Here is a 42,842-nt window from a genome sequence, read left to right on the forward strand (position 1 = left end):
ATAGAGTTATCTAAAGTTCTACGAGTAAAAATGCAGAAGTTAAAGAAAAATTACGAGGGTGTTGATTTTAACTTTTACAAAGATAGCTCTAAGCCTGTAGAGAGCCGTTTAAATACAGTAGTGTCAAATCTTATGTTTGGACTCATCTTAGTGTTCTTATCTATGTTTATCTTGATAAATCTTCGTATAGCATTTATAGTTGCACTTGGAATTCCCTTTTCTTTTATTATAGGGCTTTTATTTATCTACTATATGGGATATTCCATAAATATTGTATCTCTTTTAGGGGCTTTGATCGTTATTGGGATTGTAGTTGATGATGCGATTGTTGTCGGGGAGAATATTCAGCGTCATATAGATGAAGGTATGGATAATCATGAAGCAGCCATCGTAGGTGTTAAAGAGATGATTTTACCTGTATCTCTAGCGACGGTCACTACGGCTGCAGCTTTTTTACCTATGTTTATGATGCAAGGGGAAATAGCATTATTTTTAATTTTAGTTCCTATTGTTGTTGTAATGATTTTGATTGGTTCCTTGTTAGAGAGTTTCTTATTCTTACCATTACACGCGAGTGAATTTTTAAAAAAGAGCAACAACTTTGTAAATTGGGCACCATTTCAAAACTTATATGAAAAGCTTTTACATTTCAACATTACATATAAAAAGACTTTTGTACTTTTGTTTTTAATATTAATCCCAATTTTTACAGTGATGACTGCAAAGTCTATGAAGTTTCAGTTTTTTCCAAATTTCGATGGAAACAATCTTTATATTTCAGGTAAGCTAGACATAAATACTCCCATAGAAGAGACATTTAAAATAGCAGCAGAGGTAGAGAGTGCATTAAAGGAGCACACTGACGAGTTCTCTATTAAAACAATATCTACTACTACTGGGTATAGAAGAAGCTTAGCTGGGGAGACAGAGTTAAACAACAGTGTATTCTTTATTACCATAGAATTATATGACAGGATTGAAGAAGGATGGATAAATCAATACATAAATCCGATCCTTAATTTTAGTTTTGATTTTGAGAGAGCAGATGCAAGAAGAGAAGATAGAACTTTTATACTTGCACCTCGTGCTGAAGAAATTATTGAGCCATTTAGAGAAAAATATAATATGGTTGAATTAGGCGTTCAAGAAGATAAGCCTGGACTTATTAGAAGTGATATCCAGATTAATTTATCTGGAAGTGATAATCTGGCTCTTGAAGTTGCTATTAAAAAGATTTCAGAAGATATTTCAAAGGTTAAAGGTGTTGTGAACTTTAGCGATAATATCCGTTATGGAAAGATGGAGTATAAAATAAAAGTGAATTCATATGGTGAATTCTTAGGTCTTAGTGAAGCTTCTGTGTCTAGAGTGTTAAGTGATTATTTTTTACAAAAAAGACAAACTACTACATTTAATAAAAATGGTGTTATGGAGATAAAAACAGAGGATATCAATAAAGATAAAACTGCGACACTTCTTGATTTTAATCTTCCTGTGGGAGATGGAACATTTGTAAAACTTACAGAAGTAGCAGAAATAATCAAAATAAGAGATTATGAAAAAATCAATAAACTCAATGGAAATATTGTAAAAATTATTTATGCAAAAGTAGATAAAAGAGTAATTACTCCTGATGAAGTTTTAGATCAAATACAAGATACCCTCTTAGTAGTAGAAAAATCAGGTATAGAAGTTGATTTACTCGGTGAAAAAGAAAAAAATAAACAGCTTAAATCTGACATGAAAAACACAGTTGTTTTAGCAGTTTTTTTAATTTTCCTAACACTTCTATTGATTTTCTCAAAAATAAAATATGTACTTATGGTTATGAGTGTAATCCCACTCTCAGTTTTAGGTGCATTTTTAGGCCATAAGCTTTTAGGAATCAATCTTACTATGCCGTCAATGATTGGTATACTTGGGCTTGCTGGTGTTGTCATAAATGATGGAATAATTATGCTTGATTTCCTTCATGGAACGCGTAACGCAGAAGAGTTTTTTAAACGAGCTAAACTGAGACTTCGTCCTATTATTATTACCTCAGTGACAACATTTTTAGGTTTATTTACATTGATTTTTTATGCAAGTGGACAAGCAGTTATTTTACAGCCTATCGCAATTTCTATTGGTTTTGGTTTGATTTGGGGGACAGTACTTAATCTTGTGTATTTACCAACGCTTTATGCATTAGTAAATGGAATCAGTGTAACTCAAAAAGAGAAGGCTTAAAGCTCTCCTAGAACCTTAAATAACTTTTTAGAGTTTGCTTCGGCTTTAGTAAATGCTTCTATCATCTGTATAGCATTTTTCGTTGACCCATCTTTGATACAACCGGGAATACACCTAATAGCATCATGAACAGCTTTATGTGGAGTGTCTATTTTTGCAAAAGCAGGACTAGCGTGGAATCTTTCTTTTCCTTTACCTGCTTTCCATTTTCCGAATCTACATTCAGTATGAGTAGGGAAGCTCAGATCATCATTATCTGCAAATACACTCTGATAACCTCCTAGTTTAAATACGACATGATCTATTTTGGCAAGATTTAAGAACATTCTACTAGATATCTCTAGATTCTCTTCTTTAATACTATGTGCACTCTCTACTAACTGGTGAAGATTAGTATTAAAGTTATCGAGCTTATCAAGTGAAGAGGTAATTTCAGTGTCCATTTGTTCTGAAAATTCTTGCATTGCAGAAGAATTTTGTTTAAGTAGATTAATGTTAACTTCAACCTCACTTGTAGCCTTTTGCGTTCTCTCAGCAAGTTTACGTACTTCATCAGCTACCACAGCGAATCCACGTCCATGTTCTCCAGCACGAGCCGCTTCAATAGCAGCATTTAATGCTAAGAGGTTTGTTTGATCAGAAATATCTTTGATGAGTGATATAACATTTGTAATCTCATTTACACTTGTGTTAAGTTGGTTTGAGTTTTCTCTGCTATCATTCATTTTATGAGAGATAGTATTGAGTGAATCTCCCATTTCGGCAGTAGATATTTCCACTTCACCCACAATCTTTTCTGTTTGTGTATTCTTTTCATTTATAATATCTACTGCATCCATATTTTGCAACATTCCATCTTGAACAAGTGATAATCCAGAATTAGCACCTTCACTAAGCAGTGCTGTAAGCTTGAGCGTTAAAGTATTTCTCTCTAGTTGTTCTTGACTTTGGCTTGCATGTTCATTTGATTGCTCTAGTGCTTGTGTAGCATTTTGTATTGCTTCATGTGCAGCATGGATTGTATGGTTTGCAGAATGAACAATAGAACCCAGTTCATCTGTTGCCTGACAAGCAATAGGTTGGCTGAAATCATTTGTTGTAACGATATTGTCTAGTGCCTCTTTAAATAAAGATATGCGCTTAATTAAGCCTCTCGCTACAGTAGTTCCAAAACCAATAATTAAGATGATTAGTACGATACCTTCTATGATACTAATCATCATCTCAGAACTTGCTTTATCTTTGAGTGTTTCTACTTGAGTAAGAATACCACCAGATAGATGATCTTCAACTTGTTTAAGTAGGTTGATTTTTGCAGTAATGGTCTTGAACCAATACGCTGCATCAATTTCAAAGTTTCCATTTATGTGTGAAAGTGCAATGCCTCTCATTCTCTGGACTTCTTCAACAGGTTTACCTATAAGGGTTTTTTTATAAAATTGCTTATTTTGTAGGGAATCTAAAAATAAAAATCTTTTCATATATGTCTCTTGCTGACTCATAAGTTTTACAAACTTTGCATAAAAGCCTGTAGGAAAAGAATCTTTTGCAAATGTTCCTGTCATTACTGCACGCTCAACTCCAGCTCTTTCTTTTGAGTAAAGATAATTTGTAAAAGCAGTTAAAGAAGTTGTCATTTGTTTGTCTGAACTCATTTTGGCAATATATGCGATAGTATCAAGAAAAGAACCATTGAGAGGAGTGTAGTAAGCAACTGTTTGTGGTACATTAAAATTAAGAGAACTGATGTTTGATCTCTTTGAAGAAAGTTGAGAGAGACGGTGCATTGCATCATCCATTTGTTTTTGCATCTCTTTAGGGTAGAGCGTAAAATCCATACTTTTATAAAAGGACTCCATTTCAGCTTTTGTAGCATCTGTATCTTTTCTAATATTTGGAAGAGTATCTATAAACTTCTTACCCTTAGAACCGACAAAACCTGCAGATGCACCACGTTCTTTTTGTGTGTTGTGTACCATAGCACTTATTTTAGAGGCTAAAATAGTGGCTTGTTCAATTTTTTGTAGTTCATCTAGGTGGGAACTACTTTTATACGTTTGTATACCTAGGAGTATAGAAATAACTAAAGCGGGTATAAACACCATTAAAGTAAGTTTTAACTTAATAGAAAGATTATCTAACATTGGTAGATCCTTTGTAATATCTAAATTATTTTAGCATAAGTATATATGTATTAGGTAATTATTATGAATTTTTATTAAATTTTATACAAAAGAAAAAAAGTTATTTTACAAATAGCAGGTATAAGGCTCCCCAAAGTAAAAAGATAAAAAAGCCTAAGATACTAAAAGTTATAACAATTCTTAGTGTTAAGTAGAAGAGAAATTTTAACCAAGTTGGCATTATTTAAAAGGTACTAAACCTATGTCAGTCATTTTCATTTGATGAATCATAATCCCACCCGTAACATTGGTTACTTGATAGTTGTATGTATCTGAAAGAAAGGTTGCTACCATTTTAGTTCTGCTTCCCGTTCTACATATGAGAGCGAAAGGTTTACTAGTATCAACTTTAGTGTTGAGTTTTGCAAGAAATGAAGGGATATCGTAAGTGCCTTTTTCAGTGAAAAATTCTATAGGGATAGAGTTTTTAACAATTCCTGTTTCTTTCCATTCTCCAACAGTTCTAATGTCAACCATAGGAATTTTTGAATCGAGTAATTTTTTACTTAGATATTCGTTTTTTAATTCCGCTATAAGTGATGAAGCTAAAATAAGTAATGTTAAAAGTATTTTTTTCAATTATTCTCCAAGTTTTTAGTGATATAATTTTGTAAGTATATCAAATAAAATAGGGTTACAATGGCAGCATCACAAAAAGTTATAGATAGTTCCAATAGACTTCGGTACATCAGAGCCTTGGAGAGATTTCATAAAAGTATACTTTCTTATCTAAACAACACGCCTGAATTATCAACAAAAGGCTTTAGTAAAAAGATAGACAATGCTTTAAAACTTTTAAATAGAATTGATGAAATAGACCTTTACAAAGGTGAATTAAAAGATTTACAAACATTAGTAAAGAAAATTGTATCTCTCAAAGAGTCTGAAAAAAGTATAGAAGATATTAAAGATGAGATTCTTCATGAGACAAATCAACTAGATAAAAATAAAAATGCTCGTCGATATAAAAAAGACAAGCATGCTAACTCGAAATATGATGATGGAAATTAATACTCTAAGATCTTGACTCTAGAAGCATACTATCCATAAGTTCAAATAACTCATTTGAAGCATATTCCATTTTATCGAAGTTCTCTAGTATTTCATCCGCATGTTCTAATGTTGCATTCGTAGCATCATTATCTAAATATGACAGATTGTGATTTGCATTTTTATGCACCATGTTATGTGGATCTTGTATTTTAGAATATGCCTTAGTTTTAGAAAATCTTTCTTGACCTTCATTATCATACCAAATACCAAGCCGACACTCATGAGGAGTTTGTGTTTGAAGTAAAACTTCAAGTGACATAACAGAATTATATGCACGAGACTTATATAAAATATGATCTAGTTTTGCAAGAACAACAAAGATACTATTTTCCATTCCGTAAGAGTATGTAACAATCTGTGAAGAATTATTACTTAATTCTTCTAATGTACTCTCAAAACCATTGATTTTTTCTGTTGAAGATTCAACAGAATTTCTCATAAGACTAGAACTTCCTTGAATCTCACTCATCCCTTGCTGTAAAGATTTAATTGAGATAGATATTTCACCAGTTGCCTTATGTGTACGTTCTGCTAGTTTACGTACTTCATCAGCAACAACAGCAAATCCACGACCATGTTCACCGGCACGTGCCGCTTCAATGGCAGCATTTAAAGCAAGTAAGTTTGTTTGATCAGCTATATCTGTAATAAGTTCTATAACAGATGTAATTTGATTTGTTTGGTCAGCGAGTTCGGATATATTTGAATTATTAGAATTTACTTGCCCATTTAAGTCATTTAATTCAGCCACTATTTCAGATATTTGCTCTTTTGAATTAGTAGATAAGTCAGAAGCAGTTTGCGTAGCTTTAGTTACTTCTTTTAAATCTCCAATGTTTTCTTTTAAGTTAGCAATAATAATAGATAATGATTCTGAAACATTAGTATTTTTTGAACTAAGTTGTGAGTTGAATTGATCTCTTTGTACTTTTAAGCTTTGCTCTTTCATATAGTCAATACTTTTAGACACAGTATCAATTGCATGAACAAATTCACCTTCCATCCCAGTCGAAGATATTTGTTTAGTAAACACTCCTTTTGAGGCATCTGTAATGGTAGAGTTAATTTCACCAATAAGCATTTTTACACTTGTCATTAGTTTTGAGAGTTGAGAACCTAGTATACCAAGTTCAGTTGTACTTTCACAGTTTTGACATTCATGGTTAAAGTCTCCTGCTGCAACAAGCTTAATGAGGTCTGAAAAATCAGATATACCTTTAATAATTGATTTACGTGTTAATGTCGCTATAACAAATACAATAATAGCAACACTAAATCCGAGAATAAAAACAAAGTTTTTGTAAAAGTTCATTTGCCATGCAAATGATTCTGAGTCTTCTTTTAATTCTTTACTTTTGATTGTAAGCAGCTTTTTAAAAGAGGTTCTTGAAGCATTCGCTAAAGGGGTTAAATTACTTTTATAGTCTTTGTAAATTTGTATAGTCTTATTTTGAATATCATCCGTATTTAAAGCATTCATCATACTCAAAGAGCTATTTAAAAACTTCATAGTGGAGAATTTAGCTTCTGTGACTATAGCAAGGGATGTATCTTGTGCCATGATTTTTTCTAAAGATAGAAATCGTTTTTCTATAGTACTAATTGATTCTTTGAGTTTAGTGATATTTTTATTGTAATCTCCACCAAGGATGATATCTCTTGTTGTACGACTAATGTAGTTTAGGTTCTTTTCAATTTCAAGTGTTTGAAGTTCAGAATCCATAGAGTTCTTCGACAAATGCGCATACTCACTCTCAAGATGTGTCATATACACATAGACAAATATTGTCGCGCCAAGCACTGCTAAAGTTGCTACAGCAACCAAATAGTTCATTTTTTTGTAAATACTTAGATTTGTAAACATAGGTAAGCCTTATAGTTGGTAAAATATTCTATCATAAAAATCACAAATTTATGATAAATACATTGCTTGAGATAAGAAAATAATAATAATAACGAGTAAAAAAGGAAAGGTATGTCTTTTAAATATCCATGGATTGATACCAAATAATTTTTGATTTACACCTCGAAAACCAAGCCATAACCCCAAAAATGCTTTGATACTAAGTGTAATCTGAAAATAACTCATACCATCTTCACTTATTTTACCGAAAACATTTAAAAACATGTAAATTCCACTTGCAACTGCAACCATAAGGGCGTAAGGTACAACCTTTCTTACATGTATCATGATAGCCTCACGAGCGACTTTATGTTCTTCTTCTGAGAGAGTTTGTTTCATTTTAGATAAAAATAAAATATCCACAAAGAGAAAACCACCGTAAATAAAAACTGAAAATATATGAATTGTATGAATAATTGTGTATGTCATATGCTGCCTTTACATATGATTTTATCATATTATTAGTATTTTATAGTACTATTTTGATAATAAATTAAACATAAAGATTATGGAGTATAAATGAAACAAAAGAAAATAGACAAAACACCCGCAAGGCTAGATTTTATTCAAAGTTCAACGGGATTAATTTTAGCAATTTTTATTATGGGACATATTCTTTTTGAAGCGTCAATCCTTATATCCAATGAAGCAATGTATAAGATGACAATTATGTTTGAGGGTTATTATTTCTTCGGTGAAACATATCCTGGAATTATTTCATTCCTCGCAGCAAGTATATTTATCATTTTTATACTCCATGCAGCAACCGCAATGAGAAAATTTCCATCAGACTACAAAAGATATAAACTTATGAAAGAACATGTATCTACAATGAAGCATGAAGACACATCTTTATGGATGGTTCAGATGCTTACGGGTTTTATAATGTTTTTCGCAGGTTCTATTCACCTCTATATTATGATGACGCAACCATCAAATATAGGACCATTCGCAAGTTCATCAAGAATTGTTGATGAGTTTATGGGTCCTTTATATTTTGTACTTCTCATTTCTGTTGTTGTTCATGCTTTTGTTGGTCTGTATAGACTTGCATTAAAGTGGGGCTTTATGGAAGGAAAAAATACGAAAGTCTCACGTGCTAGATTTAAACTCTTTATGAAATTTATGATTGTTGCGTACATCTTAATTGGTTTAGCATCTTTAGCAAAATATACCTATATAGGTATCAACCATGATTTTTCTGATGGTGTGAAATATAAATCTGAGACGATACACTTGGAGAAACATTAATGAAAATAAAATATACAGATGTTTTAATCATTGGAGGAGGTCTTGCAGGTCTTCGTGTAGCGACTGGAGTAAAGCAAAGAGGTCATGATGCAGTAGTCCTTACTTTAGTTCCACCAAAACGTTCACACTCTGCAGCTGCTCAAGGTGGAATGCAGGCATCTTTAGCAAATTCTAACATGGGTGAAGGCGATAATGAAGATGTGCATTTTTCTGACACAATTAAAGGAAGTGATTGGGGAGCTGACCAAGAAGTAGCTCGAATGTTTGTTCATTGTGCACCAAAAGCAATTCGAGAATTAGCTCATTGGGGAGTTCCTTGGAGTCGAGTTCAGAGTGGAGATAGGTCGGCTATTATCAATGCCCAAAAAGTGACAATTACCGAAAAAGATGAAGCACATGGACTCATTACAGCACGTGATTTTGGTGGTACAAAGAAATGGCGTACTTGTTATACATCTGATGGAACAGGCCACTCTATGCTTTATGCGATGGACAACAAGGCTAAGCAAGAAAAAGTTGTAATCCATGAACGTCAAGAAGCGATTTCACTCATTACTGATGAAGGTCGTTGTTATGGAGCCATTTCTAGAAATTTAAGAACTGGGGAGCTAACTGCTTATGTTTCAAAAGCTACTACTATCGCCACTGGTGGATATGGTCGTATCTATAGTGTTTCTACAAATGCAATTATTTGTCAGGGGATTGGTCAAGCTTTAGCACTTGAGACGGGTATCGCAACACTTGGAAATATGGAAGCAATACAGTTTCATCCAACTGCTATTGTTCCAGTAGGAATTTTAACAACTGAAGGTTGTCGAGGTGATGGTGGACTTTTATTAGATAAAGACGGTTACAGATTTATGCCAGACTATGAACCAGATAAGAAAGAGCTGGCATCTCGTGATGTAGTAAGCCGTAGAATGACAGAACATATGCGAAAAGGTAAGGGTGTAAAATCTCGTTATGGAGATCACCTTTGGTTAGATATTACGATTTTAGGTCGTGATCATATTGAAAAGAATCTTCGTGAAGTAAAAGAGATTTGTGAGCATTTTTTAGGAATTGATCCTGCTGTAGATTGGATTCCAGTTCGTCCTACGCAACACTATTCTATGGGTGGAATTAGAACTAAATATACTGGCGAATCACAAACTCTCAAAGGTCTTTACTCATGTGGAGAAGCTGCATGCTGGGATTTACATGGATTTAACCGTCTTGGTGGAAATTCTGTAAGTGAAACAGTTGTTTCAGGCATGATGGTAGCAGAATATATAGCAGACTTTTGTGATTCTCATGAGAGTTCTATGCATATACACTCTTTAAAGATTGAAGAAGCTCTCAAGACACAAAAAGAAAGATTAGAAGCCTTATTAACAAAAGAAAATGGTGAAGATGCTTATGTTCTTCGTCGTCGTATGGAAGAAATTATGATGGATAAAGTTGGAATCTTTAGAAATGGTAAAGATCTCCAAGAAGCAGTGGATGAACTAGAAGAACTTTATAAACGTTCTAAAAATATAGAAGTATTTCGTTGTAAGTCTCGTGCGGCAAACCCAGCTTTGGTAAATGCTTATAGAACACAAATGATGATTAAAGTTGCTCTTACAGTTGCTTTGGGAGCATTACAAAGAACTGAAAGTCGTGGTGCTCACTCACGTGAGGACTACCCAAAACGTGATGATGAAAATTGGTTAAATAGAACTATAACTTCATGGCCAGAGGAAGGTCAAACACTTCCAACTGTGAGTTATGAAGAAATACCTATAGAAAATATGGAGTTACCACCAGGCTTCCGTGGTTATGGAAAAGATTTAACAGAACATCATCCAGATACAAAGGCAAGACAAGATACAGTCGATGCAATCACAGAAAAACTAAAAGCTTCGGGTTCGAATCGTTTTGAAATCCAAAATGCTTTAATGCCATACTTAGATAAATTACCACCAAAATACCAAGGTGTAAATGAAAGATTAGGGGAAAATATATGAACCATGATACAAAACCAAGAATATTAAAAATTAGTATCTTAAGGTTTGATCCTAATGATCCCGAAGATTTCCCACACATGGAGACGTTTGAAGTAGAAGAAGCCCATGGTATGACTCTGTATATTGTACTTAATGAGATACGTGAACATCAAGATAATGCCTTAATGTTTGACTTTGTATGTCGTGCGGGTATTTGTGGGTCATGTTCTATGTTAGTCAATGGAAGACCAACATTGGCATGTCGTACTTTAACTTCAAAACTTGATACAAATATTACACTTGCTCCTTTACCTCTTTTTGAACTTATAAAAGATTTGTCTATATATACAGGTAAATGGATGGAGGGATTAAATGACCGACTTGAGACTTGGATACATGAAAAAGAAGAAACATTAAATGCAGATAAACTAGAAGAGAGAATGGAACCAGCTTTAGCAGATGAGATTTATGAATTGGATCGTTGTGTAGAGTGTGGATGTTGTGTAGCCGGATGTGGAAATATACAAATGAACAATGATTTTGTTGGAGCAGTAGGTTTAAATAAAGTAGCAAGATTTCATTTAGATCCAAGAGATAACCGTACAGATGAAGATTATTATAGTCTTATTGGTAATGAAGATGGTGTATTTGGTTGTATGACACTTTTAGGTTGTGAAGATGTATGTCCAAAAGATTTGCCTCTACAGAGTAAAATCGCTTATTTACGTAGAATGATGGTGAGTACTGCACTAAAGTAAGGTTTTACGCAGAAGAAGAGGGAAAGTTCCCTCTAGTTACTAATTAGTCTTTTTTAGAATTTCTAGTCTTCTTTTTAGATTTAGCTTTTTTCTTTTCTTGTTTCTTTTTGTCAAGTTTAACTCTTAGCTTTTTTTGTGCTTCTTTTTTAGCTTTGTTTTTTTTAACTTTTTGTTTTTGTGCTTTTTTCTTATCTTGTTTTTTAGCTAATTTTTTAGCTGCCTTAATCTCTTCGTTTGATACTTCTTTTTTAGTTTTTTTAGCCATGTTAGGACTCCTTTTTTTCATATATTACTATTGTACTATAAATCCGTTTATTATTTATAACTAAGTTATATGATTTACTCTAAAAATATAAGAAATTACTTGAAATGGGAAGCATAATAGTAACAATAAGAGCATACTAATATAATAGTTATAGGTATTGTAACAGTATCGTAACACAATAATAGTATCATAAGTTAAACTGTAAAATAAAGTGAGTACAATGAACGATTCTCTTCTTTTAGCTTCTTTTATGATAGCTGCTTTGGTAATACTTTTACCTCTACTTTTTCATCTTACAAAATATTTAGGTGTCTCAAGTGATAATGTTAGAAAAAATGAACCTGTTGAAGGTGGAATTCGTTTGACACATAAGGATTCTTCGGATGGCTTTAATGTTAAATTTTTTCTTGTTGGAATTGTTTTTCTCATTTTTGATGTAGAAGTACTTTTTATGTTTCCATGGGCTTTAAATCTTCGTGAATTAGGTTTATTTGCTTTGTTTGAAATGTTTATTTTTATGGGTCTTCTTATTGGTGGACTTGTGTATGTATATAAATCAGGGATATTAAAATGGACGTAAGTAACACACATATGTTAGATGACGCGGTTGTAACTACAACGATAGATGCAGTTATAAACTGGGGTAGGGAAGCTTCTCTATGGCCTTTTGTTTTTGGAACAGCTTGCTGTGCAATTGAGTTTATGTCAACTGCAGCGAGCCGTTATGATATTTCTCGTTTTGGTGCTGAGGTTTTACGATTTTCACCACGTCATGCGGATTTACTGGTTGTAGCGGGAACTGTTAGTTATAAACAAGCTCCCATACTCAAGCAAATTTATGATCAAATGCCAGAACCTAAATGGGTTATAGCAGTTGGTGCATGTGCTTCAACAGGTGGCTTTTATGACAACTATACAACGCTTCAAGGCATAGATGAGATAGTACCAGTAGATGTTTATGTCGCTGGTTGTCCTCCTCGTCCTGAAGCTATTATAGATGCAATACTAGATATTCAAAGACAGCTTAAACGTGAAGCTAAGTTTGAAGTACGAAATACTGAATTTAAAGGTAAGTTAGATGACGTCTAGTATAGTGCTTGAAGCAGATATACTTTATGAAACTATTAAAGAAGCTAAAGAAGAAAAAGGTTTTACTCTTTTACTTGATATTACATGTGTAGACAATCTAAATAAAGCATATCCTCAAGCAACACGATTTGAACTAGTATATATTTTACGCCATTATAAATTTAAAGATACGATTGTCTATAAAGTCTTTGTAAAAGATGAAGAAATAGGTGTAGATACTATTTCACCACTTTTTAACGCAGCAGACTGGGCTGAGAGAGAAGTATATGATCAATACGGTATACACTTTAAAAACCACCCAATGCTCAAACGTCTTCTTAATCATAATGAATTTGTTGGACATCCTTTACGTAAAGATTATGGGATTACTAAAGGACAATATTGTACAAGTTCTCAAGATTTGATGGATGAGATGAAACCACTTCTCCAAGAGCGAAAGCTCGATATGAATAGAGATGATTTGATGATAGTAAATCTTGGACCATCACATCCTGCAAGTCATGGAACTATTAGAACACTTGCTGCTCTTGATGGCGAAAAGATAGTTGCAGCAGCTGCTGAAATTGGTTATCTTCACCGTGGCTTTGAGAAAAGTTGTGAAAATCATAACTACAATCAAATTATTCCTTATACAGATAGACTCAATTATTGTTCTGCAATTATGAACAACATTGCTTTTGCTAAAACGGTTGAAGAGATGATGGAAATCACTTTACCTGAGCGTGGAATATATATTCGGGTAATTGTTGGTGAACTCTCTCGTGTAATTGATCATCTTGTGTGTCTAGCAGCGGGACTGCTAGACATGGGTGGACAAACGAACTACTGGTATCTTTATAACCCTAGGGATAATGCTTATGATTTTCTTTCTAAACTTACAGGTGCAAGACTGACAAACTCTTATATGAGAATCGGTGGAATGACACATGATTTATATGATGGTTGGGAAAGTGATTTAGCAGATGTTCTTACAAAGATAGATTTTGGAATCTCAGAATCTCTGAAGATGATTACACACAACAGAATTTATAATGATCGTATACAAAATGTTTCACCAGTATCTGCAGCTCAAGCGATAGACTATGGCTTCACCGGTCCAAATCTTCGAGCATCTGGTGTTGCGTATGACTTGAGATTTGCAAAGCCTTACTATGGATACGAAACGTATGACTTTGCTATGGTTGTTGGAAGTGTTGGTGATACCTATGACAGAATGATGGTTCGTTTTGATGAGATGAATGAGAGCTTAAAAATTATCCGCCAAGCGGTGAAGCGGATCCCTGATGGACCTGTAAGTGTTGAAGATAAACGCATTACAATGCCAAGTAAATCTTGTGTATATGGTGGAATTGAAGGGATGATGAATCAATTTAAACTCGTGATTGATGGAGTAAATGTTCCAGAGGGTGAATACTATGGAGCGTATGAGGCTGCGAATGGTGAACTTGGGTTTTACATCGTAAGTGATGGAAGTGGAACACCATATAAGGTAAAAGTACGACCACCTAGTTTTTATCATATGTCAGCGTATCCAAAAATTATAGAAAACTATCAAGTAGCGGATGCGATTATGACACTTGGAAGTCTAAATATTATAGCAGGGGAGATGGACAGATAGTGTTTACATTTACGAAAGAAAATTTATTAAAAATAGAAGAATTAAAAAAACAATATCCAAATCCAAATGCTTTAAATTTACCATGTCTCTGGATGGCACAATACCAAGAGGGGTATATCTCCATAGATGCAATTGACGCAATAGCTAAAACTATACATATGTCTCCAATGGAAGTATATAAGGTTGCAACTTTTTATACGATGTTTCACCTCGAACCTTTAGAAAAACTCAATGTACAAGTATGTAAAACACTTTCTTGTAAACTTTGTAGAAGTGACGATATTTTAGAACATTTAAAATCTAAGGATGTACGAATCCAGCATGTTGAGTGTTTAGGTTCTTGTGGTACGGCACCGGTTATGCAAATAAATGATGTTTTTTATGAAAACCTGACAAATGAGAAGGTAGATAGAATTTTAAAGGAGCTTATATGAGAGATTGTAGATTAGTATCTCGTAAGTTTCATTTAGACTTTTCTCATACTATAGAAGTTGCAAAAGCTTATGGGGGATATGAAAGTTTATCAAAGATGGATGAGTATTCATCAACTGATATTATTGATATTATTAAAGAGTCTAACTTAAGAGGAAAAGGTGGAGGTGGAGCACCTGCTGGAGATAAATGGGCTTTAATGCCTCAGGATTCTAAGCAACCTTCTTTTTTAGCGGTGAACTGTGATGAGAGTGAACCTGGAACTTTTAAAGATAGACAAATCATTTCAAAGGATCCTCATCTTTTAATAGAAGGAATAATACTTACATGTTACGCCATTAAAGCAAAACATGCTTATATTTATATTCGTGGCGAATATAAACAGTTTCAAGATATTTTACAGACGGCTATAGATGAAGCCTATGAAGCCGGACTTTTAAAAGAGTGCAAGATAATACTTCACCGTGGAGCTGGTGCGTATATTTGTGGTGAAAAATCAGCTTTACTTGAATCTATGGAAGGTAAACGTGGTCATCCTCGCCTTAAACCAAAACAAAAAGAACCAGAATGGTTTTTTGATAATCCAACACTTGTAAATAATGTTGAGACTATAGCTTCGGTTCCTTTTATCGTACAAAATGGTGCGTCAGCATATAGAGAGTATGGAACGAAGCAAAGTCCAGGAACACTCCTTTTCGCGATGAGTGGTCATGTGGAAAAACCAGGAGTGTATGAAGCTGAATTTGGAACTTCTATGCTTGAGTACATTAATCATTTTGGTGGCGGTATTAAAAATGGTAAAAAACTCAAAGCTGTAATTCCTGGTGGTGCATCAACAGATGTATTAACAGCTGATGAGGTTGAAAAAGTCACATTGGATTATGAGACATTAAAATCTATGCGAAGTGCTTTAGGAACTGGTGGAATGATTGTCATGGATGAAGATACTTGTATGGTAGGAGCTTTGAAAAATCTTTTAGAGTTTTACCATGAAGAATCTTGTGGACAATGTACCCCATGTCGAGAAGGAACTGGTTGGACTGATAAACTTGTTGGTAAGATTTTAGATAAACGAGGAAGTAAAGAAGACATAGATAAACTACTTGATATCGCAGGAACTATGAATGGAAAAACTATTTGTGTTTTTGCTCCGGCTGTTTCTACTGTGATTAACTCTTTTGTTAGAAAGTTTAGAGATGAATTTGAGATGAAAATAGAGAGACACTCAATATGAATATAACAAAAAAACAAGGCAGTAATAAATATGCTCAATGAGATAGTTACTACTGATAATCATAATGATATAAAAAGTAAAATTAATACTATCCGTGGTATGCAGGTTATGTTAGATAGAGATTTAGCAGAACTTTATGGGGTTGAGACAAAAAGAATTAATGAAGCAGTAAAAAATAACCGAGATAAATTTCCAAATGATTTTTATTTTGAACTTATAGATACTGAACTTGAAGATTTGCGGTCGAAAGTTTCGACCGCAAATTTTTCAAAAACAAGAATCAATCCAAAAGTTTTTACGGAACAAGGTATTTATATGTTAGCAACTATACTTAAAAGTAAAGTTGCATCTGAAATAACTGTATCAATTATCAGAACATTTGCTACTATGAGAAAAGTAATACAATCAAATCTAGATATGTTCCAAAGATTTGAAAGAATAGAGCAAAGATTATCTAAACATGATGATAATTTCAGCCAACTATTTTATGCTCTTGAATCTAAATCACTAAAACCAAAACAAGGAATTTTCTACAACGGGCAAGTTTTTGATGCTTATACATTTGTAGCGGATTTGATAAGAGATGCAAAAGTTTCTATAACTCTCATAGATAACTATATAGACGACACAACCCTCACACTCTTTTCTAAGAATCAAGATATAACTGTAATTATTTACACACAAGCCATATCTAAACAACTGAAATTAGATTTAGAAAAATACAACTCTCAGTATAAAAATATAAGTATAAAAACATTCAAAGATTCTCATGATAGATTTATGATAATCGATAAGAAAGAGGTGTATCATATAGGTGCTTCTTTGAAAGATTTAGGCAAAAAATGGTTTGCTTTTAGCCGTTTTGATGTTGGAGCTTTTGGCTTGATGGAGAGGTTGAAGTGATGGCTAAGTGTTCTGTATGTAATGAGATAGATGTTTACGAACAAGATAAATGTATTTTACATTGTAAAAAAACAGAAGAGAATGGATGGTATAAATTTAAAGATGATGGTTCTAAAGATTGGAAGAAGAGCGAATATAAAATAAAGGAATTTTGGGAAAAGATTCAAGATGAGATTGATAATGTTACAAGCCAGAAAAATGATCTGAAAAAATCTGGCAAAGAAATGAAGGATGAATTTAATTATGAGATGTTTACATATGAGTATAAACGAGTAATATTTCCAGTTTCTATTATTAATGATCTTAATCATAAATCTTTTTATAACTTAGATAAAGATATAAACATTAATTTTGATAGCTGTAGATTTTTAGGAAAAACTGATTTTAGTTTAATTCAAAAAGCTAAGAATATATCTTTTCAAAAATGTTTATTTTGTGATTATTTCGAATTAAAAGGTAGTCAATTTAATAATTTATTTTTATTTGAGAATTGTAAACTTTATAAAAAAGCAACTTTTCAAAATATTATTTTTAATGGCACAACCTCATTTATTAAAACAACATTTTATGATAATATAAATTTTATACATACAAAATTTGAAAGTTTGGCATTATTTAATAATGTTAAAGGAAATAAACTTAATTTCGATAATACATTTTTTAAAGATGAAGCTAATTTTTTAAACATAAAAAATAAAGATGGAAAAAAATTAGAATCTAAAAATATAGAAAATCGTGAAACAGCAAGAATCATAAAACACTCTTTTGAAAAGTTAGATAATATCATCGAAGCAAATAAGTTTTATGCTTTAGAGATGGAAAAAAGAGAAGAAGAACTTGATGTTAAAAATTTTGCTGAATGGTTAGTTTTTAAATTTCATAAAATATCTTCAAACCATTCTCAGGATTGGTTGTTACCAATTTTATGGATGTTTTCCATTAGCTTTTTTTATATAGCACTTTTTCAAATAAATGATATGTCCCATAGTTTGGGAGATTTTCTCTCTTATCATATTATAAATGTTATGTTGCTTTTATTTTTACTACATGATTTTAAATTATTTTATAAATATTTATATTTAATAATTCCGTTATGGTTTGTGAATTTAGTATCTTTTTGCAATTTTGGAGAAATTTTCAATACATTAGCGGACAAAATAAATCCATTTTCAATTATGACAAGTAAAGACCCTATGACTTTTCATTTGTTACTATATAAAATAATAATTGCATATCTAATCTATCAATTCATAATATCAATTAGACAAAACACAAGAAGAAAATAATGATGAAAAAAAGGGGTTCAGAAAAATGATTGACATTATAATTGATGGCAGAAGCCATCAGGCAGAAGAAGGTTCACTTTTAATAGATGTACTTATAAAAGAAGATATTAAAGTTCCATACTTTTGTTATCATGAATCTTTAGGTGCTGATGGAAATTGTAGAATGTGTATGGTTGGGATAGAAGGGCAAAAACGTCCTCAAATTGCTTGTGATACATTAATTACAAAAGATATGGTGGTCGATACAAAAAATGACACCATTAAAAAAATTCGTACGGATATCTTAGAACTTGAACTCATTAACCATCCTGTGGATTGTCCTACGTGTGATCAAGCAGGCGAATGTTCACTCCAAGATTATTATATGGACTATGGACTTCATAATACTAAGGTTACAATTCAAGAGAAGGTAAAACACGCTAAGCATGTAGATCTAGGTTCAAGTGTTATGCTCGATCAAGAGCGATGTGTTTTATGTGCGCGTTGTACAAGATTTACAGATAAGATTACATCGACTCATGAACTTGGGATTATAGGTCGTGGAGATGAGGCTAAAGTAAGTACGATGCCTGGAAGAAAACTTGATAATCCGTATGCTATGAATGTTGTAGATTTATGTCCGGTTGGAGCATTAACAAGTAAAGATTTTAGATTTTCTCAAAGAGTGTGGCTCTTACAAACTGTAGATTCTATTTGTCATGGCTGTGCGAAGGGATGTAATATTTATATTGATCATAATAAAATCAAGTATAAAGATGATGCAATTTATAGATTCCGTCCTCGTAGAAATGATGCTGTAAATGGGTTCTTTATGTGTGATGAGGGGAGACTTTCTTATAAAGAACTTCAGGAAAACACTCAAGAAACTGCTGGTTTAAACGGTGAAGACATATCGGATGATGAGGCGATGCAAAAAGCAAAATCTTTAATAGAAAAACATAAAAATAATACGGCTATCATAATTGACGCAAATCTTTACACCGAAGAGATCGAAGCTATCTTAGTATTTGCTTTAGATATAAATGCAAAAGTTTATTCACCATTAGCTGTTTATAGAGATGAAACTTTTAAAGATGATATGCTCAGGTCTGCAAATAGAGCTGCTAATTCTTATACAATAGAAAGATTGAAAATCAATTCATCTGAGCCAAGTGAAAATGCACTTGTGATTAATTTTAACCATCCTCAAAATTTTAATGCACAATCTCAGATAAATTTCTTCACACATAAAAGAAACAATACTGGACTTACTTTGCCTCTTGCTACTTTTAGTGAAAGCTCTGGAACATTAACTAATGAAGATGGTATTACACAAAAATGTGAACAAGCAATAGATAAGAACAATCCAATTCCTAGTGTGATTGAATACATACAAAGGCTCAGAGGATGAGTACTGCAGCACTTTTAGTAGCTTTGGTTTCTTTTGTCTTAGGTGCATTACTAGCACTTTTAACCATTCCCGTCTTGGTGTGGTTGGAGCGTAGAGTCGCTGGTTTAGTACAAGATAGACTTGGACCAAACAGAACAAATGTATTTGGCTTTCGTCTTGGTGGAGTTGTTCAATCTTTCGCTGATGTGGTGAAGCTTTTATTAAAAGAAGAATACTATCCATCTCATATAAAAAATGGAAAATGGCTTTTTATGCTAGCTCCGGTCATAACTTTTGTTGCTGCATTGTTGGCTTTTATGGCTATACCTTTTGCTGATACTTTAGTTATAGATGGACAAAGTTTACGTGTGCAACCTTTACCAATTGACTATGGAGTGTTTTGGTATATGGCTATAAGTGCTATAGGTGTTCTTGGGGTTATTTTTGGTGGATGGCTTTCTCACAACAAGTACTCACTACTTGGTGCTGCTCGTGCAGGGTCTATGGTAATTAGTTATGAATTACCTTTGGGCCTTAGTATTTTAGCTTTTATTATTACATATGACACTATTGATTTTAACGCAATGGTACAGTGGCAAAGTGGAACTTTCTTTGGCTTCCTTCCAGCATGGGGAATTTTAGTCCAGCCATTGGCCGCGATTATTCTCATAGTCTCACTTTTTGCTGAAACAAACCGTAACCCTTTTACCGTTGCAGAAGGTGAAAGTGAGATTGTTGCTGGTTTTATGACAGAGTATACAGCAATGAAATTTGCAATGTATTTTATGGGCGAATATGTAGCTATGAATACAGCAAGTGCTGTGATAATTACTATGATTTTTGGTGGTTACCAGGTTCCATGGGTCTCAACCGAGATGCTACATGCCAACTTCTCTATTTTTGCATATAGCATAATGATAGTGATGCCTATAATTGTTTTTATCCTCATTAAATGGATGCGTAAAAACAACACTGTTCGTCCTAGTGTTTCAACCGATGATGGAAGAAACTTTGAAACGAAGGTTTTAACTATTGTAATGATAGCAATGACTCTGTTCGTTGAGGCAATTTTAGTGTATCTTGTTTATCTTGCAGATAATTCACTTGTAAACTCTTTAGCTATTACCCTTTTCCAAATTGTAGTATTTGTGGTGAAGTTAATGATGTTTAACATCTTTTTTATTCTTATAAGATGGACTGTACCAAGATTTCGTTATGACCAAGTGCAAAAATTAGGTTGGTACTATTTACTTCCTCTTGCACTTTTAAATATTTTTATAACAGCCTTAGTGGTTGTGGGAGTTTCTTTATGAATATTAAAGTCACACAAAGACATGGGAGTAGTTTTAAAGACAAACTCTACTTACCTGCTATTTTTGATGGAGTAAAGGTTACTTTTAAACACCTTTTTAAGAATGTTACAGATATCAATGCCGTGGATACTCTCAGGTATCCAGAAGAACAACCTACAGATATAACAGACCGTTGGCGTGGACTTCACCGCTTAACACATAGGCCAGACAATTCTATTGCTTGTGTAGCATGTTTTATGTGCTCAACAGCTTGCCCTTCAAATTGTATCTTTATAGAAGCAACTGAGAGAGAAGATGGACATGATGAGAAAATGCCGGAGAGTTTTTTTATAGATACGCTTGAGTGTATATTTTGTGGTTACTGTGTAGAAGCTTGTCCTTGTGACGCGATTCGTATGGACACAGGTATTTTTTCACTCACAGGAAATAATAGAGAGGACTTTGTAATGGATAAAGAGCAGTTGTTATCCCATAAGGGTGCTTTTGGAGAGGAGGATAGTTGTGCTAGAGATTAGTATATTCTCAATTTTAGCCTTGTTTATGCTTGGTGGAAGTATAGCTATGATTACAAACAAGCAAACTATATTTTCTGCCTTTGGTTTTTTAGTAGCGATGATAGGATTAGCTGGGATGTTCGCATTACTCGATAGCCGATTTTTAGCAATAGCCCAAATTATGGTATCTGTTGGAGCAGTTGTTGTTTTAAGTATGCTCACAATTTTAACTATAAATGCAAAAGAGGAAAACTTACCTCATGAACCAAACAAGTATAAGTGGATTGTCTTTAGCGTTATCTTAGTTTCGCCTATAACGCTATTAATATATAAGAGTATGAGTGATATGTATACTCATTTTTCGAAGATTGAACCAGTTACTTCTAAAGTTGTTGGCTCTCTTTTATTTAGTGAATGGGTACTTCCTTTTGAAATAGTTTCTATTTTACTTTTAACAGCTATGGTTGGCGCTATTGTTATTGCCAGAAAAGATGATAAAAAACTTAAGGATCATTTATGAGTCCAAACTTATTTTTTCTCCTCTGTTCCGTACTGTTTAGTATAGGACTAGTGGGGCTTGTTAGTAGAAGAAATCTTTTTGTGATTTATATGTCTATCGAGTTGATGCTTAGTTCTGTAAATCTTTTACTCGCAACTTTTTCTAAAGTCTTAGGAAATCCTGATGGGTCTGTTATAGCACTTCTTATGATAGCAGTTATTGCATCAGAAGCTGCATTGTTTTTAGCGATGATTGTACAAATCTTTAGAACGAGAAGAACTATTGATAGTGATGATTTTGATGCACTAGCACAAGGAAAAGAATAATGCTTAGTTTAATAGTCCTTTTACCTTTTTTATCAGCACTCCTCATAGCTTTAGTTTATCTTGGAAATACTAAAGCAAACCGATACTTTTTTTATACATTTATTGGTGTAGGTACACCGTTACTTATTACGGTTTTATCTTTTATGGTAGGAGCAGAACTTTTAAATGGGAGTGATACTCTTCATCATAGTCTTATAAAATGGATAGATGTTGGTGAACTTCATATAGAAGTAGCATTTATGGCAGACAGACTTAGTGTGGTTATGATCTCTTTTATTACTTTTATTGGTACGCTTATTCATATCTACGCAGCGGGATATATGAAAGGGGATATTGCTTATGGAAAGTTTTTTTCTTACTTTAATCTTTTTATGGGAAGTATGCTTCTCTTAATCTTAGCGGATAATCCTATTATGATGTTTATAGGTTGGGAATTAGTTGGGCTTTCTTCTTATTTACTTATTGGTTTTTATCATACGAAATCATCAAATATTACGGCTGCAAATAAAGCTTTTATACTGAACCGTGTAGGAGATTTTGGTTTTATTATGGGTATCTCATTGTTGTTTATCTCTTTGGAGGGAACAGGATTTACCTTTGATAGCATAGCAGCAAATATATCCCAAGTTGAACATGAAATGTTAAGCCTTATAGGTGTACTTCTTTTCATAGGAGCTATGGGAAAATCAGCGCAAATACCACTTTATGTGTGGTTGCCAGATGCAATGGCGGGACCAACTCCAGTTTCAGCTCTTATACACGCTGCAACAATGGTTACAGCTGGTGTATATATGGTTGCAAGATACAGTTTTCTTTATGTAGAAATTCCGAATATAGGACTTTTTATTGCAAGCATTGGGGCGGCATCTGCACTATTTGCAGCAATACTTGCTTCGTACCAAAGTGACATAAAAAAGATTCTTGCGTACTCAACAATGAGTCAATTAGGTTATATGTTTATAGCTGTTGGACTAGGAGCATACAGTAGTGGTGTTTTTCATGTTTTCACCCATGCTTTTTTTAAAGCACTTTTATTTATGGGAGCAGGAGCTATAATTATTGCACTTCATCATGAGCAAAATATTTTTAAAATGGGAAAACTCAAAGAGCGCTTACCCTTAGTCTATATAACTATGTTTATTGCAACCTTGGCAATTAGTGGAATCCCACCGTTTGCAGGTTTCTTTTCTAAAGACGCCATTTTAGTAGCAGCTTTTGCCTCTGAGCATTATGTCATTTGGGGTATTGGTTCGCTTACGGCAATGTTAACAGCTTTTTATATGTTTAGACTTCTTTTTACAGTGTTTCATGCAAAGTCAAACGATGAAAAAGAGCTTGCAATAATTCCAGGTTCTATGACAAAACCTTTAGTCGTTTTAGCTTTAGGAAGTGCGAGTGTTGGATTTTTAGGTCTTAATGAAGCTTATGGAGGAACTTCTTGGTTTAATAGTTTTTTAGCTCTGCCAGATAGTCAATTTCATATTTCACATTCTATAGAGTATATGATTGGTGGTCTCAATGTAACTCTAGGCTTAATGGGAATGTTCATAGCATATAAAATGTTTGCAGTTGAGATGCGAGAGGTTAAAGAAGATAGGCTTTATAAAAAACTCATCATTAACAAATTTTACATTGATGAGATATATGAGTTCTTTACTGTGAAACCACTTTTATTTTTAAGTGATTTTATAGTTACTGTTATGGACCCTAAGATCTTTGATGGAATTATCAACTTTAATATTTGGTCCTATAAAAAATTTGCTATGATTTTTGCAAAACTTCAAAATGGGAAAGTAAGATATTATTCTCTTTATATTTTGATAGGAGCTTCGGCCATGTCTTATTATATGATATTTAAATTAGGAATGATGTAATGATGGATAATATTTTAACAAACATTATATTTTTACCGCTTTTTATTGCTGTAGTTCTTGGAATTTTTAGAGCCAATGCAAAGTATTTAAAGATAGGTGCAATGTTTTCATCGGTGGCAACTTTATTTCTGGTAGCACTACTTACCTATAATTTTGATCCATCTGGAAGCATGCAGTTTACGAAAAATTTAGCATGGATTCAAAATGCAGGAATCAGTTATTTTGTTGGAGTAGATGCTTTGTCTTTAGTTATATTACTTCTCATTAGTTTGTTGATGCCACCTTTGTATATTTATATGTACCATGAAAATAGAAAAGGTTACTGGTATAACATGATGTTACTCCAAACAGGTGTTACTGGAGCTGTTTTATCGTTAGACCTAATGTTATTTTATCTCTTTTGGGAGACTATGCTTTTACCAATTTTTGTAATGATAGGAAAATATGGAAACGGCCATCATCAGTATAATTCAATGAAAATATTACTTATGACGGTACTAGGCTCGATGAGTATGTTGTTCTCAATTTTATATATTGGGTATGTTTATTTTGAAACTTTTGGAGCGTGGAGCTTTTCATTACATGATTTAGCAAGTATAGATTTTGATGCAAAAACTTCTATTTTGTTAGCTTCAGGATTTTTACTTGCATTTGCTATTAAAATACCCCTTGTAGGTTTTCACACTTGGATGGCTCCAGCCTATGGATCAGCTCCAACACCGGCAGTTGTAATTATGTCATCAATTATGGCTAAACTTGGAATTTATGGTATTTGGAGGTTCGGATATGGACTTTTTGATAATACACTACAGTTTTATGCTCCAACAATTATAACTTTAGCTCTTATTGGGCTTCTTTATTATGCTATTCGTGCAATTACTGAACCAAACCTTAGAAAAATGTTCGCGTACTCTTCTGGTTCACACCTTTCTCTTATCGCTTTAGGTTTATTTTTGACAAATATTTATGCATGGAGTGGTAGTTTATACTTTATAGCTACACATGCTCTTGCTTCAGCGGGTATGTTTATTGTAATAGGTTTAACATATAAAAGATTTGGCACGGTTTATATAGGCTCTTTAGGTGGTATAGCATCTAAGGCTCCTAAATTTACTTTCTTTTTTGCATTTTTTGCCCTCGCAATTGCTGGACTTCCAGGAACTGGCGGGTTTGTAGCAGAATTACTCATTATAATTGGTGCTTTTAAATTTAATTTTTGGATTGGAGTGTTTACAGCGACAACAATGCTCTCAGCTATGGTTTATATCTTTTGGATGATTCAAAGAGTACTTTTTGGTAAAGCAAATAATGACTGTGAATATAAGGATTTAAGTGTGAGGGAGACTGTTATGTTAGCTCCTTTAGTCATTTTATTACTCGCGACAGGAATCTTTCCATCGTATTTTATGCAAATGTTTGACCCTCATCTAACGAGTACTTTAGAGATGTTAATAAGTAATACTGGAGGCTTAAAATGATAGAACAACTTTTCTTAGCTTTACCTATGGCAATTATAGTGATTGGAGCATTTATTTTACTTTTACTTAGTCATTCAAAAAGATTCAATCTTGATAGGCTCAATCTTATTGCAGTATTTTTCTTAGTACTCTCATTTTTACTACAATTGGCAGTATTTGAAAACCAAAATTCTAAATATTTATTTGAAGCGATTTTTGGAGATACTTTTATATTAGATGAGTTTTCTAAAATATTTGATTTTATGTTCACTGTAGGGGCTATTTTAACGCTTCTTATCAATCATGACTATTTTAAAAGTAGACATTACTTTAATGGTGAATATTTTGCCCTAATTTTATTTAGTGTATTTGGTATGATGATGCTCTCTCATGCACATGAGCTTGTGACTGCTTTCATAGGACTTGAGATTGCATCACTCAGTATATATGCATTAGTTGGATATCATAAAAATAATCGTGTAAGTTCTGAAGCAATGTTGAAATATATGGTCTTAGGATCAATGACTGGAGGCTTTTTTATCTTGGGTACTGCTATGATTTATGGAGTAGTAGGCTCAACACATTTAAATGAAATAGCGATGTTTGTTTCGGGCAAAGAGATTAGTGAACTTACTCTTTTAATTGTAGGTGCAAGTTTTATTAGTATAACAATTATGTTTAAGATAGGTGCTGTTCCATTCCACTCATGGGTAGTTGATGTGTATCACGGTGCACCTTACCCTATCACCATGTTTATGGCTTCAACATTTAAAATCGCAATATTTGCAATAGCTCTTCGTTTGTATATTGTGAATTTTTCTCAGATAAATATTTTTTGGTCAGAGATGCTTCAAGTTATAACTATTCTTACTCTCCTTGGTGGTTCATGGCTCGCCATTAGTCAGACACTTGTAAAAAGAATGCTAGCTGGTTCTTCTATTGTTCACAGTGGGTACTTACTTATTGGTATATCTTCTCTTGGTTTGGGTTCTGAGGTAGCGGGTTCAGCAATTATGTTTTATCTTATTGCATACTTTATTAGTTCAGTTGGGTCTTTTGGAATTCTTAGTTTTATGGCATCTCAAAGTAAAAGACAAATGAGATATGAGGACTTTAAAGGCTTTGCTTCTCGACGACCTTATATGGCTCTTATGATGAGTATCTTTATGCTCTCTTTAGCTGGGTTTCCATCAACTATTGGATTTTTAGGAAAATTTTATATATTTTCTTCAGCTATAGAATCTGGACAAATTCTACTTGCAGGCCTTGGAATTTTGACGGCTTTTATATCGGTGTATTATTACTTCAAGCTGATTGCAATGATGTACTTTTATGAGTCAGATGAAGAACAAAAAAAACTTCCTATAGATATAAGTACAATTCTAATATTTGCAATGGCACTTATCGTGATTTGGGGAGGTATAGGTACTTCACTCATTCCATTTATCCCTGGGGCAGATGGATTGATAGATATAGCAAAAGAAGCAATTAACTCTTTATCGTAAAAATATTCTTACTTTAGTCTTGGTATTAATATTAGTATAATATAATAGAGAATATTAATAAACTAGGAATATTGAATGGGCATAGCCGAAGAAGAAATAAAAAAATTTGAAAATGGAAATTGTGCTGAGAACTCTGTGTTCTTTCAAGCAATGGAAGAGGTTATATATTCAATTGCACCGCTTTTAGAGTCTGATGAAAAGTACAAAAGACATGCAATTCTTGAGAGACTAATAGTACCAGATAGAGTTATAAAATTTAAAGTAACATGGATGGATGATAATCAGAAGATTCAAGTAAACACAGGTTTCCGTGTGCAGTTTAACAATGCTCTTGGGCCATACAAAGGTGGACTTCGTTTTCACCCAAGTGTAAATGAAGGTATTTTAAAGTTTTTAGGCTTTGAGCAAATTTTAAAGAATGCATTAACTGGTTTACCTATTGGTGGAGGTAAGGGTGGAAGTGACTTTAATCCTAAGGGAAAAAGTGATTTTGAAGTAATGAAGTTTTGTTCAGCATTTATGACAGAACTTCATAAGTATATTGGCCCTCGTATGGATATTCCAGCTGGCGACATAGGTGTTGGTGGTCGTGAAATTGGATACCTTTTTGGTGAATATAAAAAAATTACTTCTACATATGAAGGTATTCTTACTGGAAAACCTTTTATGTTTGGTGGATCTTTAATGAGACCAGAAGCTACAGGGTATGGTGTTGTATACTTTACAGAAACTATGCTTGAGATGGAAGGAAAAGAGTCTTTAGAGGGTAAAACTTGTATTGTAAGTGGTGCTGGAAACGTTGCTCTACATGCGATAGAAAAATTACAACAAATTGGGGCTATACCAGTAACATGTACAGACTCTAAAGGTACGGTACATGACAGTAGAGGTGTAGACTTAGCGCTCTTAAAAGAATTAAAACTTGAGCGTAGAGTTTCTCTTGAAGAGTATGTAACAGTACACCCTGAAGCTAAGTACATTCCAGTTGAGGAATATCCAGAGGGAGCTCACGCTGTTTGGGATATCCCATGTTATGCAGCTTTTCCATGTGCTACGCAAAATGAGTTAACTGATATAGATGCACAAAACTTAATTGTAAATGGTGTTGTAAGTGTAAGTGAGGGTGCAAACATGCCATCAACTCCAAAAGCTATCAATGACTTTTTATCACACAAAATTTGTTTTGCTCCTGCAAAAGCAGCAAATGCTGGTGGAGTTGCTGTAAGTGAATTTGAGATGGCTCAAAATGCATCTATGAGTCGATGGAGTTTTGAAGAGGTTGATGATAGGCTTAAACTTACAATGCAACAAATTGCAAAAAGGGTAGCATTGACTGCAAAAGATTATGGCGTTGAAGGTAACTATGTAGATGGTGCGAATATTGCTGGATTTAAAAAAGTTGCTGATGCTATGATTGCTGAAGGAATCTAAGATTAAAAACTTACTGCTTATATTTTCACTTTTGTTTTGGGTAACTCTTAGTGCTGAGGTTCGGTATGATCCTTTTATCTCAGGGCAGATACAGTATATAGATCGGCTAGGCTCTGTTGATGTAACACAAGAAGAAATCAAACGTATTTTGTTACAACAAAAAAAGAGTTATGCTGATGGTTTAGAAGATATCATGAGTAAAAAACAAGCCTATATAGACAAAATGGGAATATATGACAGTAAGATCTTTGCTCTTGAAAAAATTATAAAGATTAATAAAAGAGCAGGAAATAAATATGCGGTACTCAGAGATGAGGTACAAGTAAAATCTTTTAAAATTTTAACAAATCAAAAGAATATGATGCGAACTATTTTGAGTGCTCTTGATGATACAAGTAGTGTAGAGTTTTCTAAAAAATTAGATAAACTCATAGCAAAGAATATTCTTGATAATAGACACTTAGTTAAAGACGATTATCAAAATATACTCAATGTTAAGTCTACTTCAAAAGCACTTGCAAGAGCAAAAGAAAATATCGAAGATTTTTACGCTATTATTGATATTAATACAGATGTTTTAAACTACTTGCGTATATCTGAAAATAAAATGTATCGTTTAAATAAATATTCAAAATATAATCTTATTGGACTTGCTTTATTGGTTCAAAAATCAAGAGTTGCTGACACAATAAACCCTATCTTAGCAGAGTATGGTTTAGATGTTGTAAAACTTATGATGATTGTCTTTTTAATACTTATTATTTACATTACAAGAAAATTCATTTATATTATTGTTGAAAGAAAAGTAGCAAATATAGAGTCAGATAAAGAATATGCTAAAGAGATTTTACATAGCATTCGAAAACATGTTGAGAGATTAATTTTAGTATTGAATCTTAATATGATTGTTTATGTCTTTAGTGACTTCAATACACAAGATGTAATGGTTAAACTTTTTAATATGCTTTACAGTGGAATATTTGCACTTATGATTTACAAGATACTTAATGTTGTAGCAAAAATAAAAATTAACAACTTAGATTCACATAATTCTAAAGTGAAAAATGATGTGATTAATGTTGGAATAAAAATTGTAAACTTCATGGTTTTAATTATGGGTTTAATGTTGGTACTTCATTTTGCTGGTGCGAATCTTACGGCTATTTTATCTGGTCTTGGTATCGGTGGTTTAGCCGTTGCACTTGCTGCAAAAGATTCTCTTGCTAATTTCTTTGGAACGCTTTCAATTCTTTTTTCTGATGTATTATCGCAAGGTGATTGGATTGAAGTTCATGGTGAACAAGGTGTAGTTGTCGAGATAGGGACAAGGGTAACAACGTTAAGAACTTTTGATAATGCCCTTGTAGCTATACCAAATGCAATACTCGCAAATGAAGATGTTAAAAATTGGAACAAAAGAAGTCTTGGTCGTCGAATAAAGATGGACTTAGGGATAAAGTATGACTCTAAAAGTGAAGATATAAAGAATACTATTTATGAAATACGTGAAATGCTTGATAAGCATCATGCAATAGCAACAGAAAATACAGAGCATACATATAGACAAAGGTCCGGTCCAAGATTAGTGTCTCAGGATGATGCGCAGGGAATCAAAAAGACACTGTTAGTGTATCTTGATGAGTTTACAGATTCTAGTATAAATATTTTAGTATACTGCTTTACTAAAAGTGTTGATTGGGAGGATTGGCTTGCTACAAAAGAAGATATTATGCATAAAATTATGGCCATTTTTGAGAAGAACAACATAGAATTTGCCTTTCCGTCTTTGTCAATTTATAATGAACAAATGAAGTAGTTGAGGGCACTAACCCTAGTTTTATTTTTTTTAGATAAAATCTTCTTTTAAAAATTAAATAATAAAGAATTTTACTTATGCAAAACACTCAAGCTAGATCAAATATTTACGCACTACTATCTCGTATCTTACTTCAAGAGTTAGATATTGAGATTCTTCAAACAATTAAAAAAGATGAAAATATTTTAGAATTCTTACCAACTTTAAGAGACTGGAAAGAACTTCACGAAGTGGATGATAAAAAACTTTTAGAAGAATATTTTAATCCAGATTTTGTAAATCTTTCAGTTCTCCACCTTATCCCTTATGAAACATTTTATACTCGTGAAGATCAAATGATTGAAACGGGTGGGGCTAATCCTGTTACAGATATGTATAGTGCCTATGATTTTATGGTTGATTTTGAGGCAGCTCGTAGTGTATCGGCTGATCATATTGGTATAGAGTATGAATTTATGCATCACCTGACAAATGCTGAAATTACAGCCTTAGAAAATGATGATGCAGATGCAGTGAAAGAAGTAAGAGAAGTGCAACATGAATTTTTAAACAAACATTTACTTCAGTGGGCACCAATGTACTTAATAAACATGAAGTATGAAGCAAGAACGCCACTTTATTATGACACAGCTGAAATGGCTTTAGAGTTCATTTTGAGTGACAATGAATACTTAACACAGGAAACAAAATAACAGATGTCAATTTTACATCTTGACACTAGTGCTTGTGTCCGTTCTTTAAGTGTAGATAGTGAATGTAATAAGTGTGAAGTTATATGTCCAACAGATGCTATTGTGTTTGGGGAGAAACCTCTTCCTTCTATAAACTTTTCATTATGTGTGGGTTGTGGAGGTTGTGGAGGTGTTTGTCCTACTGAAGCGTTTGGTTTAGAAGATTTTTCTGTAACTGATTTCTTTTTTGATTTTCTTGAAGAAGAGGAGAATCTTATTTCCTGTAAAAAGAATGTTCCATGTCTCTCCGCCTTGAGTGTAGAACATTTAATCTCTTTGGCAGTTTTAAAAAAAGAAATGATTCTTGATATTGGGCATTGTTCAACGTGTGAGATAGCGCATACTTGCCATAAACAAATAATGGATAATGTTGAAGAAGCAACATATCTTTTGGAAGCTATGGAAAATGAAGCAGAGATTAAACTTGAAAGTATCTCTTATGAAAAAGAAGAGAAAACTGACAGAAGAGGGTTTCTCTCTACAATCAATCTTAAAACATTTGCAAAAACAAAACAAAATTTTGAAAACGAAGTAGAACGTGCAAGTGATGAATTAACGGAACATACTTTAGCTAAAACAGATATAGCACTTTTAAAAAAGAAAAAACTTCCAGAGAAAAGAAAACTTTTTTACACTGCGATAAAACGTGTTGAAAAACCATCACAGTTTCATATAGTTGAAGGTGCCGAGGTTTCATTTACATCCCAAAAACTAATGGATACAGAAGCTTGTACGGCATGTCAAATGTGTTATAGAGTATGTCCGACTGGAGCATTAACTTCAGACATTAAAAATTCTAAGATTGATTTTGATCCATTTATGTGCGTGAAGTGTAATATCTGTCATGATGTTTGTGAGCCAAATGCAATTACAAAATCTCCTTCATATAATGTGAAAGAATTTTTTGAACCAACGGTACAAAATTTAATTGCATTTAAAGTTAGAAGGTGTAATGAGTGTAATGTTATTTTTTCCACAAACACGAAAGATAAACTGTGTTACAGATGTAAGGCAGAAGAAGAAGAAGCAAGAGAACTGTGGGGTATAGAAGATGATGAATAATGACAATCAAATATCCAAGCAAACAACTTTATTTGGGTATATAGGGGAACATGCAGGCGCAAGTAGATTTTCTGCTATTTGTAACAAGAGTTTTAAAAAGAATTCTGATGACGTTATGATGATTCCAATGAATATACGTGAAGACGATTTTTTCTTCACTGTGAGTAATATGAAAAAATCTCATGTAGATGGTGCGATTATATCAAATGAATATGTTACAAAAACGGTAGAAATTTTAGATAATAGTTCTGATTTAGTTAATAGAGCTGGAATGTGTGATATTGTTTTTAAAGAAGGGGAAACTCTCCGTGGTGATATATTTGTTACACGTGTACTTTTAGAAAAATTAAAAGATTTAGGTGTGAGTAAAGTAGCTATGATTGGTACATCAGCACATGCAAAAGCATTTTCACTTATGGCATGTGGATTTAGCGTGAGTTATTTTTATGATGACTTAGAAGAGTTGATTCTGTTTACCCAAGAGATGGAATTAGACAATGTAGATGTCAATAGAATTGCATATGGCATGGAAGTAGACTTTAGTACGTATGATGCAGTTCTCGATTTTTCTGATTTAGATAACTTAGATATGGTGGTGAAGTTAGCATCGTATAATTTTGATATGAAAAATACAAAAGAGTATTCAAACTTAAAAACGAGAGCAAATAAGCTAGATGCTACGTATATCGGTTATGATGACATGATAGAAGAACTTACAACGCAAGCCTACAGATTAATAGTAAAAGGAAATAATTAATATGAATCCAAATGATTTAAGTGATTTAAGAGCAGAATTTGATAAATTTGTAAAAGATAAATGTTCAACAGAAGGTGAAGGTAATACAGATCCTGATGCTGGAGATAAAATAGATGAAGAGCCAGTACCACAATTTGTGGATGCACTTACAGCAAAGCTTCTTTCGCCGGAACAAAGTGGTGTATACCTTTCACGTTTAGATATTAAAAGGATAGCAGAAGCTATTGATGAATCTCTTCCTATTAAAGAGCGAGTAAAGATGGTTAGAGCGCTTTTTAGACATACAACAACACGTAAATATCTTGTAGATGCATTTTCTGAAGTAGATAAGCATATACATGGTCGTATCCTAATTTATAAAGAACTTGGTGAAACTTTTCCAGCGTCAAAAGATATTTTTGATACATATACAACAAAAGCGAAAAAAACTATGAAAATGTTTCAAACGATAATTACAGATTTTGAAGAGATAGATCCAACAGAAGAACCAATCTTCGTTTAGGCTCTTTTGACACTTATCTGTTAAAATTAAAATAGCGACGTATTGCACGACATTCCATTTAGTGAAATGCTACGTGAGGTCTTAGCCTAGATTCACGTTGCTACGCTCATCACGTATATTTGTATATTTCTTCACTAAGCGCCTTGAAACTACATCACTCTTTTCATTTTGTTGGCATTATTTTTAATAAGTTACGAAACATATTTTTCTATTGAATTATTGAGTCGATTTAGGGATTTAGCGTAGCGGGGTACAAAATCTTTCAGAATATCATACTTTCTAAAGACTAAAAGTTTCAGAACTTCTACTGTAAGAAGATTTAAATCTTGTGCTCCTATAGATGCACTTAATCCTCGAATATCCAAACAAAGCATTCTTAATTGCTCATACCTAAAATCTTCAACTAATTTTGTAAAAATTTGATCACTATCTCCATAGGCATCTTTAAATTCACAGAGAATTTCTTGATAAAAGAATTCATTAGTATTAGAGTTTTGTATGCCTATTTTTATATTTAGTCCATCTAGTTTAAGTACTCTCTCTTCGTAGCGTACATCTTTACGTCTATCATCTTTTTTATCAAGAATGAACATACTTAGAGCCGAAAAAAGTTTTTCTTTTTTAAGTGGTTTGGCTAAATAAGCATTCATCCCTGATTCAAACATAGACTCTATTTCTTGTGGTGAAGTAAGAGCAGTGAGTGCAACGATAGGTAGGGTGTCAAACTTTTGATCATTACGTATATGTTGACTTGCAGTGTAACCATCCATCACAGGCATGTTTATGTCCATAAGAACAAGATGAAATTTTGTATCTTGCTTGAGCATATCTAAAGCTTCTTGACCATGATTTGCTACTTCTATATTTATCCCTGATTTACTTAGTATTCCAAGAAGAACTTTTTGGTTTATAAAATTATCCTCAACCAATAAAATATTTGTTTCTCTAAATTTTGAAAATTGGTGAAGTGTTATATCTGGAGTATCTTTAAATATACTCTTATATATTGGAATATTTACTGGATGGTTTTTGTCGTTAGAATTTGGAGTACTATAAATACTTGTGATTGTATTTTCTACATGCTTTTTTGTAAGTGGGTTTTTTAATACTTTAGGCTTAAGTTCTCTCATGTTTTCATTATGTGTGTTGCCAAATAAGTTGGATAAACAAATCAGCTTATTTGAGCGAGAGAGTTGCTTGAGTACTGATTCTACACAAAGCTTTTCACCTAATACAATAATATTAAATTGAGAGAAGTTAGGGAGTGTATCAAAAGTATTTTTTACTTGGAGAGATGTAACTCTATGTCCTAATGTATGAAAAATATTTTTTGCACAAAGTATCGATTCTTTAGAGAAGTCTACAATAAGTATATTTTTACAAGAAATTGAATGTGAAGTACTGTCATTTTCACTTTCTTTGTAGCCAATATCAAATATAAATTCTAAGTTACCTTGTCTATCATTTCTAGCAATAAGTTCTCCACCCATAAGTGAACACAATTCTCTTGCAATAAAGAGGCCTAAACTTTTATATGTATCTGTCTCTTCATTGTACTGGGAACTAAAAATTTGATGAGGATCTTCAATATCTACTTTTAGATCTGTTTCGATTCTAAAAAATAGATTATTTTCTTTTGAGTATGCATTGGTATTGGATATATATACAAGAACCTTCGAGGCATTGTTTTGTACACTATAAAGTATAATATTACTAAGAATTTTACTAAGATTGAGTGTATCTGCATAAATATTTTCATTTAAGTTATCTTTCAAGATGTAATGAAGCTCTAATGGGGTTTCTTTGATTATCTCTTTTATAGTCCCTGAGATATCATTTAAAAGGTTTGAAAAAGAGAATTCTTCTTGATGAATTGTAACTTTATGAGATTTAAGACGTAAAAATTCTATAAGGTTTGTACTAATGGAGAGAAGTTTATTCTCAGATTTATTAATCGTTTTTAGCTCTTGGTTAGTATCATTAGCTTGGGCTAATTTTTTTGCAATGTCGACATTTGTACTGGCAAGGTCTTGAATGTTTTCACTCATATTAGTTAGGATTTGATTTTCTTGTATATCAATATCCTCTTGAATACGATTTTCATTTTCATTTTTTTTCTTAAGTCGACGTATTTGTTCGGATGAGAAGAAGAGTGCCAGCATTGCTAGAAGGGCAAGAGAAAATAAGGCAATCCATAAGCTAAAACTTTCATCTTTAATGTCAATATTTTGAAGGTTAAAGTTTACTGTTGCACAAAGACTTATAGTAAGTAAAATAAGAAGAAAAATGATTTTTTGCATGTTTAAGACTTATGTATTGGATTATTAGTCTTAATTATACATGCATTAACTTAGGAAAAACAAAAAACTTATAATAATTGTGTGATACCTTGCCAGATAAGGGCACTTGAGATTCCAGCCGCAAAACCTGCGATAATATCATCACCCATTACACCAAGTCCACCTGCTACTTCCCGATCAATTCTACCTATGATAGATGGTTTAGCGATATCGAAGTATCTAAATAATATAAATGATAAAATAGATTGTATTAAAAATCCATTATCCCAGATAAGTACGTCACTAGCAGCAATTGTAATAGCTGGTGCAATACTTAGTGCAAACCACATTCCAGCTAACTCGTCAATCACAATACGCTTATCATCATGTATACCTGTTTTTTCTTCATATCTATTAATTGCTTTAATAGCAATGATGCTGATTAAAGCAGTAGCTAAAAAAAGTGTTTGAGAACCAAAGTACATAAGAACTAGCATACCAAGTGGTAAAGATACTAAAGTCCCAACTGTGCCAGGCGCTTTAGGTGCTAAACCACTGTATCCCAGTGTAATAAAAAAGTAATTCATATATATTTTCCTTATGTAAGCGAGGTTGTTTGGTAAAGTTTCATGAGCTCTATGTAAAAGTCACTTTCCGTATGCTCTCGTAGTAAACCTTCAACAGGCAGGATATCGGAGTAGAGTTTTTCAAGATTCTTAAAACGATTAGGAAAAAGTTTAGAAAGTAAAAAGGCTGATATCTCTTTTCTGATGAGTATAGTCGGAGGTAAAAGACCTAATTCTAAAAGTTCAAGAATTGAATCTGAATGGTAAGAGATTTGATGGTGCTGGCCATGGGGACATGTATGTTTACCAACAAGTGTTGTACATTGATTACAGTACACATATTCACTCTCAAGTTTAACTTCTATATCAATCCCTACTAGGTTATCTATAATAGACTTACCTGCATTCTCATCATAAAAAATTCCAAGACCAGTATGATCTCTACTGATTGTTAATCTATCACATCCATAATTTTGTGCAACAATGGCATTAACTATGAGTTCATTATATCCGGCAAAAATATAGCTGTTTTCTAATGGAACTATAACTACTCTATTTTTTGGTAGAAAGTTATTAACAAAAAATTCTAAAGCCTCATGTCTGAGGTCGTATTTTAAATTCTTTTCCTCATATGGTTTTAGTAAAAAGATTATAAGAAGATCTGTTGTATCTATTGCTTGTCGTATTAAACGTTCATGTGCACGATGAAGAGGATTTGCTCCAAGTATTAATGCAGTCGTATGTTTCGCATTTGTAGCTCTTTTTGCGCTACTTATAATCTCTTGATTTATTCTATTTTGATCGAGTTCAGTGTGTACTAGTTCATATGGTCCACACACAGCCCAAGTACCAAGCCTATTTATTGTCGTTTGTACACCTGGATGTGATAAGTCATCAGTACCAAAGATGTGTTTTGTTCTTCTTTGCGGATCTGTTTTAAATGTTTCATCAACAATTAATGTAGCAAATTCTTTTCCCTCACAAAGAATAGTAAGTTCTTCACCCTTTTTCAATGATTTAATAACTTCTTCATTTTTGGCACCAGATGGTCCTAAAATAAGTGGAATAGGGAAGGTCGTATCATTTATTTTACCAGTTTGTATAATTGATTCTTTTTGCTTTTTTGACATCAATTCTGTAAGAGGTTTAAGAAGTCCACATTTAAGTATTTCTAAAGCTGATGCTGCCTCTCTATCTATAAGTAGAGTTTTATTTTTTCTTGATAATGTCATATTTTTTACGTCTTTCCCAAAGACTTTTTCTACTAATACCTAATTTTTTAGAAAGTTCGGTATCTGGAAATTTATGTTGGTAACTAAGTACTATAAACTTGACATAATCCTCAATTGGAAGGATGTCCCCTTGCGCAAATACATTGTTTTCACTTTTAATTGTTATAATATTATGTGCCACATCCTCTACGCTATCTGTACTTGAAACGATTACATTTTTACCTGCAATAAGATCACAAAATATTTTTTTCTCTGTTTTTTTAAGTGTTTGATAGTCAATGGCATAAATAATAGTATTATCTTGAAGAGATTCTATTGTAGCAAGAGCCTTTGGATTACTCAATGAGATAAATTTAATTGGTTTGTTTTTAACTGATGCATGCTCAAAAGCAAAAGCATCTGCATATTTTTGAAAACTTGATGAGATATATACAGGAAGTTCTATTTCTTTATGTTTATGTTCTTGCGTAACAGATGCAAAAGTATGTTTTAAGTATGTTTCATAAGCTCCATTCTTTGCTTTTAGCTTTTCATAGTCCTGATAATGATCAATCTTGCGGATAAGCTCCTCAATCATAAAAGGTTTTAAAATATAATCTTTTGCCCCAGCTGCTAGAGGTTTAGATACTGTATCGTTACTAATATAAGAAACCATCAATATCACGATTGATTTTTTAAATGTTTCTATTACTGGTAGAAAGTCTTGACCATTAATGTTGGTTGATAGTAGAACTACATCGTAGTTGTTACTTTTTATCGCATCTTTAGTTGATGTACACATTTCACATATATGACCTAGTTCGCCTAGTTTTGTAGCAATACTTTGCGCTAAATATATTTCATTTTCTATAATAAGTATCTTCAATTCTTTGTCCAATCGTAGTATTTTAAATTTGCATTTGCTATAACACCAACACCTTCAGCTCGACCTATAAAGCCAAGCTTTTCTGTTGTTGTAGCCTTTATGTTTACTCTACTCGCATCGATATGTAAAATATTTGCAAGTGTTTTTCTCATCGCTAGTTTATATTGTCCAACTCTAGGCTTTTGAGCAGCTATAGTTAAATCAATATTCACAATGATAAATCCAAAGTTGTTTAGTTTAGTAACAACTGTTTGTAATAATTCTTTAGAGTCAATTCCTTTATAAGCGTTATCGCTATCTGGAAATATCATTCCAATATCTCCCATTCCTGCAGCTCCTAAAAGTGCATCGATAAGAGCGTGTATAGCCACATCTCCATCACTATGTGCTTTAAAAGAAAGTTCAGATTCTATCTTTACTCCACCAAGCCACATTACACCACCATCTTCAAATGCATGCACATCAAAACCAGTACCACTCAAGGTATCGCTTGAGGGTTTTTCTAAACACGAAAGATTGTTTAAATCTTTAGTATACGTAATTTTATGTGCATCATCTTCACCTAAAATAAATTCTCTACTTCCACCATTAGCAACGATTGCACTACTTTCATCTGTAAATTCTTGAGTCGTTTGAAGTGCATCTTGAAGGGTTTTAGTACGAGAGAGTTGGGGTGTTTGAATTCTTTTGACCTTATCTCTGTCAATAGTTTCATTATCATAGACTACAGTATCTGTTACTTTTAGATACGGGACAATGCAATCAGCATTACTTTGCGCAGAAATAATCCGAGATAAAAAATCTTTACTAATGCAAGACCTTGCAATATCACTAACGAGTACAAATTCACTACTTACTTGGGCTAAAGCATTGTTTAGCGATTCTTGACGTGTAGATCCCCCACTTACTATTGTATAGTCTGAGTAGTTTTGCATGAATGCACAATCGTCTTTTGGTGAAGTAATAATTATTTGAGAGAAAAAATTAGTTTTTTGTAATCTATCTGCTACAAATTGCCACAAAGGTTTGTGATCTATACGTAACCATTGTTTTTTTACATCTAATTCAAATCTACTAGAAGTACCAGCAGCAAGTAGTATAAGTGTCAATTGAGACAATAAGACCCCTTGAAGTTCTAAAGTGTTACGAAATTATACACTTTGAAGCTTTTTTTTATCTTTATTTGTAAAAAGCTTTATGAAATATCTCAAATATTTAGCTTATTAAAAGCAATTCAGTATTTCATTTTATCTTAGATTAACTTTATTTGATTATATTGCCATTATATAAACTTAATTATTTTAGGAGAAGTTATGAGATCTTTATGGGTAGATAAAAGAAAAGATGATGCTGTTCGTACGCAAATGTATTATGCAAAGAAGGGTATTATCACTGAAGAGATGGAGTATATAGCCGGGTTAGAAGATTTAAAACCTGAGTTAATTCGTTCAGAAATTGCTCGTGGTAGATTAATTATCCCTGCAAATGTAAACCATACAGCACTAGAGCCAATGGCTATTGGTATTGCTGTTACCTGTAAAATCAATGCAAATATAGGTTCTTCTGCAATTGCATCGGATGTTTTAGGTGAAGTTGAAAAGATGGAAGTATCTCAGCACTATAAAGCTGATACTGCAATGGACCTTTCAACAGGTGGCGATTTAGATGAGATTAGAAAAGCTGTAATTGGAGCATCTAAGATTCCTATTGGAACTGTGCCTATTTATCAAATTCTACATGATGTTGGAAACAAAATTGAAGACTTAACTATTGAAGTTATGTTAGATGTTTTAGAACGTCAAGCAAAGCAAGGTGTTTCTTACTTTACAATTCACGCAGGTTTCTTACTTGAGACTATGCCTAAAATTGCAAAAAGAAAAATGGGTATTGTTTCTCGTGGTGGTTCTTTAATGGCTGCATGGATGATGCATTACCATAGAGAAAATCCTTTTTATACTGCATTTGATGAGATCTTAGAAATCTGTGCTAAGTATGATGTTTCTCTTTCTCTTGGAGATTCTCTTCGTCCAGGTTGTTTAGCTGATGCTTCTGATGATGCACAGTTAGGAGAACTTAAAGTTCTTGGTGAGCTTACATTAAGAGCATGGGAAAAAGATGTTCAAGTTATGATTGAAGGTCCAGGTCACGTTCCATTAAATCAAATTGAACGTAACATGAAACTACAACGTGAACTTTGCCATGAAGCGCCATTTTATATCTTAGGGCCATTAGTTACTGATATTGCAGCTGGATATGATCATATCTCTTCTGCTATTGGTGCAGCTATCGGTGGATGGCATGGAGCTTCAATGCTTTGTTACGTTACGCCAAAAGAACATTTAGGTTTACCAAATGCTGATGATGTTCGTGAAGGTATCATTGCTTATAAAATTGCAGCTCATGCTGCTGACATTGCTAGAGGCCGTAAAGGTGCGAGAGATATTGATGATGCAATGAGTGATGCAAGATACGCATTTGACTGGGAAAAACAATTTGAACTTTCACTTGATAGTGAAAGAGCTCGTGAGTACCATGATGAAACTCTTCCTCAAGATGTATTTAAAGAAGCAGAGTTTTGTTCTATGTGTGGACCAAAATTTTGTTCTTATAAAATAACACAAGAGATCATGGACAATCCTGAAGGGATTGAAAGAATTATCCGTGAGTCAAAAGAGAAAGAAGAAGCTGCTGAAGCTGCAGAAGCTTTAGCTACAGCTTAAGAATTTTCACTCCAAATCTAAATAAGACAAAATTTGTCTTATTTAGATACTATTTAAAATATAAAAACTCATACAATAAATTATAAGGAAAAACAGATGACAGAAGAGATTGTAAAATCAGCACTTTCAAAAGTTATGTATCCAGGGTTTACGAAAGATATCGTAACTTTTGGTTTTGTAAAAGATATATCTATTAAAGGGACAGATGTCCACTTTACTGTAGATATTACATCAAGTGCTCCAGAAGTGGGACAACAAATTACAGATGAAGCTACGCAAGAATTAACAAGAGTTGGTGCTACAAATGTAGCTATCAATATTCAAGCACCAAAAATGCCAAGAGAGTCTTCGTCTAAAGGTAAAAATCTTGCTCCTCAAGTGAAAAACTTCCTTATGGTAAGTTCAGGGAAAGGTGGAGTTGGAAAATCAACTACATCAGTGAATATTGCTATTGCCCTTGCAGCTGAAGGTAAAAAAGTAGGACTTTTAGATGCAGATATCTATGGTCCAAATATCCCTCGTATGATGGGTTTACAAGGTATTAAACCAGAAGTAAATGGAAATAAAGTTCTTCCACTTAAGGCATATGGCATTGAAGTAATGTCAATGGGTGCACTTATGGAAGAAGGTCAGTCATTAATCTGGCGTGGTGCTATGATTATGAAAGCAATTGAGCAATTCTTACGTGATATCTTATGGTCTGAATTAGATGTATTAGTTATTGATATGCCTCCAGGAACTGGTGATGCACAACTTACTCTAGCGCAAGCTGTTCCTGTAACTATTGGTTTAACTGTTACAACACCACAAAGTGTATCTTTAGATGACTCACGTCGTTCGTTAGATATGTTTAAAAAGTTTAATATTCCTATCGCTGGAATTATCGAAAACATGAGTGGATTTATTGCACCAGATACTGGTGTTGAGTATGATATCTTTGGTAAAGGAACATCTGGACCAATGGCAGAAGAATTCAATACAAAAATTCTTGCAGAAATTCCAATTGAACCATCGATTAGAACAGGTGGAGATGAAGGTAAACCAATTACTTTTGTTAATCCAACTTCAGAATCTTCTAAAAGATATGTAGCAGCAGCACAATCTATAATCGCTCAGATCGATGAGATTAACGCTACTGGTGGTGTTGATAATGCAGCAATGCAACCAAATACACCTCCAGGTGTAAGTGCATGTTCAACAGCAGCTGCACCAAAGAAAGCAGCACCAGCGTCAGAAGGTGAGTCTTGTGGTACGGGTTGTGGTTGTCACTAGTCACTAACTAACATTAAAATAGCGACGTATTGCACGACATTTCATCTAGTGAAATGCTGTGTCAGGCTTTAGTTTAGAGCTTCGTCGCTACTCTCAATTTTTAAACTTCTTTACTTGAATAGTTAAAGAATTAATATTTTTGAATTTACTTGTACTAAATTACACTTCCGAACTAAGCTTCTTGCTACTATATCACTCTTTTGATTTTATTACAATGTAAGAATATATTTTCTTTATCTAACATCTTTACCTTCTGACATATCTGCTGTATATGTTACAATTTTGTTTCTACCAGTAGTTTTTGCTTTATAAAGAGCTGTGTCAGCTAACTTAATACATTTCCAGATAGTATCACCATCTTTAGGAAAGTTTGCTATACCTATACTCATAGTTTTTTGCATTGTTTCGCCTGCTCCAACTTCAAATATAAGACTAGCAAACTTTTCATGTAATTCCTTTGCCACTTTCATTGTTCCAGTTTCATGAGCATTATGAAGCATTACAACAAACTCTTCTCCACCATAACGAATAGCAAGATCAGCTTCACGGATATTATCTTTTAAAAGTTTTCCAATCTCCACAATGACCTTATCTCCTATAT

The 42,842-nt window shown here is 33.1% G+C and carries 39 protein-coding genes; 28 read left to right on the forward strand and 11 right to left on the reverse strand.

The window, feature by feature from the left end; translation table 11 throughout:
- On the forward strand, positions 1 to 2,229 hold a 2,229-nt coding region (locus tag ACI9TV_RS07250; RefSeq protein WP_415250106.1), incomplete at its 5' end, for an efflux RND transporter permease subunit.
- On the opposite strand, the gene ACI9TV_RS07255 is transcribed toward ACI9TV_RS07250, so the two are convergent.
- Complete coding sequence (locus tag ACI9TV_RS07255; protein WP_415250107.1) at positions 2,226 to 4,373, reverse strand: nitrate- and nitrite sensing domain-containing protein; 2,148 nt, start codon at positions 4,371 to 4,373, stop codon at positions 2,226 to 2,228. The genes ACI9TV_RS07250 and ACI9TV_RS07255 overlap by 4 nt on opposite strands.
- A gap of 219 nt (positions 4,374 to 4,592) precedes the next feature.
- Positions 4,593 to 4,991, reverse strand: coding sequence for a rhodanese-like domain-containing protein (locus tag ACI9TV_RS07260; RefSeq protein ID WP_415250108.1), 399 nt, complete (start codon positions 4,989 to 4,991; stop codon positions 4,593 to 4,595).
- Between the two features lie 60 nt (positions 4,992 to 5,051).
- Between ACI9TV_RS07260 and ACI9TV_RS07265 the strand changes: the two genes are divergently transcribed.
- Positions 5,052 to 5,423, forward strand: a complete 372-nt coding sequence (locus ACI9TV_RS07265) for a hypothetical protein (protein ID WP_415250109.1) — start codon at positions 5,052 to 5,054, stop codon at positions 5,421 to 5,423.
- 4 nt (positions 5,424 to 5,427) lie between these two features.
- On the opposite strand, the gene ACI9TV_RS07270 is transcribed toward ACI9TV_RS07265, so the two are convergent.
- Both ACI9TV_RS07270 and ACI9TV_RS07275 read right to left on the reverse strand, forming a co-directional pair.
- Positions 5,428 to 7,329: a methyl-accepting chemotaxis protein gene (locus ACI9TV_RS07270; protein ID WP_415250110.1), complete on the reverse strand. Its 1,902-nt coding sequence runs from the start codon at positions 7,327 to 7,329 to the stop codon at positions 5,428 to 5,430.
- 48 nt (positions 7,330 to 7,377) lie between these two features.
- A complete protein-coding gene (locus ACI9TV_RS07275; RefSeq protein ID WP_415250111.1) occupies positions 7,378 to 7,797 on the reverse strand; it encodes a hypothetical protein in 420 nt (139 codons plus the stop codon).
- Positions 7,798 to 7,887: 90 nt separating this feature from the next.
- Here ACI9TV_RS07275 and ACI9TV_RS07280 point away from each other — a divergent pair, with 90 nt between their 5' ends.
- The 3 genes from ACI9TV_RS07280 to ACI9TV_RS07290 are packed head-to-tail and all read left to right on the forward strand — an operon-like array spanning position 7,888 to position 11,344.
- Positions 7,888 to 8,619: a fumarate reductase cytochrome b subunit gene (locus ACI9TV_RS07280; RefSeq protein ID WP_415250112.1), complete on the forward strand. Its 732-nt coding sequence runs from the start codon at positions 7,888 to 7,890 to the stop codon at positions 8,617 to 8,619.
- Positions 8,619 to 10,607: a fumarate reductase flavoprotein subunit gene (locus tag ACI9TV_RS07285; RefSeq protein ID WP_415250113.1), complete on the forward strand. Its 1,989-nt coding sequence runs from the start codon at positions 8,619 to 8,621 to the stop codon at positions 10,605 to 10,607. The genes ACI9TV_RS07280 and ACI9TV_RS07285 overlap by 1 nt, the downstream gene beginning before the upstream one ends.
- Positions 10,604 to 11,344, forward strand: coding sequence for a fumarate reductase iron-sulfur subunit (locus tag ACI9TV_RS07290; protein WP_415250114.1), 741 nt, complete (start codon positions 10,604 to 10,606; stop codon positions 11,342 to 11,344). The genes ACI9TV_RS07285 and ACI9TV_RS07290 overlap by 4 nt, the downstream gene beginning before the upstream one ends.
- A 43-nt stretch (positions 11,345 to 11,387) precedes the next feature.
- Here the strand turns inward: ACI9TV_RS07290 and ACI9TV_RS07295 are convergent, their stop codons facing one another.
- Complete coding sequence (locus ACI9TV_RS07295) at positions 11,388 to 11,609, reverse strand: hypothetical protein (protein WP_415250115.1); 222 nt, start codon at positions 11,607 to 11,609, stop codon at positions 11,388 to 11,390.
- A 220-nt stretch (positions 11,610 to 11,829) separates the two neighbouring features.
- Here ACI9TV_RS07295 and ACI9TV_RS07300 point away from each other — a divergent pair, with 220 nt between their 5' ends.
- The 21 genes from ACI9TV_RS07300 (at position 11,830) to ACI9TV_RS07400 (ending at position 33,307) form a co-directional block, all read left to right on the forward strand.
- A complete protein-coding gene (locus ACI9TV_RS07300) occupies positions 11,830 to 12,189 on the forward strand; it encodes an NADH-quinone oxidoreductase subunit A (RefSeq protein WP_415250116.1) in 360 nt (119 codons plus the stop codon).
- Between the two features lie 11 nt (positions 12,190 to 12,200).
- Positions 12,201 to 12,698 (forward strand): NADH-quinone oxidoreductase subunit B, encoded by a 498-nt coding sequence (locus ACI9TV_RS07305; RefSeq protein ID WP_415250144.1) that lies wholly within the window; start codon positions 12,201 to 12,203, stop codon positions 12,696 to 12,698.
- A complete protein-coding gene (locus ACI9TV_RS07310) occupies positions 12,688 to 14,316 on the forward strand; it encodes an NADH-quinone oxidoreductase subunit D (protein ID WP_415250117.1) in 1,629 nt (542 codons plus the stop codon). The genes ACI9TV_RS07305 and ACI9TV_RS07310 overlap by 11 nt, the downstream gene beginning before the upstream one ends.
- The gene (locus ACI9TV_RS07315; RefSeq protein ID WP_415250118.1) at positions 14,316 to 14,750 is read left to right on the forward strand and encodes a complex I 24 kDa subunit family protein; all 435 of its coding nucleotides are present in this window, start codon (positions 14,316 to 14,318) and stop codon (positions 14,748 to 14,750) included. The genes ACI9TV_RS07310 and ACI9TV_RS07315 overlap by 1 nt, the downstream gene beginning before the upstream one ends.
- Positions 14,747 to 15,982, forward strand: a complete 1,236-nt coding sequence (gene nuoF / locus ACI9TV_RS07320; protein WP_415250119.1) for an NADH-quinone oxidoreductase subunit NuoF — start codon at positions 14,747 to 14,749, stop codon at positions 15,980 to 15,982. Before ACI9TV_RS07315 ends, nuoF begins: the two co-directional genes overlap by 4 nt.
- 30 nt (positions 15,983 to 16,012) lie before the next feature.
- Positions 16,013 to 16,885 carry an ORF6N domain-containing protein gene (locus ACI9TV_RS07325; protein ID WP_415250120.1) on the forward strand — a complete coding sequence of 291 codons (873 nt, stop codon included), beginning with the start codon at positions 16,013 to 16,015 and terminating at the stop codon, positions 16,883 to 16,885.
- A complete protein-coding gene (locus ACI9TV_RS07330; RefSeq protein ID WP_415250121.1) occupies positions 16,885 to 18,171 on the forward strand; it encodes a pentapeptide repeat-containing protein in 1,287 nt (428 codons plus the stop codon). Before ACI9TV_RS07325 ends, ACI9TV_RS07330 begins: the two co-directional genes overlap by 1 nt.
- A gap of 25 nt (positions 18,172 to 18,196) precedes the next feature.
- Positions 18,197 to 19,561, forward strand: a complete 1,365-nt coding sequence (locus tag ACI9TV_RS07335; RefSeq protein WP_415250122.1) for a 2Fe-2S iron-sulfur cluster-binding protein — start codon at positions 18,197 to 18,199, stop codon at positions 19,559 to 19,561.
- The gene (locus ACI9TV_RS07340; protein ID WP_415250123.1) at positions 19,558 to 20,853 is read left to right on the forward strand and encodes a complex I subunit 1/NuoH family protein; all 1,296 of its coding nucleotides are present in this window, start codon (positions 19,558 to 19,560) and stop codon (positions 20,851 to 20,853) included. Before ACI9TV_RS07335 ends, ACI9TV_RS07340 begins: the two co-directional genes overlap by 4 nt.
- Complete coding sequence (locus ACI9TV_RS07345; RefSeq protein ID WP_415250124.1) at positions 20,850 to 21,368, forward strand: NuoI/complex I 23 kDa subunit family protein; 519 nt, start codon at positions 20,850 to 20,852, stop codon at positions 21,366 to 21,368. The genes ACI9TV_RS07340 and ACI9TV_RS07345 overlap by 4 nt, the downstream gene beginning before the upstream one ends.
- Complete coding sequence (locus tag ACI9TV_RS07350) at positions 21,355 to 21,867, forward strand: NADH-quinone oxidoreductase subunit J (protein ID WP_415250125.1); 513 nt, start codon at positions 21,355 to 21,357, stop codon at positions 21,865 to 21,867. Before ACI9TV_RS07345 ends, ACI9TV_RS07350 begins: the two co-directional genes overlap by 14 nt.
- Positions 21,864 to 22,172, forward strand: a complete 309-nt coding sequence (gene nuoK, locus ACI9TV_RS07355; RefSeq protein ID WP_415250126.1) for an NADH-quinone oxidoreductase subunit NuoK — start codon at positions 21,864 to 21,866, stop codon at positions 22,170 to 22,172. Before ACI9TV_RS07350 ends, nuoK begins: the two co-directional genes overlap by 4 nt.
- Positions 22,172 to 24,046 (forward strand): NADH-quinone oxidoreductase subunit L, encoded by a 1,875-nt coding sequence (gene nuoL, locus ACI9TV_RS07360; RefSeq protein WP_415250127.1) that lies wholly within the window; start codon positions 22,172 to 22,174, stop codon positions 24,044 to 24,046. Before nuoK ends, nuoL begins: the two co-directional genes overlap by 1 nt.
- The gene (locus tag ACI9TV_RS07365) at positions 24,046 to 25,524 is read left to right on the forward strand and encodes a complex I subunit 4 family protein (RefSeq protein ID WP_415250128.1); all 1,479 of its coding nucleotides are present in this window, start codon (positions 24,046 to 24,048) and stop codon (positions 25,522 to 25,524) included. The genes nuoL and ACI9TV_RS07365 overlap by 1 nt, the downstream gene beginning before the upstream one ends.
- Entirely contained in the window at positions 25,521 to 27,008 is a 1,488-nt protein-coding gene (locus ACI9TV_RS07370) for an NADH-quinone oxidoreductase subunit N (RefSeq protein WP_415250129.1), read from the forward strand. The genes ACI9TV_RS07365 and ACI9TV_RS07370 overlap by 4 nt, the downstream gene beginning before the upstream one ends.
- A 75-nt stretch (positions 27,009 to 27,083) precedes the next feature.
- Positions 27,084 to 28,439, forward strand: a complete 1,356-nt coding sequence (gene gdhA / locus ACI9TV_RS07375; RefSeq protein ID WP_415250130.1) for an NADP-specific glutamate dehydrogenase — start codon at positions 27,084 to 27,086, stop codon at positions 28,437 to 28,439.
- 31 nt (positions 28,440 to 28,470) lie between these two features.
- Entirely contained in the window at positions 28,471 to 30,255 is a 1,785-nt protein-coding gene (locus ACI9TV_RS07380; protein WP_415250131.1) for a mechanosensitive ion channel family protein, read from the forward strand.
- A 77-nt stretch (positions 30,256 to 30,332) separates the two neighbouring features.
- Positions 30,333 to 30,947, forward strand: a complete 615-nt coding sequence (locus ACI9TV_RS07385) for a TorD/DmsD family molecular chaperone (RefSeq protein ID WP_415250132.1) — start codon at positions 30,333 to 30,335, stop codon at positions 30,945 to 30,947.
- Between the two features lie 3 nt (positions 30,948 to 30,950).
- Positions 30,951 to 32,048 carry an ATP-binding protein gene (locus ACI9TV_RS07390; RefSeq protein WP_415250133.1) on the forward strand — a complete coding sequence of 366 codons (1,098 nt, stop codon included), beginning with the start codon at positions 30,951 to 30,953 and terminating at the stop codon, positions 32,046 to 32,048.
- Positions 32,038 to 32,805 carry a hypothetical protein gene (locus tag ACI9TV_RS07395; protein WP_415250134.1) on the forward strand — a complete coding sequence of 256 codons (768 nt, stop codon included), beginning with the start codon at positions 32,038 to 32,040 and terminating at the stop codon, positions 32,803 to 32,805. The genes ACI9TV_RS07390 and ACI9TV_RS07395 overlap by 11 nt, the downstream gene beginning before the upstream one ends.
- A 1-nt stretch (position 32,806) precedes the next feature.
- Positions 32,807 to 33,307 carry a hypothetical protein gene (locus tag ACI9TV_RS07400; protein ID WP_415250135.1) on the forward strand — a complete coding sequence of 167 codons (501 nt, stop codon included), beginning with the start codon at positions 32,807 to 32,809 and terminating at the stop codon, positions 33,305 to 33,307.
- 191 nt (positions 33,308 to 33,498) lie between these two features.
- Here the strand turns inward: ACI9TV_RS07400 and ACI9TV_RS07405 are convergent, their stop codons facing one another.
- The 5 genes from ACI9TV_RS07405 to ACI9TV_RS07425 all read right to left on the reverse strand — a co-directional run bounded on the left by ACI9TV_RS07405 (position 33,499) and on the right by ACI9TV_RS07425 (position 39,367).
- Complete coding sequence (locus ACI9TV_RS07405; RefSeq protein WP_415250136.1) at positions 33,499 to 35,607, reverse strand: response regulator; 2,109 nt, start codon at positions 35,605 to 35,607, stop codon at positions 33,499 to 33,501.
- Between the two features lie 68 nt (positions 35,608 to 35,675).
- Complete coding sequence (locus ACI9TV_RS07410) at positions 35,676 to 36,173, reverse strand: phosphatidylglycerophosphatase A (protein WP_415250137.1); 498 nt, start codon at positions 36,171 to 36,173, stop codon at positions 35,676 to 35,678.
- A gap of 11 nt (positions 36,174 to 36,184) precedes the next feature.
- Entirely contained in the window at positions 36,185 to 37,384 is a 1,200-nt protein-coding gene (locus tag ACI9TV_RS07415) for a sulfate adenylyltransferase (RefSeq protein WP_415250138.1), read from the reverse strand.
- A complete protein-coding gene (locus ACI9TV_RS07420; RefSeq protein WP_415250139.1) occupies positions 37,362 to 38,249 on the reverse strand; it encodes a response regulator in 888 nt (295 codons plus the stop codon). The genes ACI9TV_RS07415 and ACI9TV_RS07420 overlap by 23 nt, the downstream gene beginning before the upstream one ends.
- Positions 38,246 to 39,367, reverse strand: coding sequence for a bifunctional 2-C-methyl-D-erythritol 4-phosphate cytidylyltransferase/2-C-methyl-D-erythritol 2,4-cyclodiphosphate synthase (locus ACI9TV_RS07425; RefSeq protein WP_415250140.1), 1,122 nt, complete (start codon positions 39,365 to 39,367; stop codon positions 38,246 to 38,248). The genes ACI9TV_RS07420 and ACI9TV_RS07425 overlap by 4 nt, the downstream gene beginning before the upstream one ends.
- A 195-nt stretch (positions 39,368 to 39,562) precedes the next feature.
- On the opposite strand from ACI9TV_RS07425, the gene thiC reads away from it, so the two are divergent.
- Together thiC and ACI9TV_RS07435 are read left to right on the forward strand one after the other, a co-directional pair.
- Positions 39,563 to 40,969, forward strand: coding sequence for a phosphomethylpyrimidine synthase ThiC (gene thiC, locus ACI9TV_RS07430; protein ID WP_415250141.1), 1,407 nt, complete (start codon positions 39,563 to 39,565; stop codon positions 40,967 to 40,969).
- 96 nt (positions 40,970 to 41,065) lie between these two features.
- On the forward strand, positions 41,066 to 42,241 hold the full coding sequence (locus ACI9TV_RS07435) for a P-loop NTPase (protein WP_415250142.1): 1,176 nt from the start codon (positions 41,066 to 41,068) through the stop codon (positions 42,239 to 42,241).
- 233 nt (positions 42,242 to 42,474) lie between these two features.
- Here the strand turns inward: ACI9TV_RS07435 and ACI9TV_RS07440 are convergent.
- A partial coding sequence (locus ACI9TV_RS07440; RefSeq protein ID WP_415250143.1) for a GGDEF domain-containing protein occupies positions 42,475 to 42,842 on the reverse strand: 368 nt, incomplete at its 5' end.

Origin of the sequence: Sulfurimonas sp. (assembly GCF_047622445.1) — a bacterium.
Classification (GTDB): Bacteria; Campylobacterota; Campylobacteria; order Campylobacterales; family Sulfurimonadaceae; genus Sulfurimonas.

Coding starts and splice junctions, on each gene's coding strand:
- ACI9TV_RS07255 (WP_415250107.1), bottom strand. CDS start 4,373: ATGTTAGATAATCTTTCTATTAAGTTAAAACTTACTTTAATGGTGTTT.
- ACI9TV_RS07265 (WP_415250109.1), top strand. CDS start 5,052: ATGGCAGCATCACAAAAAGTTATAGATAGTTCCAATAGACTTCGGTAC.
- ACI9TV_RS07270 (WP_415250110.1), bottom strand. CDS start 7,329: ATGTTTACAAATCTAAGTATTTACAAAAAAATGAACTATTTGGTTGCT.
- ACI9TV_RS07275 (WP_415250111.1), bottom strand. CDS start 7,797: ATGACATACACAATTATTCATACAATTCATATATTTTCAGTTTTTATT.
- ACI9TV_RS07280 (WP_415250112.1), top strand. CDS start 7,888: ATGAAACAAAAGAAAATAGACAAAACACCCGCAAGGCTAGATTTTATT.
- ACI9TV_RS07285 (WP_415250113.1), top strand. CDS start 8,619: ATGAAAATAAAATATACAGATGTTTTAATCATTGGAGGAGGTCTTGCA.
- ACI9TV_RS07290 (WP_415250114.1), top strand. CDS start 10,604: ATGAACCATGATACAAAACCAAGAATATTAAAAATTAGTATCTTAAGG.
- ACI9TV_RS07295 (WP_415250115.1), bottom strand. CDS start 11,609: ATGGCTAAAAAAACTAAAAAAGAAGTATCAAACGAAGAGATTAAGGCA.
- ACI9TV_RS07300 (WP_415250116.1), top strand. CDS start 11,830: ATGAACGATTCTCTTCTTTTAGCTTCTTTTATGATAGCTGCTTTGGTA.
- ACI9TV_RS07305 (WP_415250144.1), top strand. CDS start 12,201: ATGTTAGATGACGCGGTTGTAACTACAACGATAGATGCAGTTATAAAC.
- ACI9TV_RS07310 (WP_415250117.1), top strand. CDS start 12,688: ATGACGTCTAGTATAGTGCTTGAAGCAGATATACTTTATGAAACTATT.
- nuoF (WP_415250119.1), top strand. CDS start 14,747: ATGAGAGATTGTAGATTAGTATCTCGTAAGTTTCATTTAGACTTTTCT.
- ACI9TV_RS07325 (WP_415250120.1), top strand. CDS start 16,013: ATGCTCAATGAGATAGTTACTACTGATAATCATAATGATATAAAAAGT.
- ACI9TV_RS07330 (WP_415250121.1), top strand. CDS start 16,885: ATGGCTAAGTGTTCTGTATGTAATGAGATAGATGTTTACGAACAAGAT.
- ACI9TV_RS07335 (WP_415250122.1), top strand. CDS start 18,197: ATGATTGACATTATAATTGATGGCAGAAGCCATCAGGCAGAAGAAGGT.
- ACI9TV_RS07340 (WP_415250123.1), top strand. CDS start 19,558: ATGAGTACTGCAGCACTTTTAGTAGCTTTGGTTTCTTTTGTCTTAGGT.
- ACI9TV_RS07345 (WP_415250124.1), top strand. CDS start 20,850: ATGAATATTAAAGTCACACAAAGACATGGGAGTAGTTTTAAAGACAAA.
- nuoK (WP_415250126.1), top strand. CDS start 21,864: ATGAGTCCAAACTTATTTTTTCTCCTCTGTTCCGTACTGTTTAGTATA.
- nuoL (WP_415250127.1), top strand. CDS start 22,172: ATGCTTAGTTTAATAGTCCTTTTACCTTTTTTATCAGCACTCCTCATA.
- ACI9TV_RS07365 (WP_415250128.1), top strand. CDS start 24,046: ATGATGGATAATATTTTAACAAACATTATATTTTTACCGCTTTTTATT.
- ACI9TV_RS07370 (WP_415250129.1), top strand. CDS start 25,521: ATGATAGAACAACTTTTCTTAGCTTTACCTATGGCAATTATAGTGATT.
- gdhA (WP_415250130.1), top strand. CDS start 27,084: ATGGGCATAGCCGAAGAAGAAATAAAAAAATTTGAAAATGGAAATTGT.
- ACI9TV_RS07385 (WP_415250132.1), top strand. CDS start 30,333: ATGCAAAACACTCAAGCTAGATCAAATATTTACGCACTACTATCTCGT.
- ACI9TV_RS07390 (WP_415250133.1), top strand. CDS start 30,951: ATGTCAATTTTACATCTTGACACTAGTGCTTGTGTCCGTTCTTTAAGT.
- ACI9TV_RS07395 (WP_415250134.1), top strand. CDS start 32,038: ATGATGAATAATGACAATCAAATATCCAAGCAAACAACTTTATTTGGG.
- ACI9TV_RS07400 (WP_415250135.1), top strand. CDS start 32,807: ATGAATCCAAATGATTTAAGTGATTTAAGAGCAGAATTTGATAAATTT.
- ACI9TV_RS07405 (WP_415250136.1), bottom strand. CDS start 35,607: ATGCAAAAAATCATTTTTCTTCTTATTTTACTTACTATAAGTCTTTGT.
- ACI9TV_RS07410 (WP_415250137.1), bottom strand. CDS start 36,173: ATGAATTACTTTTTTATTACACTGGGATACAGTGGTTTAGCACCTAAA.
- ACI9TV_RS07415 (WP_415250138.1), bottom strand. CDS start 37,384: ATGACATTATCAAGAAAAAATAAAACTCTACTTATAGATAGAGAGGCA.
- thiC (WP_415250141.1), top strand. CDS start 39,563: ATGAGATCTTTATGGGTAGATAAAAGAAAAGATGATGCTGTTCGTACG.
- ACI9TV_RS07435 (WP_415250142.1), top strand. CDS start 41,066: ATGACAGAAGAGATTGTAAAATCAGCACTTTCAAAAGTTATGTATCCA.